At 69.0% G+C, this 56474-nt stretch carries 53 protein-coding genes, 2 tRNA genes, 1 other RNA gene and 1 pseudogene (1 of these 57 running past the window's edge); 33 read left to right on the plus strand and 24 right to left on the minus strand.

The window, feature by feature from the left end:
* Positions 1–41: 41 nt before the first annotated feature.
* The 4 genes from PKD89_RS03860 to PKD89_RS03875 are packed head-to-tail and all read right to left on the minus strand — an operon-like array spanning position 42 to position 2573.
* Positions 42–374: a hypothetical protein gene (locus PKD89_RS03860; RefSeq protein WP_289011562.1), complete on the minus strand. Its 333-nt coding sequence runs from the start codon at positions 372–374 to the stop codon at positions 42–44.
* Positions 375–393: 19 nt separating this feature from the next.
* On the minus strand, positions 394–1356 hold the full coding sequence (gene ypfJ, locus PKD89_RS03865) for a KPN_02809 family neutral zinc metallopeptidase (RefSeq protein ID WP_287392676.1): 963 nt from the start codon (positions 1354–1356) through the stop codon (positions 394–396).
* Between the two features lie 22 nt (positions 1357–1378).
* Positions 1379–2143 (minus strand): ribonuclease HII, encoded by a 765-nt coding sequence (locus PKD89_RS03870; protein WP_287374298.1) that lies wholly within the window; start codon positions 2141–2143, stop codon positions 1379–1381.
* On the minus strand, positions 2136–2573 hold the full coding sequence (locus tag PKD89_RS03875) for an RpiB/LacA/LacB family sugar-phosphate isomerase (protein ID WP_289011561.1): 438 nt from the start codon (positions 2571–2573) through the stop codon (positions 2136–2138). The genes PKD89_RS03870 and PKD89_RS03875 overlap by 8 nt, the downstream gene beginning before the upstream one ends.
* A gap of 105 nt (positions 2574–2678) precedes the next feature.
* Here PKD89_RS03875 and PKD89_RS03880 point away from each other — a divergent pair, with 105 nt between their 5' ends.
* Complete coding sequence (locus PKD89_RS03880) at positions 2679–3317, plus strand: tetratricopeptide repeat protein (protein WP_289011560.1); 639 nt, start codon at positions 2679–2681, stop codon at positions 3315–3317.
* 85 nt (positions 3318–3402) lie between these two features.
* Here PKD89_RS03880 and PKD89_RS03885 read toward each other — a convergent pair whose 3' ends face one another.
* Positions 3403–5619, minus strand: coding sequence for a hypothetical protein (locus PKD89_RS03885; protein WP_289011559.1), 2217 nt, complete (start codon positions 5617–5619; stop codon positions 3403–3405).
* Between the two features lie 56 nt (positions 5620–5675).
* Positions 5676–6683, minus strand: a complete 1008-nt coding sequence (locus PKD89_RS03890) for an NAD(P)H-dependent glycerol-3-phosphate dehydrogenase (protein ID WP_287374302.1) — start codon at positions 6681–6683, stop codon at positions 5676–5678.
* A gap of 170 nt (positions 6684–6853) precedes the next feature.
* Here PKD89_RS03890 and cofC point away from each other — a divergent pair, with 170 nt between their 5' ends.
* Together cofC and PKD89_RS03900 are read left to right on the plus strand one after the other, a co-directional pair.
* Positions 6854–7558 (plus strand): 2-phospho-L-lactate guanylyltransferase, encoded by a 705-nt coding sequence (gene cofC, locus PKD89_RS03895; protein ID WP_287374303.1) that lies wholly within the window; start codon positions 6854–6856, stop codon positions 7556–7558.
* A 128-nt stretch (positions 7559–7686) separates the two neighbouring features.
* The gene (locus PKD89_RS03900) at positions 7687–8400 is read left to right on the plus strand and encodes a PIG-L deacetylase family protein (protein WP_289011623.1); all 714 of its coding nucleotides are present in this window, start codon (positions 7687–7689) and stop codon (positions 8398–8400) included.
* A 19-nt stretch (positions 8401–8419) separates the two neighbouring features.
* Here the strand turns inward: PKD89_RS03900 and PKD89_RS03905 are convergent, their stop codons facing one another.
* Together PKD89_RS03905 and PKD89_RS03910 are read right to left on the minus strand one after the other, a co-directional pair.
* Positions 8420–9271 (minus strand): hypothetical protein, encoded by an 852-nt coding sequence (locus PKD89_RS03905; protein ID WP_289011558.1) that lies wholly within the window; start codon positions 9269–9271, stop codon positions 8420–8422.
* Between the two features lie 11 nt (positions 9272–9282).
* A complete protein-coding gene (locus PKD89_RS03910; RefSeq protein ID WP_425591227.1) occupies positions 9283–9816 on the minus strand; it encodes an HIT family protein in 534 nt (177 codons plus the stop codon).
* Positions 9817–9894: 78 nt separating this feature from the next.
* Here PKD89_RS03910 and PKD89_RS03915 point away from each other — a divergent pair, with 78 nt between their 5' ends.
* The 11 genes from PKD89_RS03915 to PKD89_RS03965 all read left to right on the plus strand — a co-directional run bounded on the left by PKD89_RS03915 (position 9895) and on the right by PKD89_RS03965 (position 21817).
* The gene (locus PKD89_RS03915) at positions 9895–10830 is read left to right on the plus strand and encodes a hypothetical protein (RefSeq protein WP_289011556.1); all 936 of its coding nucleotides are present in this window, start codon (positions 9895–9897) and stop codon (positions 10828–10830) included.
* Between the two features lie 55 nt (positions 10831–10885).
* The gene (locus PKD89_RS03920) at positions 10886–11536 is read left to right on the plus strand and encodes a nitroreductase family protein (protein ID WP_289011555.1); all 651 of its coding nucleotides are present in this window, start codon (positions 10886–10888) and stop codon (positions 11534–11536) included.
* Between the two features lie 31 nt (positions 11537–11567).
* Entirely contained in the window at positions 11568–12974 is a 1407-nt protein-coding gene (gene gltX / locus PKD89_RS03925) for a glutamate--tRNA ligase (protein ID WP_289011554.1), read from the plus strand.
* A gap of 6 nt (positions 12975–12980) precedes the next feature.
* Entirely contained in the window at positions 12981–13580 is a 600-nt protein-coding gene (locus PKD89_RS03930) for a YdcF family protein (protein WP_287374310.1), read from the plus strand.
* A gap of 71 nt (positions 13581–13651) precedes the next feature.
* Positions 13652–13723 (plus strand) — tRNA-Gln (locus PKD89_RS03935).
* A 109-nt stretch (positions 13724–13832) separates the two neighbouring features.
* Positions 13833–13908 (plus strand) — tRNA-Glu (locus tag PKD89_RS03940).
* 180 nt (positions 13909–14088) lie between these two features.
* A complete protein-coding gene (locus PKD89_RS03945; protein WP_289011553.1) occupies positions 14089–16485 on the plus strand; it encodes a glycoside hydrolase family 65 protein in 2397 nt (798 codons plus the stop codon).
* Between the two features lie 155 nt (positions 16486–16640).
* Positions 16641–18923 (plus strand): lysylphosphatidylglycerol synthase transmembrane domain-containing protein, encoded by a 2283-nt coding sequence (locus tag PKD89_RS03950; RefSeq protein ID WP_289011552.1) that lies wholly within the window; start codon positions 16641–16643, stop codon positions 18921–18923.
* Positions 18924–19023: 100 nt separating this feature from the next.
* Complete coding sequence (locus PKD89_RS03955; protein WP_289011551.1) at positions 19024–20271, plus strand: chloride channel protein; 1248 nt, start codon at positions 19024–19026, stop codon at positions 20269–20271.
* Complete coding sequence (locus PKD89_RS03960) at positions 20268–20675, plus strand: MarR family winged helix-turn-helix transcriptional regulator (protein ID WP_287374314.1); 408 nt, start codon at positions 20268–20270, stop codon at positions 20673–20675. Before PKD89_RS03955 ends, PKD89_RS03960 begins: the two co-directional genes overlap by 4 nt.
* A gap of 140 nt (positions 20676–20815) precedes the next feature.
* Positions 20816–21817 (plus strand): L,D-transpeptidase, encoded by a 1002-nt coding sequence (locus PKD89_RS03965; RefSeq protein ID WP_289011550.1) that lies wholly within the window; start codon positions 20816–20818, stop codon positions 21815–21817.
* A 42-nt stretch (positions 21818–21859) separates the two neighbouring features.
* Here the strand turns inward: PKD89_RS03965 and PKD89_RS03970 are convergent, their stop codons facing one another.
* The 4 genes from PKD89_RS03970 to PKD89_RS03985 form a co-directional block, all read right to left on the minus strand.
* Positions 21860–22399: a hypothetical protein gene (locus PKD89_RS03970; RefSeq protein WP_289011549.1), complete on the minus strand. Its 540-nt coding sequence runs from the start codon at positions 22397–22399 to the stop codon at positions 21860–21862.
* A gap of 12 nt (positions 22400–22411) precedes the next feature.
* On the minus strand, positions 22412–24076 hold the full coding sequence (cimA, locus tag PKD89_RS03975; protein WP_289011547.1) for a citramalate synthase: 1665 nt from the start codon (positions 24074–24076) through the stop codon (positions 22412–22414).
* Positions 24073–24987, minus strand: a complete 915-nt coding sequence (locus tag PKD89_RS03980) for a branched-chain amino acid transaminase (protein WP_289011546.1) — start codon at positions 24985–24987, stop codon at positions 24073–24075. The genes cimA and PKD89_RS03980 overlap by 4 nt, the downstream gene beginning before the upstream one ends.
* Positions 24988–25098: 111 nt before the next feature.
* Positions 25099–26184, minus strand: a complete 1086-nt coding sequence (locus tag PKD89_RS03985) for a 3-isopropylmalate dehydrogenase (protein ID WP_289011545.1) — start codon at positions 26182–26184, stop codon at positions 25099–25101.
* A 248-nt stretch (positions 26185–26432) separates the two neighbouring features.
* Here PKD89_RS03985 and PKD89_RS03990 point away from each other — a divergent pair, with 248 nt between their 5' ends.
* Entirely contained in the window at positions 26433–26906 is a 474-nt protein-coding gene (locus PKD89_RS03990; RefSeq protein ID WP_287374319.1) for a transcription elongation factor GreA, read from the plus strand.
* Positions 26907–26984: 78 nt separating this feature from the next.
* A complete protein-coding gene (gene mscL, locus PKD89_RS03995; RefSeq protein WP_289011544.1) occupies positions 26985–27362 on the plus strand; it encodes a large conductance mechanosensitive channel protein MscL in 378 nt (125 codons plus the stop codon).
* Between the two features lie 116 nt (positions 27363–27478).
* On the opposite strand, the gene PKD89_RS04000 is transcribed toward mscL, so the two are convergent.
* Complete coding sequence (locus PKD89_RS04000; protein ID WP_289011543.1) at positions 27479–29083, minus strand: Ppx/GppA phosphatase family protein; 1605 nt, start codon at positions 29081–29083, stop codon at positions 27479–27481.
* Between the two features lie 92 nt (positions 29084–29175).
* On the opposite strand from PKD89_RS04000, the gene rsgA reads away from it, so the two are divergent.
* Both rsgA and PKD89_RS04010 read left to right on the plus strand, forming a co-directional pair.
* On the plus strand, positions 29176–30219 hold the full coding sequence (rsgA, locus tag PKD89_RS04005; protein ID WP_289011542.1) for a ribosome small subunit-dependent GTPase A: 1044 nt from the start codon (positions 29176–29178) through the stop codon (positions 30217–30219).
* Positions 30220–30411: 192 nt separating this feature from the next.
* The gene (locus PKD89_RS04010; protein ID WP_289011541.1) at positions 30412–31323 is read left to right on the plus strand and encodes a 1,4-dihydroxy-2-naphthoyl-CoA synthase; all 912 of its coding nucleotides are present in this window, start codon (positions 30412–30414) and stop codon (positions 31321–31323) included.
* A gap of 1 nt (position 31324) precedes the next feature.
* Here the strand turns inward: PKD89_RS04010 and PKD89_RS04015 are convergent, their stop codons facing one another.
* Together PKD89_RS04015 and PKD89_RS04020 are read right to left on the minus strand one after the other, a co-directional pair.
* Positions 31325–32788, minus strand: coding sequence for a gamma-glutamyltransferase (locus tag PKD89_RS04015; protein ID WP_289011540.1), 1464 nt, complete (start codon positions 32786–32788; stop codon positions 31325–31327).
* On the minus strand, positions 32781–33515 hold the full coding sequence (locus PKD89_RS04020) for an IclR family transcriptional regulator (RefSeq protein WP_289011539.1): 735 nt from the start codon (positions 33513–33515) through the stop codon (positions 32781–32783). Before PKD89_RS04020 ends, PKD89_RS04015 begins: the two co-directional genes overlap by 8 nt.
* 167 nt (positions 33516–33682) lie before the next feature.
* On the opposite strand from PKD89_RS04020, the gene leuC reads away from it, so the two are divergent.
* The 3 genes from leuC (at position 33683) to PKD89_RS04035 (ending at position 36757) form a co-directional block, all read left to right on the plus strand.
* On the plus strand, positions 33683–35104 hold the full coding sequence (gene leuC, locus PKD89_RS04025) for a 3-isopropylmalate dehydratase large subunit (protein ID WP_289011538.1): 1422 nt from the start codon (positions 33683–33685) through the stop codon (positions 35102–35104).
* A 165-nt stretch (positions 35105–35269) separates the two neighbouring features.
* Positions 35270–35872 carry a 3-isopropylmalate dehydratase small subunit gene (gene leuD / locus PKD89_RS04030; protein WP_289011537.1) on the plus strand — a complete coding sequence of 201 codons (603 nt, stop codon included), beginning with the start codon at positions 35270–35272 and terminating at the stop codon, positions 35870–35872.
* Positions 35873–35911: 39 nt separating this feature from the next.
* Positions 35912–36757 carry a Bax inhibitor-1/YccA family protein gene (locus PKD89_RS04035; RefSeq protein ID WP_289011536.1) on the plus strand — a complete coding sequence of 282 codons (846 nt, stop codon included), beginning with the start codon at positions 35912–35914 and terminating at the stop codon, positions 36755–36757.
* Positions 36758–36845: 88 nt separating this feature from the next.
* Here PKD89_RS04035 and PKD89_RS04040 read toward each other — a convergent pair whose 3' ends face one another.
* Positions 36846–37772 (minus strand): type IV toxin-antitoxin system AbiEi family antitoxin domain-containing protein, encoded by a 927-nt coding sequence (locus PKD89_RS04040; protein WP_289011535.1) that lies wholly within the window; start codon positions 37770–37772, stop codon positions 36846–36848.
* 208 nt (positions 37773–37980) lie between these two features.
* The gene (serA, locus tag PKD89_RS04045) at positions 37981–39543 is read right to left on the minus strand and encodes a phosphoglycerate dehydrogenase (protein ID WP_289011534.1); all 1563 of its coding nucleotides are present in this window, start codon (positions 39541–39543) and stop codon (positions 37981–37983) included.
* 137 nt (positions 39544–39680) lie between these two features.
* Here serA and PKD89_RS04050 point away from each other — a divergent pair, with 137 nt between their 5' ends.
* The 3 genes from PKD89_RS04050 to PKD89_RS04060 are packed head-to-tail and all read left to right on the plus strand — an operon-like array spanning position 39681 to position 43130.
* Entirely contained in the window at positions 39681–41159 is a 1479-nt protein-coding gene (locus PKD89_RS04050) for an SDR family oxidoreductase (protein ID WP_289011533.1), read from the plus strand.
* 55 nt (positions 41160–41214) lie between these two features.
* Positions 41215–42255: an ATP-binding cassette domain-containing protein gene (locus PKD89_RS04055; RefSeq protein WP_287392749.1), complete on the plus strand. Its 1041-nt coding sequence runs from the start codon at positions 41215–41217 to the stop codon at positions 42253–42255.
* Positions 42252–43130 (plus strand): ABC transporter permease, encoded by an 879-nt coding sequence (locus tag PKD89_RS04060; RefSeq protein WP_289011532.1) that lies wholly within the window; start codon positions 42252–42254, stop codon positions 43128–43130. The genes PKD89_RS04055 and PKD89_RS04060 overlap by 4 nt, the downstream gene beginning before the upstream one ends.
* Before the next feature lie 98 nt (positions 43131–43228).
* Here PKD89_RS04060 and PKD89_RS04065 read toward each other — a convergent pair whose 3' ends face one another.
* Entirely contained in the window at positions 43229–44008 is a 780-nt protein-coding gene (locus PKD89_RS04065; protein WP_287392754.1) for an SDR family NAD(P)-dependent oxidoreductase, read from the minus strand.
* A 302-nt stretch (positions 44009–44310) separates the two neighbouring features.
* Here PKD89_RS04065 and PKD89_RS04070 point away from each other — a divergent pair, with 302 nt between their 5' ends.
* Complete coding sequence (locus tag PKD89_RS04070; RefSeq protein ID WP_289012218.1) at positions 44311–45207, plus strand: EamA family transporter; 897 nt, start codon at positions 44311–44313, stop codon at positions 45205–45207.
* Between the two features lie 51 nt (positions 45208–45258).
* Positions 45259–45402, plus strand: a pseudogene (locus PKD89_RS19785) (LuxR C-terminal-related transcriptional regulator); the annotation flags it as partial.
* 68 nt (positions 45403–45470) lie between these two features.
* Here the strand turns inward: PKD89_RS19785 and galE are convergent.
* Positions 45471–46529 (minus strand): UDP-glucose 4-epimerase GalE, encoded by a 1059-nt coding sequence (gene galE, locus PKD89_RS04075; RefSeq protein WP_289012219.1) that lies wholly within the window; start codon positions 46527–46529, stop codon positions 45471–45473.
* A gap of 10 nt (positions 46530–46539) precedes the next feature.
* Entirely contained in the window at positions 46540–47208 is a 669-nt protein-coding gene (locus PKD89_RS04080) for an HAD family phosphatase (RefSeq protein ID WP_287374337.1), read from the minus strand.
* Between the two features lie 53 nt (positions 47209–47261).
* On the opposite strand from PKD89_RS04080, the gene PKD89_RS04085 reads away from it, so the two are divergent.
* The 3 genes from PKD89_RS04085 (at position 47262) to PKD89_RS04095 (ending at position 50081) form a co-directional block, all read left to right on the plus strand.
* Positions 47262–48977, plus strand: coding sequence for an acyl-CoA mutase large subunit family protein (locus PKD89_RS04085; RefSeq protein WP_287392763.1), 1716 nt, complete (start codon positions 47262–47264; stop codon positions 48975–48977).
* Entirely contained in the window at positions 48974–49420 is a 447-nt protein-coding gene (locus tag PKD89_RS04090) for a cobalamin B12-binding domain-containing protein (RefSeq protein WP_287374339.1), read from the plus strand. The genes PKD89_RS04085 and PKD89_RS04090 overlap by 4 nt, the downstream gene beginning before the upstream one ends.
* 208 nt (positions 49421–49628) lie before the next feature.
* Entirely contained in the window at positions 49629–50081 is a 453-nt protein-coding gene (locus PKD89_RS04095; RefSeq protein ID WP_287392766.1) for a CAP domain-containing protein, read from the plus strand.
* 28 nt (positions 50082–50109) lie between these two features.
* Here the strand turns inward: PKD89_RS04095 and trhA are convergent, their stop codons facing one another.
* The 4 genes from trhA to PKD89_RS04115 form a co-directional block, all read right to left on the minus strand.
* Positions 50110–50823 (minus strand): PAQR family membrane homeostasis protein TrhA, encoded by a 714-nt coding sequence (gene trhA, locus PKD89_RS04100; protein ID WP_289012221.1) that lies wholly within the window; start codon positions 50821–50823, stop codon positions 50110–50112.
* Positions 50824–50918: 95 nt separating this feature from the next.
* The gene (locus PKD89_RS04105) at positions 50919–51899 is read right to left on the minus strand and encodes a pirin family protein (RefSeq protein WP_289012222.1); all 981 of its coding nucleotides are present in this window, start codon (positions 51897–51899) and stop codon (positions 50919–50921) included.
* A 98-nt stretch (positions 51900–51997) separates the two neighbouring features.
* Positions 51998–52945, minus strand: coding sequence for a cysteine synthase family protein (locus PKD89_RS04110; RefSeq protein WP_287374343.1), 948 nt, complete (start codon positions 52943–52945; stop codon positions 51998–52000).
* A 134-nt stretch (positions 52946–53079) separates the two neighbouring features.
* Positions 53080–53508, minus strand: coding sequence for a M67 family metallopeptidase (locus PKD89_RS04115; protein WP_289012223.1), 429 nt, complete (start codon positions 53506–53508; stop codon positions 53080–53082).
* Positions 53509–53546: 38 nt separating this feature from the next.
* Here PKD89_RS04115 and smpB point away from each other — a divergent pair, with 38 nt between their 5' ends.
* The 4 genes from smpB to PKD89_RS04135 all read left to right on the plus strand — a co-directional run.
* Entirely contained in the window at positions 53547–54023 is a 477-nt protein-coding gene (gene smpB / locus PKD89_RS04120) for an SsrA-binding protein SmpB (protein WP_289012224.1), read from the plus strand.
* Positions 54020–54826, plus strand: coding sequence for a hypothetical protein (locus PKD89_RS04125; protein ID WP_289012225.1), 807 nt, complete (start codon positions 54020–54022; stop codon positions 54824–54826). The genes smpB and PKD89_RS04125 overlap by 4 nt, the downstream gene beginning before the upstream one ends.
* An 83-nt stretch (positions 54827–54909) precedes the next feature.
* Positions 54910–55293, plus strand: a transfer-messenger RNA (tmRNA) gene (ssrA, locus tag PKD89_RS04130).
* A 53-nt stretch (positions 55294–55346) separates the two neighbouring features.
* A protein-coding gene (locus tag PKD89_RS04135) for a phytanoyl-CoA dioxygenase family protein (protein ID WP_289012226.1) crosses the window boundary here: on the plus strand, positions 55347–56474 show its 5' portion. 93 nt of this gene lie beyond the right edge of the window; only the first 1128 of its 1221 coding nucleotides appear in the window; its start codon is at positions 55347–55349; the stop codon falls past the right edge of the window.

Genomic DNA, 56474 nt, shown 5'->3' on the forward strand with positions numbered 1-56474 from the left:
TCGGCGGCCACTCGGCACGCAAACGCAGAGTTCGAACGGCGTTAACCGACGGGTTCTTCGACCTCGATGCTCGGCAGAGGGACGCCCGGACGATAGAAGGTGTACAGCTCCTCCATGATCGCCTTGGCGACGTCCGCGTCCGTTCCAAAGGCCATCTCGACGGTGACCATGCCCCCGAGGATGTGGATCGACTCGAGGCCGCGCACCTGCTCAAAGAGCCGTCGGGCGAGGAGGTCGGGCGGCCGATGGCCGGAGATCGGCGAGTCGGGAAGGTACACCTCGTGACCGGTACCCGTCAGCGTGCGGTTGAGCTCGTAACGAACCACACCCGGGCGACTGGAATTCTTCTGCGTAACGACGACCGGCTGACCCATGGACCGAGATCGTACCGGCTCAGGGGCGTTCCACCCCAAAGGTGTCGCAGCGCTCGGCCGCCCCGCTGTCGAAGCCCACCCGGAACCACCTCACCCGTTGCTCGGAGCTGCCGTGGTTCCAGGACTCCGGGTCGATGCGACCGGTCGCCTGCTCCTGGATGCGATCGTCGCCCACGGCCGCCGCCGCGCCGAGGCCCTCCTCGATGTCGCCGGGTTCCAGCCCGCGCTCCGAGGAGTCGTCTTGGTAGACGTTGCGGGCCCACACACCGGCCAGGCAATCCGCCTGGAGTTCCAACCGGATCGAGAGGGCGTTGGCCTCGTCGGGGTGCTTCCGGCTGAGCCGCTGCACTTCGTCGGAGGTACCGACGAGGTTCTGAACGTGATGACCAACCTCATGGGCGACCACGTAGGCCTGAGCAAAATCACCCGGGGCACCGAAACGGCTGGACAGCTCGTCGAAGAAGGTCTCGTCGATGTACACCTCGGAGTCCGCCGGGCAATAGAACGGACCCATCGCTGAGGACGCCCGGCCGCAACCGCTGTCGACCGAACCCCGAAACAGGTTGAGCTTGGCGTCCTCGTAGTTTCGACCGCCGTCGGCAAACTGCTTCGTCCACGTGCGCTGCACGTCGTTGAACACCCACACCACGAAACGTCCGGCCTCATCGGTCGGCGGGACATCGTCAACCCGTCCACCCTGCCCGGATGCCTGCGGCACCGAACCCGGAAGGTCCAAACCGTCGACATTGAAGGGCAGCCCCTCCCCGCCCCCTCCCAGCCGGGGCAGCACGAACACCACCGCCAAGGCAATCACCAGGCCGAGGATGCCGCCGCCCTTGCCGATGGGCAGGCCACCCGACCCGCCGCGGCCGCCGCCACCACCGGGGAACGGAAACCGCAGGCCGCCACCCGAGCGGGGGCCATCGGCCCGCCGATCGTCGACGTTGGTCATGTCCGGCGAGGCCTCTTCGTCCCACTTCACGCCGTCACGCTACCGGGCCTCGTCACCCGAACAGGGAGAGCTGCGGGTCGGGACGCACGTAGCGCTGACCAGGCCACGGTAGATCGTCGCAGAACGACCAGCTGCGCCGGTGGATCGCAGTCGGGCCGTAGCCGAGCAGGGCAAGTTGGTGACGTGGGCACGGGTAGCCCTTGTTGTATTCAAAGTCGTAGCCGGGGTGATCGGCGGCCGCTGCCCGCATCATCCGGTCCCGGCTGACCTTGGCCAGGATCGAGGCGGTGGCGATCGACCGGCAGCGGGCGTCGCCCTTGACGAGCATCGTCGTGTTCTCGTGTCCGACGAAGTCCCACTTGCCGTCGAGCAGCACGGCATCGACCGGGAGGTTCAGCGCGTCGAGCGCCCGACGTGCGGCCAACCGCTGGGCGGCGGACATACCCAGCTCGTCACACTCTCCCGGCCAGGCGTGGCCGACCGCCCAACCCGCACACCGCTCGGCCACCCGGTCGAAGAGTTCCTCGCGACGTGCCTCGCTGAGCATCTTGGAGTCACGCACGCCGTTGACCCGCCGATCGGTGGCCAACACCGCCACCCCGACGGTGAGCGGGCCCGCCCACGAGCCCCTGCCCACCTCGTCGATACCGACGACGCATTCGGCGCCCTCATCCCACCAGCGACGCTCGAACTCCAGGCTGGGCGCCCGCTTGGTGCTGACCGCCCGCTTGCCCGACCGGCGCGAGCCTGCCGACGCCGAGCGGGACGCCTTGGCAACCGCACCGGACCCGCCCGTCGGGCCCGGGCCCTCAGGCATCGCCATCGCCCGTTGTGCGCGCCGGCTCAACGGCGGCAATCCTGGCCACCTCATCGGCATCGGGCTCGCCGGCCAGAAACGCGGCAATGATCTCCTTGGCCACGTCCTCGGTGGTCAGCCGCTGCGACAGGGCGAGCACGTTGGCGTCGTTCCAGCGGCGAGCGCCGGTCGCCGTCGCCGCATCGACGCACAGCGCAGCCCGCGCGCCGGCCACCTTGTTGGCGGCGATCGACACCCCGGTGCCGGTGTAACACCACACGATGCCCGCCTCGCACTCGCCGTCGACCACCGCCTGGGCCACACCGGCGCCCACGGAGGGCCACGGTCGATCGATCATGTTGATGACCACCTCGTGCCCCTGGCCGCCGATCCACTCGGCGATCCGCTCGGTGACGAGGGTCGACTCGTCTGCCCCATAAGCGATGCGCATGTCCGTACGGTACCCGCCGCCGGCCTCGCCCCTCAGGCTCCGAACGCACGTCAACGGCCGACCTGTCTCCTTCGTGGCGGTGGCGCATCCGCCTAGCCTGAGGGGGTGATCGACGACACCGCCGGATCGGCGGCCGAACAGCTCAGCGCCCTGCGGGCGCTGGTGGCCGATGGACGAGGCGAGTTGGCGGTGATCCGGCTGCGTCGGCTGCTCCAGGGCGAACCGCGCTCGATCGAGGCCCAGGCACTGCTGGCGTCCACGCTCCTCAGCCTCCATCAGCCCGAGGAGGCGTTGCGCTCCGCCGATGCGGTTGTGGCGGCGGAGCCGAACAACCCGGAGGGCCACCACCTGCGAGCCCGGGTGCTGTTGCAACTCGGGCAGGCCTCACCGGCCCTGGCCGCCTCGGAAGCCGCCGTCGACCGCGAACCGCTGGTGCCCGCCTACCACAAGGCGTTGGTGCGCGCAGCCCTGCGCTGCGGCGACCTCGATGCGGCCCAATCGAGTTCGGCCGCCCTCGGCCGCCTGGCCCCCGAGGAGCCCGAGGGGCGCCTGGGTGAGGCCGAGGTAGCGCGCCGCCGGGGCCATCTGAAGCGGGCCGACGCCCTCATCGGCCACCTGGAGGTCTCCCATCCCGACCACTCGGGGGTTCGTCGACTTCGCCGGGCGATCGATGAAGCCAAGGCGGCGGCACCGCAGCGCCGGGGCTTCTTCGCCCGGCTAGCCGACCGCTTTCGCCGCCGCTAAGCGCCTCGAACTCTGACCGGCGCAGCGAGGCGCGGCCCGGGCGGCGCGGTACCCCCGACTCCTGCCAGCGGAACGGCGCCGCGACTCAGGCGCCGTCGGAGCGGCGCCGCGTGGGGATGCCGACGTTCATCGTCACCCCGCCGCCAGCCCGGCCATCACCGGTCTGAGGTTCACCAGCTGAAGCGCCGCGGTCGTCGGTCGACGAACCAGCCTCCTGCGGGGTGCCCGTCCCCGAGGTCTCCGCGGCGGCCTCGGCTGCCTGGGCGGCCTCGGCCCTGGCGGTGAGGAACTCGGCGGCTCCCGGGGGCATCGCCAGAAGGGCCTCGCCGTCCAGATCCTCGGCCGCAAACGCCGGGTCGAGCGCCGGTGCGCTCAGCCGGCGGCCCTCGGAGCGCTTCGATGCCCCTCGACCTGCGTCGGGCCTCAGCTCCCAGATCAGCGCCGGGCGTGCCCCGTGCCAGCGCAGGGCGCACGAGGCCGAGCCGCCGAGCACCGCCATCGCGCTGAACTGAGCGGGCTTGCCCCACCACTCGGGCGGGAACGCCGGAAACACGACCAAGCCATCCGCCTGGATCGGCGCCGACAGCTCGAAGGTGGCCGCCAGCAGGTGTGCCATCGTGGCCACCGATGCTCCGTCCTCGCCCACGCCCAGCGGACGGATGGGGTGCACTGCGTCGGGCCAACACTCCAGACGGTTCAGCAGCGAGGCCACCGCAGCGACGGTCACCGCCCCGGCGGGGTCACCGCAAGCGATATCGGCTCGTGCCGCGGCCAGGGTGGCCGGCAGATCGAGATCGGCGCCCGGGGTTCGACGTACCCAGCGCACCTCGGTCGTCAGCCCGGACTGCAGCTCCTGATCCCCCGGGTCGGATACCCCGTCCACGGTCGCCCCGTCGTCGGCGCGCGCTGCCCCGACGGACGACCGTTCGGGGTCCACAGCCTCGGCGATCACAGGTGCCACAGGCTCCGTCTTTGCCCCCTCCACCAACAGCTCGGCCACCGCCCGGGCATTGTCCGCCACCCCGTCCTGGTCCCAGCCGTCGGCGAGCACGGTGGCGACGGCGACCAGACGCCGCAGCTCGTCGCGACCGGCGGCCGGCCACCACCCGACGCCGTAGCGGCGCAGCCGTCGCCGACATACGTGCAGCGCCCGCGCCAGGTGCACGAGCAGGTCTTCGGGCGCATCGGCGACCTCGTCGGCCGACATGGTGATGCCGAGGCCAACACACGCCTCCAACACCGCTGTCAAGCCAGCCGGATCGTCGTCGGTCAGGCGGGCCACCTCGCCGACCACGCCCCGGGCCAACGTGCCGTGCCCGGCCCTGGCCACCGCCCCGGCGGCGATCGCCGCCGAGTGGGCGTCCGCCCCGGTGAACCAAGCGCCGTCGGACGCCGCCAACAGCTGGGCCAACGCAGCCCGCGCCACGGCGGTCAGCGTCGCGTCGGGCAACTCGATCGTCGGTTCGGCGGCCAGGTGCAGCGCCCATCCCTTGGCAACGGCATCAACGTCGCCCAGGCCGGTCAGCTCGTCGGGATCCAGCTCGACGCCAGGCTCCGAGGGCCCGATCGGCACACCGAGGCGAAGCGTGCTGCGATGCGCCATCGGCCAGATGAGCGCTGCGCCGGCCACACCGTCGGGCGACTGGGCCACCAACGTGCTGGCCGCCACCTCCCGGGCCGAACCCTCGCCCGCCGAGGCGGGTTGGTCGATCACGGCGAGCTCATCGACCAGCTCATCGGCCACCTCGACGACGTGCACGGCACGAGGAAGTCGCTCGGCGACCAACGCCGGCCGACCATCGACCGTCAGGAGGCCGTTCTCCACCTGCACGTGGTCGATCCGGCCCTGATCCCTCAGCGTCCAGGGTGTTGCGACGATCGCCAGACCAATCGGGTCCGGACCATCGACCTCGATCTCGATCGTCACCCAGGCAGCCCCCGGCGGGCCCGTCCTGGGGGCAGCTCCGTGACGCACGATCAGCTCGTTGGGCCCCACACGGACCCGTGTGTCAGCCACCGGTAGACCATCGGTGCGCCGCTGGCGGACACCACCGACGCTCGACGCCCGCTCCCAGGTGCCGTCGTGGTTGAACCACCAGTCGAGCACCCAGGACGCGTCCGGTAGCTGGAGCACGCCGCGCCGGTCCAGCGCCGCGGCGCCGGCCCCGTCGAGCGTGGACACCAACGACCAACCGACCTCGAGGCGGTTTCGGGCCGTCAGGGGTGTCGGCAGGTACAACGACGACTCGGGGTCGTGTTGGCGGACCCACCAACCGGGGGCCACCCGGGTCTGGGGCGACACCGATCGAGCGGACCGTCCGACGGTGCGGAGGCGGCCCGTCACTCCCTTGGGAGTGCTCACTCGTAGCCCAGGTGCTCAACGCCAGTCCGGCCGCCCAGCAGGCCGCTGTAGGCGTCGGCTGCGGAGCGCCCCTCGTGGCATACCGCCTGCACCTGAGCGGTGATCGGCACATCCACCTCGTACTCGCGAGCCAACTCCATCACGACGTTGGAGGTCTTGACCCCCTCGGCCACCATGTTCATCTCGTCGACGATCTCCTCGATACTGCGGCCCTTACCCAGTTGCTCGCCGACGTGTCGGTTGCGGCTCTGGGGCGAGATGCAGGTGGCGATCAGGTCGCCCATGCCGGCCAGGCCGGCAAAGGTCACCTGCTGGCCACCCATCGCCACCCCCAAAGCGGTCAACTCGGCCAGGCCCCGGGTGATCACTGCCGCACGCGTATTGTCGCCCGTGCCAAGCCCGTCCGCCATGCCCGAGGCGATGGCGATCACGTTCTTGAGCGCGCCACCCAGTTCGCAGCCGATCACGTCCGGGTTGGCATAGACGCGAAAACGTTCGGTGGCGAACACCGCCTGCAGCGTCTCGGCAACCACCGGGTCCGGCGTGGCGATCACGGTGGCGGCCGCATCACCCACCAGGATCTCCTTGGCCAGGTTGGGCCCGGTCAACACGGCGGCCGGGTGACCGGGCAACACCTCGTGGATCACCTGGCTCATGCGCTTGCGGGTGCTCAGCTCGAGGCCCTTGGTCAGCGACACGACCGGCACCCATGGGCGCAGGAACTGCCCCACCTGCCCCAACGTCTCGCGAAACGCCTGGCTCGGAACGCCCATCACCAATACGTCGGCGCAGCGCACCGCCTCCTCCAGGTCCGAAGTGGCTCGCAGGCCCGGATGGAGGTTGTAGCCCTCGAGATACCGGAGGTTGGCGTTGTAGTCGTTGATGTCGGACACCGTCGCTTCCGAGCGCGCCCACAACAGGGTCTGGGCGTTGTGCGCCGCCAAGTGGCCCACCGTGGTGCCCCACGATCCGCCCCCGATGACCGATACCGAAACTGGTTTCATGTCTGGACCCCTCTACGTCGTGACCACGTTGACCGACGACAGCTCACCACCTGCGGCGACGTGGCCGAGCCGAGGTTGGCCGAGGGTACCTCAGCCAACGATCCGACCTCCGCCCAAACGTCGGTACCTTCGCCGCTACGATCGAGGTGGATGGCGAGCGAGCGAGCGAGATGACGAGCCCGCACGTGCGCACCGACGAGACCCTCGTCAACCTCCACGCTCAGGATCGGGTGTCGAGCGACATGGTCGTTCTGATCCCGGTGAAGTCGTTCGCCACCGCCAAGGCTCGCCTCGGGCCGGTGCTCGGCCCCGACGAACGTGCCGCCTTGGCCCGGGGCATGGCCGCCCGTGTGATCGAGGCTGCCGCACCCGCTGCGGTCTGGGTGGTCTGCGACGACGAGGAGGTGGCCGGCTTCGCCCGCCTCCACAGGGCCGACGTGTGTTGGACCCCGGGGCTCGGCCTCAACGGCGCCCTCGCCGAGGCGCTCTCCCGAGCCGAGCGTGCCGGGGCGTCCCAAGCGGTGATCGCGCACGCCGACCTGCCCTTCGCAGCCGACCTTCCGTCGTTGGTGCGCCCCGGCCGAGCTGTGCTGGTGCCCGACCGGCACCGGGACGGCACCAACGTGATGTGCCTGCCCACCTCGGTTGGGTTCCGGCCCGCCTACGGCCCCCGTTCCTATGCACGGCACCGAGCGGAGGCAAGGCGGCTCGGTCTGGGCGTCGACTCGATCGACGTCCCGACCCTGGCCTGGGACGTCGACCGCTCCGACGACCTGTGGCCGCCCCAGGAACTCGGGGCCTGGCCGCCCGAGCTGCCACGCCCCACGGCCACACCCACACCCACACCCACACCCACACCAGAGGTTCGCCCGTGACCCCACCAGAGGTTCCCCCGGCAGCGTCTCCGCCGCCGACGTCTCACCAAGTCACATCTGCCCCACCGGGGCAGTCCCCAGCGGCCCGGCCAGCCTCGGCTCTCGGGCTGCCCCGGCCCGACGTGGCGATGGCGATCGGCGCCCACCCCGACGACGTCGAGTTCGGCTGCGGAGCGACCCTGGCCCGCTGGGCCGCCGCCGGCACCCGCATCCATCACCTGATTTGCACCGACGGCTCGAAGGGCACGTGGGACCCGTCCGCCAACCTTCCCGAGCTGGTGCGCCGACGTCAGGAGGAGCAGCGAGCGGCCTCACGCTGTCTCGGCGGGACCGGCGAGGTGACGTTCCTCGGGCGCATCGACGGCGAGCTCGCCAACGATGCCGGTGCCCGGTCGGAGGTGGTCGCGGCGATCAGGACCGTCCGGCCCGACGTCATCTTGGGACACGACCCGTGGAAGCGTTACCGGCTCCACCCCGATCACCGGGCCGCTGGTTGGCTGACGATCGACGGAATCGTCGCCGCTCGGGACCCCCACTTCCTGCCCGAGCTCGGCCTGGAGCGCCACCGCCCGAGCGCGCTGCTGCTCTTCGAGGCCGACGAGGTCGATCACGTGGAACCGGCCGAGCCCCAACACCTCCGGGCGCGGATCGCTGCGCTGGAGGCACATCGCTCCCAGTTCGAAACCACCCACTACCACCGGGTGGGGGGCGCCGGGTCCGGACTGGACCCGGCGGAACTGCACGCCGAATTCGTCGACCGGGAACGCCGCCTGCTCGCCGAGGCCGGCCATCCGTTCGGGGTGGCGCTCGGCGAGGTCTTCAAGCTGATGGATGACCTGTGACGCACCGAGCGTCGGCGCTCTAGCCCACGGTGGTCGGTGGAGGGATGCCGTCGTCGGTCTCGTTGGCCGGGGCCTTTTCCAGCTTGCCGTCGTCGAGCTTGTTGGTCGATTGCGGCGGAAGCGGCGTCACCCCGGCGACCGTTGTCGACGTGTCGCCGAAGTCGTCGGGGCTGACCCGGGTGAGGATGGTCTCCTCGACGTCGGACATCAGGTTGCGACTGGGTCGCTCCGACCCGGCATAGTGCAGCGCGACGACCGATGAACCCACTTGGAACACGGTTCTGATGTCGTAGTTGCCGCCGCCCTCCACCTGAAACACCCGGCTGACATAGTCGGTGATCGGCTGCTTGGTACCCAGATCGGTCACTTCGACCTTGACCTTCGACTTTCCGTCGAAGCCAGGCTCGAAGTAGCTCGGGCAGTCCAGCATCACCTCGGTGACGTCACTCACGTAGTTCGCGGCGAACTGGGGACGATCAAAGCTGGCGACCTCGGAGACCAACACGCTGTTGTTCTCGGGAAACAGAAAGGTGGCCGTATCGACCGGGGAGGACCGCATGCCGGTCGTCTCCACCTCTTCACCGCACCAGGTTCCGCCGACCAGGCCGGGGAATGAAGGTGCGACCTTCCAGTCGGCGGGCAGGTCGCCTTCTTCCAACAGCAGCGTCGTCGGATCGATGCCGCCCAGGCTGAGCTGATCGAGCACGACGGCACCCTCGGTGGGGTCGGGCAGCTTGGAGATCGCCTGCCCCATCGCCTGGCCGATACCCAGGCCGACCGCGCCAACGATGACGGCCACCATCACCAACCGAACGGCCGAGCCGCTCAGTCGTTGCAAGATTGGGTGTTTGGGGGCTGAAGCGTCCGCCACGGGCGGAGATGCTACTCGCCTGAGGGGTTGAGCCCGGGCAGGCCGTCACGCTGGCCACTCGCCGCCCATGCGGCAGCCAGCCGCTGCGCCACCCCGGCGGCCTGCTCGTCGGTGTCATAGCGGGTTCTCGGCCAAAAGAACCCGCGCAGTCCGTCCTTGGGTCGACGGGGCACCACGTGGGTGTGGAGGTGGGGCACCGACTGGCTGACACGGTTGTTCATCGCCACGAACGTGCCTTTGGCGTCCAAGGCCTCTTCGACCACGTCGGCCAGGCGCTGCACGCGTAGAAAGAACGGGCCCACCAACGACGCTGGCAGGTCGGACAGCGTGTCGACGTGCGCCCGGGGGACGATCAGGGTGTGCCCATGGAACAGCGGAACCCGGTCGAGAAAGGCGACGGCCACGTCATCGGAGAACACGACGTGGGCAGGGTCGGCGCCTGAAACGACACGACAGAAGACGCACGCCGCAACTGCGCTCTCGTCGTCGCGGTGATCATCGGCACGGTTGGCGTCGGTCTGGCTGTCACTTGCCATGGCGATCATGGTGCCACGGGTCGGACTCGCCCACTCCCGGGTCTCGAAAACAGGTGGCGTTCGTCGCCCCCCCATTCGGGAGTTCGCATGTCTTCAAACGATCAGACCCCAAACAATCAGTTCCCAGCGGTTCCGCCTCCCACCAAACCTGCACCGGCCGGCCGCCGGGTACTCCCGTTGTCCCCCGGTCGACAGGCGGCTTTGCCCCTGTCCAGCCGCTCCCCCGCCGCCTGGGCCGCAGCGCTGGTCGACCTGGGTGATCCCCGGCACGCACTGGTCGAAATCACCGCCTCCGGGCTGCTTCGCTGGTGGTCGCCCCAACCGGGCCGTCGCACCGCTGACGGCCAGGCCGGCTCGCCCGACCCCCTCCAGTTGGTGTGGTGCCGCCGAGCAGCTCCCGACGTCGAGCTCGTCGCCCTTGCCGTTGATGCGCTGGTCGCTCCCGGCCCCGACTCTGCGGGCACCGGCGGCGAGCCGGGTGCGCCGATGTGCGTGGCGGTCGCCGCCACGCGATGCGGCGAGTATGCGGTCACCGTCGGCAACTGGCGTGAGGGCACGACGACGGTCGCCGGACGGGGCGCTGCCGTCGATGCCGTGTTGTTGTACCTGGGGCTGTCGACAGCGCCTGAAGCCCGCACCCCCGCCGACCTCGTTTGCTCGATGTGGGTGGACCGGTTGCTGGCCGCCGGTGCACTCCACCCGGGACGGGTCAGAACCTGGGCCGACGCGGTCCGCCATCACCCGCTGGGCGCGTCCGCCCCGACGTCGATGCAGCTCAGCGCCGCCTCCAGGGACCTGGGCCGATTCGGATGGGACCGGATACGTCTCGCCGTGGGTGCGGGGCGGGCCGAGTGGTCCGAGCTCAGCCCCTCCGCCGCCCGCTGGATGGACCGAGGTGCCTTCGCCCGCTGGCTGCTCGACCGCTACCCCGACCTGGACGACCAGCGTCTCGCCCTCCGGGCGGTGCTGCCGGCCAGGCTGGCCACCACCGTAGGCCGGACGATCGAGGCCTCTCTCGGCTAGCGCCGTCGCCCTGATTTCGCCGGCACTGCGCCTTGACAGCGGCTACACAGGAGACATGCGACTCAACCTGACCAGCGACGAGCTTCTCGCCACCACGCGCGCCGTGCGCAAGCGCTTGGACTTCGAACGGGAGGTCGAGCCCGAGGTGATCGACGAGTGTCTCGATGCGGCGCTTCAGGCCCCGACGGGATCTAATGCCCAGGGGTGGCACTTTCTCGTCGTTCGGGATCCGAAGCTGCGTCTCGGTCTGGCCGAGCTGTACCGGGAGGCGTTCTCCGGGTACATCGCCATGCAAAAAGAGGCGGCGGCCAAAGCGGGTGACACCGATGACGGCTCGGTACAGAATCGCGTCCGTTCGTCGGCCGAGTACCTGGCGGAACACCTGCACGAGGTACCGGTGCACCTCATCCCGTGCATCTACGGCCGACCGGAGGGATTGGACCAGTCGATGATGGCCGGGCTGTACGGGTCGATCCTGCCGGCGACCTGGAGCTACATGCTGGCGGCTCGCGAGCGAGGCCTGGGCACGGTCTGGACCACGTTACACCTGCCCTTCGAGAAGCAGGCCGCCGAGCTGTTGGGCATCCCCTATGACCGGGTGACCCAGGTGGCCCTCATTCCGACCGCCTACACCCTGGGCACCGACTTCAAGCCCGGGCCGCGTCGCGACAAGTCCAAGGTGATCCACCACGACCGTTGGTCGTGAACCGGAGCGACGCGGCGCTACCCTCGGCCAGGTGACCACCCGCGTTCGCTTTGCCCCGTCCCCCACCGGCTCGCTGCACCTCGGCTCGGCCAGGACCGCTCTGTTCAACTGGCTGTTCGCCCGAGCGGTCGGCGGCGAGTTTCTGGTCCGCATCGAGGACACCGACGCCGAGCGGTCGCGACCCGAGCTGGTGACGATGGTGTTCGACACGTTGGAATGGCTGGGCCTCGACTGGGACAACCGAGGCGAGGAGCTGCGCCAGTCCGAGCGCGCCGACATCTATCGCCAGGCGGTCGGCCGGCTGCTCGAGGAGAACAAGGCCTACGCCTGCGATTGCCTGCGCAGCGACGTCGATGCCCGCAACGCCGAGGCCAACCGACCGCCGGGCTACGACGGGTTCTGCCGTGAGCGCGACCTGCCGGTCGGCGAGGACACCGTGGTGCGCTTTGCCACCCCCGATACCGGCACGGTCGCCTTCGACGACGTGATCCGCGGCACCGTCAGCTTCGAATGCTCCAACCTGGAGGACTTCGTCATCGCTCGCAGCGACGGGTCGGTGACCTTCCTCATCGCCAACGCCATCGACGACGCCGCCATGGGGATCACCCACGTCGTTCGCGGCGAAGACCTGCTCAACACCACCCCCAAGGCGGTGCTGTTGCGCCGGGCGATGGGCATCGAGGACCAGCCGGTCTTCGCCCACCTGCCGCTGATCGTCGGCGAGGGACGTAAGAAGCTGTCGAAGCGTCGCGACGACGTGGCGGTGGAGAACTACCGGCAGGCCGGGTACCTCCCGGAGGCGATGGTCAACTACCTGGCCCTGCTCGGCTGGGGGCCCAACGACGGCATCGAGGTCCGTCCGGTCGGCGAGATCATCGAGCAGTTCACGCTGGAGGGCATCAACCCCGCACCGGCCGCCTTCGACCCCAAAAAGCTGGCCCACGTCAACGCCGAGAAGGTACGCGCCTTGAGCCCGGAGGAGTTTCTCGACGCGGCGGAGCCCTACCTGGCCCAGGGGCCGTGGAACGCAGACGACTTCGACCGAGACGTGTTTCTGGCGCTGGCCGGCGAAGTGCAGAGCCGGGTGAAGACCTTGGCCGAGGTTCCGTCGATGGTCGACTTCCTCTTTCTCGATCAGCCCGAGATGGACGAGGCATCGGTCGCCAAGGCCCTCACCGGCAACGAGGCGGCACCTGCATTGCTCGACGGTGCCATCGCGGCCTTCGCCGACATCGAGTGGACCGCCGAAGCGCTCCACGCTGCGACGCTGGCCCTCGGCGAGGCCAACGGGCTCAAGCTCGGCAAGGCCCAGGCGCCCATCCGCGTGGCGGTCACCGGCCGTACCGTCGGACCACCGCTGTTCGAGGCGCTCGCCCTTCTCGGACGCAGCGCCACGATCGACCGGTTGCAGCGCGCCCGTGCGCTCACCGGCGGCTAGCGGGTCGTGCCCCGCCCTCGCCGTGCTCGCTGGTGGGTCCTCCTCGCCATCCCGGTGTTGGTCGTCGGGTACCTGGGCATCACGTTCGTTCAGGTTCGCAGCGCTGCGGGACGCGACGATCGCACGCCGGTCGATGCCATCGTCGTGCTGGGCGCGGCGCAATACGACGGCCGGCCGAGCCCCGTGCTGAAGCGACGCCTCGACCATGCCCTGGAGCTCTACCGAGCGGATGTGGCCCCCGAGATCGTGCTGACCGGCGGAAAGCGGGACGGCGACCGGTTCACCGAGGCGTTCACCGGGTTCAAGTACCTGCGACAAGCGGGCGTGCCCGACGACGCATTGGTGATCATCTCCGACGGCGCCAACACCTGGGAGTCCCTGGCTGCCGCCGCCCGTCAGCTGAAAGCGCAAGGCGACAACCGGATCGTGTTGGTGTCGGACCCCTACCACAACGAACGGCTGCTCGGCACCGCTGAGGAACTCGGCCTCTCCGCCGGCGTGTCCTCGACCGGTGCCCAGGCCAGCCTGCGCCAGCTCGCCGGGGAGACTGCCGCAGTCGCACTCGGTCGCCTGATCGGGTATCGCAGGTTGCTCCGCCTCGGTTGAGGCGCCGTCCAACCGGGACGGTGACCCGAGTGTGCGGCCGCGCGGGGTTGCCGCTAAGCTCATCGAGCCCTTCGGGGGTGGTGTAATCGGCAACACAGGTGGTTCTGGTCCATCTATTGGGGGTTCGAGTCCTCCCCCCCGAGCTCAACAACTACATACGGGCCACGCCCGCCAGAGCGACCGACCACAATGGTCGGCCGGGATGCGATTTTTAGCTCTCCCGGTGGCGTCGCTAGCGTGACCTGCCGTCCTGCCCCCATCGTCTAGCGGCCTAGGACACCACCCTCTCAAGGTGGCGGCACGGGTTCGAATCCCGTTGGGGGTGCCAGTACCGAACACCTGGGTCTGGGCCGCTCTCGGCTCCAGACCAAGGGTTTCATCGTTTCCCGGGACGACCAACCGGGCCGCCCCTTCGATCATGGCGGGGTCTGTGGCCTCGGCTCACGTACCACGACCCACGCCTATTCCGTTAGGGTCCGCGCATGCGCCTCGAGCCGGCTGGCTACCTGTGACTCGGATCCTCTCCTACGACGCCTGGGTTCCAGCGGAGGAGGGCCTGCGAGAAGCGCTGTGCGCGCTCGGCAACGGTGTGTTCGTCACCCGCGGGGCGGCCGCATGGGCGCAGGCCGATGAGGTGCACTACCCCGGAACGTACCTGGCCGGCGGGTACAGCCGTGCCACCAGCGCCGTCGACGGTCGCGAGGTCGAGAACGAGGACCTGGTCAACCAGGCGAACTGGCTCCCCATCACCTTCCGAATCGATGGATCGGAGTGGTTTGGCCTGCGAGACGTGGAAATTCTCGAGTACCGCCAAGAGCTGCACCTGAGACGCGGGGTGCTGGAACGACACGTTGAGATCATCGATCGGGCCGGACACCGGATTCGGGTCACCGAGACCCGGTTCGTCGACATGGCCAACGCCCACCTGGCAGCCCAGCGCATGGTCATCGAAGTACATGACCCATCGACGATCGAATCGTTGGAGGTTCGTGCGGGCATCGACGGCGAGATCGACAACCATGGGGTCGAGCGCTACGAGAAGCTGAACCACCACCACAACGAGGTCCTCGAAACCGGCGGTCACGAGAACCGGGTGTGGCTGCGGACCAGCACGTTGTCGAGTGGGCTGGAGGTGGCTCTGGGTGCCACGGTCCGCATCGACGGTCTCGACGACGTCGACACCCGCGCCCTGACCGAGGAGAAACGGGTCGACGTGGTGGCGATCGGCGCTCCCTCCGCACGCGTCCAGATCGACAAGGTCGTGACGCTGCACACCTCGCTCGATCCAGCGGGTTATCAGCCGTTGGTCGACGTGCACCGCAGCCTTGACCTCGCCGGGGATTTCGATGACCTCCTGTTGGGTCACGAGCGAGCGTGGGACGCGTTGTGGACGCGCAGCGACATCCAGTTCCACGCCGGCGACCACTGGGCCGATACCGTGCTCGCTCTTCACATTTTCCAGATGCACCAAAGCTTCACGGCGCACAGCACCGATCGTGATGTCGGGGTCCCCGCCAGGGGTTGGCACGGCGAGGCCTACCGCGGCCACATCTTCTGGGACGAGCTGTTCGTGTTACCGCTGTTCGACTACCAGTTCCCCGATCGAGCGCGTGCCGCGATCAGGTACCGGCACCGGCGTCTCCCCGAAGCGCGCCGAGCAGCAGCTGAGGAGGGCCGACGGGGCGCAATGTTCCCTTGGCAGAGCGGCAGCACCGGGCGCGAGGAGAACCAGCAGTGGCACCTCAACCCGCGATCCGGACGCTGGTTGGCCGATGTGACGCACCTCCAACGCCACATCGGCCTGGCCATAGCCTTCAACGTCTGGCACCACTGGAAGGTGACCGCGGACGACGAGTTCCTCCACGACGTCGGGGCCGAGCTGCTGTTGTCGATCGCCGACTTCTTCGCCGACCTCGCCCGCTGGGACCCCGACCGCGAGCGCTACGTCATCGAAGGTGTGCTCGGGCCCGACGAATACCACACCGGCTACCCCGACGCCGGTGAGCCCGGACTCGACAACAACTCGTACACCAACGTGATGACGGCATGGCTGCTGAGCCGCGCACTTTGGATGCTTGACCAACTCCCGCCGCTGCGACGCCGCGAGCTGACCGAGAAACTCGGCATCAACGACGAGCACCTGGCTCGCTGGAACGCTGTGAGCACGACCCTGTTCGTGCCCTTCAACCCCGACGGGATCATCGAGCAGTTCGAGGGATACGGCGCGCTCGAGGAGTTCGACTGGCAGGGCTATCGAGACCGCTTGGGCGACATCTCACGCCTCGACCGCATCCTCGAGGCCGAGAACGACACCGTCAATCGCTACAAGGCCTCCAAGCAACCCGATGTGGTCATGCTGTTCTACCTGCTCACGGCCGACGAGCTGGTGGGGGTATTCACCCAACTGGGATACGCCTTCGAACCCGACGACATCCCCCGCAACGTCGAGTACTACGTCGCTCGCACCTCTCACGGTTCCACGCTGTCGCGGGTGGTGCACTCGTGGGTACAGGCGCGCACCGACCGCGCAGAATCCTGGGATGCCTACCAGGAGGCGCTCGCCAGCGACGTCTCCGACATTCAGGGCGGTACGACCGCTGAAGGCATCCACCTGGGCGCCATGGCCGGTACCGTGGACATGGTTCAGCGAGGCTACAGCGGCCTGGCCATCGACGGGCACATCGTCAGGTTCAACCCACGACTCCCCGAGGAGGTCCCATCGCTTCGCTTCTCCATCCGATTCCGGACCCACTGGATCCTGTGGGTGCACATCGACGATCGGACGCTCACGGTGCGCTGCGAGGCGTCGGTGTCTGATCCCGTGCACGTGGCCGTCAAGGACGAAACAGTCGAGCTCAGCGCGGGTCAACAACACCGCTTTGACCTCACGGAGCTGAAGGGCTGAGGCCCAGCCCTCTAGCCACCTCCGCAGCGTCCATCTCGTAGTTTGTGACGATGGTGACGGCTCCACGACCCGGGCGTTCAATCCGGCTGTTCTCTATTGGTTCGTCGGGGACCCGGGAACGCTCGGCCTCGGATCTGGCCCTGGCAATATTCACGTTGGTTCCCACTCTCCTGCTGTCGCGCATCGCGGTACCCGAATCCGGTTTCGAGCGATCGGTCGCTGCACTCTTCGACGCGATACCCGGCGCCCTGGATGTGCTGTGGCGCCTCAGCCTCGTCGGGCTGGGTCTTTGGTGTCTCGTCGTGGTCCTCGGAGCGATGCTTCAGCGACGATGGGGCGTCGTGGCCGAGATCGGGCTGAGCGCGGTCCTGGCCCTCGGCCTGGGGCTGCTGATGTGGCAGCGGGTCAACGGCGGATGGCCCAGCATCGATCAGGTGGTCACCGGCGGCCGAGGTGGGGCCGTTCCGTTAATGCTCCTGGCTGCGGCCACGTCGCTGGCGTCCGCCTCCTCCCCCCACCTCACCAAGCCCGTGCGCGCCTCCGGCCGGTCGAGCGTCGCCATCGGCGTCACGTCGGCCCTGATCCTGGGGGCCACCACCCCCGTTGGGGCGACCCTCAGCGTTCTCCTGGGCGTGGCAGCTGCCGCACTGGTGCACCTGGGCCTCGGAACCTCCGCCGGCCGGCCGACCGTCGAGCAGACCGAGACCGCACTGCGTGCCTTGAATCTGGTGGTCACGGGACTCGCCACCTCGCCCCGCCAGTCCTCGGGGGTGGTGGCCATGAACGGTGTCGACGCAGCCGGCGATCAGGTTCGCGTCAAGGTCTATGGGCGCGACGCCCGCGATGCTCAGCTGCTCAACGCCATCTGGCGGCGAATGTGGTACAGCAACGACTCATCGTTCTCGGGGAGCCGGGAACGACAGGTCGAACATGAGGCCTTCATCACCCTGCTCGCCGCCACCTCCGGCGTGACGGTTCCCAGCGTGGCGGTGGCCGGGATGACCGCCGAGGGCGACGCCGTGATCGCCGTCCGGGACGCGGGCCGACCGCTCAGCGCCGTCGAGGAGTTCAGCCGCGTCGACGCCGTGCCACAACTCTGGCGGCTGGTGCGCCGCCTTCACGGCGCCCGCATCGTCCACGGTGAGCTGAGCCTCGACGCGTTCGGCATCGTCGACGGAGCGGCGGTGTTGCGCGAGTTGGCCCCGGCCACCATGTCGATCAGCGATGAGGCGCGCACGACCGACTGGGCGCAGCTGACCTGCATCACCGCAACGCTGCTCGGGATCGACGCTGCGGTCGCTCTGGCGGCCAAGGAACTGGGATCGGCCGGCGTCGAAACGATGCTGGCGTACCTGCAACTCCCTGCGCTCGGCCGCGACCTTCGACGAGCCGTGAAGGCCTCCGACGTCAACCTGGGCGACCTTCGCGCCGCCTTGGCCGCGGAGGTCTCGGTCGAGCCACCCGATACCGCCAGACTGCGACGGGTTTCGCCCCAGTCACTCGCCACGGTCGGCCTGGTCGCCTTGGTCGCCTTTGCGCTCTTCAGCGCCTTTGGCAACCTCGACCTGGAGGAGCTCGCCGACCTGATCGCCGGCATGTCACCGGGGTGGGCGATCGCAGCCCTGAGCGTGGCCCAGATCGTGTTCGTGTTCAGGGCGTTCTCGGTCAAAGGGGCCTCACCCAAGGACCTTCCACTCGGCCCGCTGACCATCTTGCAGACCGCGGTTGCGTTCATCGCATTGGCGGTCCCCTCGACCGCCGGGCGGCTGGCCATGAACATCCGGTTCTTTCAGCGCCAGGGCATGACCGCCCCGACAGCGATGTCCGTGGCGGCGATCGACAGCTTCAGCGGGTTTCTCATCCAGATCTCGCTGTTGTTCCTGACGCTCGTCGTCGGGATCGGGCAAGTGGACCTCCACCTGGACCTGACGTCGACGAGTTCCAAACTGGAGTGGATCCCCACCGCGCTCGGGGTGTTTGCGGCGCTCGTGGCAGTGGGTGCCGTCGTCGCCGTTGCGGTGCCCCGACTTCGCACCCGCATCGGCGATCGCGTCGGGCCGATCGTCGCCGACGCCAGGTCGACCTTGGCCTCGCTGCGCACGCCGACCAAGCTGGCGCAGCTGTTCGGAGGGAACTTCGTGACCGAGCTGGTGCTCGCCGCCACACTCGGGTTGTCGCTTCAGGCCTTCGGCGCGTCGGCGAACCTGGCCACGCTGCTGGTCATCTCGGTGGGGGCCGCGCTCTTCGGCGGTCTCATGCCCGTGCCCGGCGGCATCGGCGTGATGGAGGCGGCCCTGGCGACCGGCCTGGTCGCCGCCGGAATCGAGGCGCCGACCGCAACGGCGACGGCGCTGCTGTTCCGGGCGACGACCTACTACCTCCCGCCGCTGTGGGGCTGGATCGCCATGAGGTGGCTTCAGCGCAACAGCTACCTGTAGGCGGTTACAACGCACCGCCACGATGTGACACCTCTCGCCGCCTGGCGACTTGGGGAGGCATATCGCATTACGATATTTTAAGGGAGTGCGACTCCCGGTCATGCTCGACGAAGCCTCCATCCGTGTCCGACAGGGGATCGGACTCGCCATCGTCGGCGTAGGGATCGCCGGCGGTGCGATCGGGGCCGCCTACGTGGGGGCGCTGCACGTTCTCGGCCGGGTGATCGGGCCGGAGCACCACGCCGCCGGAATCCAACTCTTGATTTTCATCGCCGTGGGCGGGCTGGTCGCGCTGATCACCCGGCTGTGGGGAGAGACCGGCAACGTCGAGTTGCTCGTCGACAACATCCATGTGATGGGCGGTGCCGATGATGTCCGCTCGCTTCGACCGTTGATCCCCACCTCGTTACTGTGCGTCGCCTCGGGGGCCGGCATGGGCCCGGAGGCGCCGCTGGTCCAGACGACCGGCGCGTTCGGCACATTGTTGGGCTCGCGCAGGGGGCACTCGACGACCGACGTCCGGGTGTTGACGATCACCGGCATGGCCGCCGGGTTCACCGTTCTGTTCGGCGCACCGCTGGGATCGGCGCTCTTCGCCCTGGAAATCCTCCACCGCCGGGGACTGCAGTACTACGAGGCCCTCCTGCCGGCGGTCGTCGGCTCCCTGTGCGGCTATGGCGTCTACCTGGGGCTCAGCGGCCTGGGCGTCAGCTCGATCTGGAACTTCCCTCCCGTCGGCGACCTTGCCGTCCACGATCTGGCGCTTGCCGCCGGCATCGGCCTCATCGGCGCGGCGGGCGCCGCCATCTTCACCGGTGCTACCCACCTCGGCAGAAAGGCATTCGGCATGGTGCCGGTCTCGGCCCGCTACATCCTCGGTGGTCTGGCCCTCGGGCTGCTCGGGTGGTGGTCGCCCTACGCGCTCACCTTCGGCGAGGTGCAGCTCTCCGAACTCCTCGACGTCCGCATCGGCGTTGGGGCGCTGGCGGTCGCCATGGCGGCCAAGCTCCTCGGTACCACCGTGACGCTGGCGGCGGGCTGGAAGGGCGGCTTCATCATCCCGCTCTTCTTCATCGGCGCCGTGTTCGGCCAGCTGGCCCATCACGTGTTGAGCGGAACCAACGTCTCGGTGCTCATGGCATGTTCGATGGTGGCGCTGTGCGTCGGGGTGACCAAGACGCCGTTGGGCACCACCCTCGTCGTGACCGAGATGGCCGGCCTTCCGCTGCTGCCGGTTCTGCTGATCGCAGCGGTGACCTCCATACTGGTCACCAATCGAGTCACGCTGATCGAGACCCAGCGCGAACGCAGCGCCGAAGTTCGAGTTTCGTCGCCGGGAGGCCCATGAACGACCGTCCGCTCTCCAACGCCGACTATCAAGTGCTGGCAAGCTTTCGCCATGCGTTGCGGGTGTTCGCCCGATTCTCCGAGAACGCCGCCCGGTCGGCCGGCGTCACGCCCGCCCAGCACCAGCTGATGCTGGCGATCAAGGGCTGGCCCGAGGGCTCGCCGACGATCGCAGCGCTCGCCGATCGCCTCCAGCTGAAACACAACTCCACGGTCGAGTTGATCCAGCGTGCGGCTGCGGCGGGGTTGGTTGAGGGCGAGACCAACGCCGAGGATCGGCGCGAGCACCTCACCAAGCTCACCGAACGAGGTGATGGGATCCTGGCGTCGCTCTCTCTGGAGCATCGCGACGAGCTCCGACGCTTTCGGGCCGAGATGAACGACGTCCTCTTGGAGCTAGACTGACGAGCGCTGTTTGGCGGGTGAACGCACCGGGCCGACCCCCGGTGCAAGACTGACCCCTCCAGATGACGGCGCTGACGTAGGCGAGGACCGATGGCCAGTTTCCCTCCACTCCGACCGATGACGCCGCAGCGAGTTCGCCGATGAGCGCGATCCGCCGCAAGCAGGCGATCGCAGCTGCGATCGCCGTGACCGTTGCCGGCTTGGCCCTGGTGCTCGCCGCCCGGGGCGGCGCCTCCGATCGGGCTTCGGCGCCGCTGATCGCCCCCTCAAGCACCGGAACGCCACAGTCGTCGTCGACCACCAAGGCGACCACCTCAACCGCCAAGCCAGCCCCCAGCGCCAAGCCCGTCGCCGCCAAGGCAACCACGAGCTCAAAGCCGGCGGATGCTCCCGCGCCGACCGCCCCGGCCGGTCCCGCGCCGCGCAGCGGCGCAGGCCCTTACCAGGTGGCCACCGCCAAGGGTCCGGCGGTGGCCGTGCAGCTCGCCGCCCCGGCCGGGGTGGACGACGGCCCGCCCACGCTGGACGCTCGCCCCGCATTCTCACGCGTTCAACAGGCCACGTCGCCGCTGCCGCGTATGGAACAACCGGTGCAGGGGCGCTTCGCCACCGACACCGGCTACCGCTTCGACAACCCCCAGCCCTTCGGCGACGCGATGACCTTCCTCGTCGTGCGTCGGTCGGGCGACTGGCTGCAGGTGCAACTACCCGTCCGGCCCAACGGCACGATGGGATGGGTGAAGCGGTCCGACGTCAAAGAGTCCGAAGTGAGCTCCCACGTGGAGGTCAACGTGGCCGATCGGACGCTGCGGATCTTTGAGGGCGCGACGATGGTCGCCGAATCCCCGGTGGCGGTGGGCACCGACGCCACCCGCACCCCGACCGGCCGCCACTTCCTGACCGACAAGCTCAGCGAACCCAGCGGCGCCAAGCGCCATCCGTGGAGCCTCGGCATCAGCGCCTACTCCGAGCAGCTCGACACCTTCGACGGCGGCGCCCCACAGATCGCCCTGCACGGCTGGAGCGACCCGTCGGTGTTCGGCCAGGCCAGATCCAACGGCTGCATCCGCGTGCCCAGCGCTACGGTCGAGCAACTGGCGGCGTTGCCCCTGGGCACCCCGATCGACGTCTACGCCAGCTAAGGCCTCCGCCGGTGCCGGCGCATCGCTGGAAACAGGTGAGGGTCAGGCCTGGCCAAGGTCGAAGAGCGAGCGCCAGTCGGCCGCGTGGGCCTCGGCGATTGCTTCGCGGGTCTGGCGCAGCGAGCCCTCCGGCACCATGTCGACCATGGTGCGGCGGGCATCGTAGTGGTGGGGATCGGCGATGCCCTCGAAGGCCCGCCGGCGCAGCTCGGCCAGCTCGGGGTCGACCGACGAGGAGTCGAAGGCCCAGATCATGGCCGCAGCGTCGAGATCGTGGCGGACCGGCGCCCGACCGTAGGACGCAGCCCTCTTGGCGGCCACCGCAGCCAGACCGGAGGCAACGTCGTCCCGCTGCTCGCCGGGTGCCAGCGTCAGGTCGTCGATGCATCGCTCGACCAGCTTGAGGACGTAGCCGGTATCGGGGCCCGGCGTGCCCAGGCGGTCGCCCCAGGGCTGGGGGCCGTCGAGCTCGGCCGACCGAGCCGGATGGCCCGGCTCCCAGATGGGCGGTACCCGCGGCGCCGAGACGTAGCTACGGGCGGGCTGGACCTGGTTTTCGACGATGTACGGAGGAGCTGACATGACCCGCTGAGCCTACCCCTCAAAGCGTTTCAGGCCGAACACCAGCGAGTCGACCAGCGCCATCCACGACGCTTCGATGACGTTGGGCGACACCCCGATCGTCGTCCAGGTCTCGTCGCCGTCGGTCGAGTCGATCAACACCCGCGTGACCGCGCCGGTGGCCGCTCCACCGTCGAGCACCCGCACTTTGAAGTCGGTGAGATGAATCCGCTCGAGGTGGGGATAGTGGCGCCCCAGGGCGGTGCGCAGGGCGGCATCGAGGGCGTTGACCGGGCCGTTGCCCTCCCCCACTGCAGCGATCCGCTCGTCGCCGACCCACACCTTCACCGTCGCTTCGGTCGACAGGTGGGCGCCTTGCCCGGGTTGGTTCGGGTCGGCCCGGTGATAGCCCGACACCCGGTAGGCCTCGGTGCGGAAATACGGCTGCTCCCATCCGGCCGCGCTGGCCATCAGCAGCTCGAGCGACGCATCGGCGGCCTCAAACACCCAACCGTCGGCCTCCAGGCCCTTCAGAGTGTCGTTGAGGGTGGCGGCCTCGCCCGCATCGAGGTCGACACCGAGCTCCTCGGCCTTCATCGACATGCCGGTCCGACCGCCCAGGTCGGAGACCAACACCCGGCTGTGGTTGCCGACCAAGGCCGGGTCGACATGCTCGTACGCGGCCGTGCCCGCCCGGCGCAGCGCCGAGGTGTGGAGCCCGCCCTTGTGGGCAAACGCCGACGTGCCCACGTAGGGCGCCGCCGGGTCGAGCGGCAGGTTGACCAGCTCGGCGACGTGCCGGCTGACCGGGCCCAACCGCTCCAGCCGCCCCTCGGGCAGCGTTCCCACCCCCAGCTTCAGGGTCAGGTTGGGGATCACGGTGATCAGATCGGCGTTGCCGGTGCGCTCGCCGTATCCGTTGATCGTGCCCTGCACCTGGGTAGCGCCGCTCAGAACGGCGGCGACCGCGTTGGCCACGGCGCAACCGGTGTCGTCCTGGGTGTGGATTCCCAGCTGCAGCCCATCGAAGCGATGGGCGATCTCGGCGGTGATCGCCTGCACCTCGTGTGGAAGCGACCCGCCCTTGGTGTCGCACAGCACGACGCAGTCGGCACCGGCGAGCGCCGCCGCTTCGATCACCGACAGGGTGAAGTCCGGGTCCTCCTTGTAGCCGTCGAAGCAGTGCTCGACGTCGAAGAACACCCGGCGGCCGGCCGCCTTGAGGTATCGGACCGAGTCCGACGTCATCGCCCGGCCCTCGTCCAGGGTCGTGTTCAGCGTCTTGCGCACCTGCCAGGCCGATCCCTTGCCGACGATGCACAGCGTCTCGGTACCCGCGTCGAGGAGGGTGGTCAGGGTGGCGTCGCTGTCGGTGACACCCCCAGGCTTGCGGGTAGAACCGAAGGCGACCAGCCGAGACGTATCGAGCTTCAGCTCACCGGCGGCCGCCCGACGAAAGAACTCGGCGTCCTTGGGATTGGCCTGCGGAAAGCCGCCCTCGATCCAGGCGACGCCCAGGTAATCGAGCTGCTCGGCGATGCGCAGCTTGTCGTCGACCGACAGCGAGATGCCCTCGAACTGCGAGCCGTCCCGCAGCGTGGTGTCGAACACGTCGACCCGTTCGGGCAGGGCGATCTCGGGGGCTGCGCCGGGTGGCGCCGCAGCGCCGGACGGAGCGGTGTCACGCTCCTCGCTCATGGCAGCTCCACCCAGGACCGGTACTTGTCGTCACCGCCGCGGACGACGTTGGCGTAGCGCTTGGCCAGCTCGGTGGTGATCGCTCCCGGACAGGCAATTGGACGGTCGTCGACCGAGTTCACCGCCGACACCTCGGCAGCGGTTCCGACAAGAAACGCCTCGTCGGCGGTGTAGAGATCCGAGCGCACCAGGTTGTTCTCCACCACCTCATGACCCATATCGGCGAGCAGCTGGGTGACCGTGTGCTGGGTGATGCCCTCGAGCGCCCCGGCATGCAGCGGCGGGGTGGTGATCTTTCCGTTGGTGATGACGAAGAGGTTTTCACCCGAGCACTCGGCGATGCAGCCGGCCCGGTTCAGCAGCACAGCCTCGTCGTAGCCGGCGTTGAGCGCCTCCACCTTGGCCAGCGAGGAGTTGACGTAGTTACCGGTGGTCTTGGCCGCCGGCGGCATGGTGTTGTGGTCGTGGCGTTGCCACGAGCTGATCTTCAGCTTCACGCCCTTGGTTACCGCGTCGTCGCCCAGGTAGGCGCCCCACGGCCAGCAGGCGATGGCGACGTCGACCTTCAGCGCGATCGTCGACAGCCCCATCTCGCCGTATCCGTAGTAGGCGATCGGGCGCACGTAGCAGCCGTCGAGCCCGGTGGAGGCCACGGTCTCCTTGGTGGCGGCCACCAGCTCATCCACGCTGTAGGGCAGCGGCATCGCCAGGATGTCGGCCGAACGCTTGAGACGGGCGATGTGATCGGTCAGCCGGAAGATGCCGGGCCCGTCAGGCGTCGGGTAGGCACGGATGCCCTCGAACACGCCGGTGCCGTAGTGCAGCGTGTGGGTGAGCACGTGGATCTGCGCCTCGTCCCAGGGCACCAAGGAACCGTTCATCCAGATGAAGGGCGTGGGGGTCAATGGCATGGCGCAACTCCTTGGCGGTGACCGGAGCCGGGATAGGTGGCCGGCGGCCGGTCGATGTGGTGGACGGCCGTCGGCGAGCGATCGGCGGTGTACTCGGGTGAGAACGGAGGGTCAGGCGGACACGGCGGCGACGAGGGCGTCGCCGATGTCGGAGGTGGAACCGCTGTAGCGCTGCGGGTCCGAGGTGGCGCCGGCGATTGCGTCGGCCACGGCATCGTCGCCGAGGAACCGGGCCATCAGACCGGCGGAGATCACCGCAGCGATCGGGTTGGCCTGGTTGGTGCCGGCGATGTCGGGTGCGGTGCCATGCACCGGTTCGAACATCGACGGGCCGGTGCGATCCGGGTTGAGGTTGGCCGAGGCCGCATAGGCGACCCCGCCGGCCACCGCCCCACCCAGATCGGTGAGGATGTCGCCAAACAGGTTGTCGGTGACGATGACGTCGTAGCTCTCGGGCCGCTCGACGAAGTGGATACAGGCGGCGTCGACGTGCTGGTAGGCGGTGTCGACCTGGGGATAGTCCACGGCCACCTCGTCGAAGGTGCGCTGCCAGAGGTCGCCGGCAAAGGTCAACACGTTCTTCTTGTGGACCAGCGTGAGGTGGTGGCGTTCGCTCGCCACCGCCTGGTCGAAGGCGTAGCGAATGCAGCGCTCGACGCCGTGGCGGGTGTTGACCGAACCCTGGGTGGCCACCTCGTACGGGGTGCCCCGGCGCAGAAAGCCGCCTTCCCCGGCATAGGCGCCTTCGGTGTTCTCGCGGATCACCTCAAAGTTCACCGCCGGCGGCAGGCGGAACGGCCGGTAGTTGATGTACATGTCGAGCTCGAAGCGCATGCGCAGCAGGATCCCCCGCTCGACCAGGCCGGCCGGTGCTGCCTGCCCCGGCGCCGGGTCGCCGACCGCGCCGAGCAGCAGCGCGTCGAGCCGTCGCCACTCTTCCATCACCGGGTCGGGCAGCACGGTGCCGTCGCGCAGGTAGCGGGCGGCGCCCAGGTCGTAGTGGGTCAGCTCCATCTCCAGGCCGGCCGCCTCGAGCACCCGCAGCGCTTGGGCGGTCACCTCGGGGCCGATGCCATCGCCGCCGATCACACCAATGCGGTGCGGTCGGCGGGCGGACTCCTGCTCGTCGGGTGTCTGCGCGTCGGGTGCTTGTTCGTCGGGTGCGCCGGTTGGCGTGACCTGGCTGGTGTTCATCATCAACTCATGTTCCGGCTAGTGGGGGGATGGGCGGCTGCTCGTACTGGCCGGCCTGGTGTTCGGGCGGACAGCATCGGCTTTGGGACAAGAAAAAACCGCCCACGAAGTGGACGGCTGGACGCACGCATCGGAAACCGATGCGTGCTAACGAATGATCGCTACGGCGGTGCGGAAGGCGGTCCGGTTCATCACGAGCGATGCTACCAGCGCGCCACCGGGCGGGCACGACCCGGTATCGTGGTCGGGCTATGGCCAACACCCACGAGCTGTCACAGGCTGCCTACGACCGACTGAGCGCCGAGCTGAACACCCTGACGTCCAGTGGACGCCTGGAGATCGCCGAAAAGATCGAGGCCGCCCGCGAGCTGGGCGACCTCAAGGAGAACGGCGACTACCACGCGGCCAAGGACGAACAGGGCAAGATGGAGGCCAGGATCGGCCAGATCGCCGGGCTCCTCGAGGACGCTGTGGTCGTCGGCGACGACGGCCCGATCGACGCGGTGCGAACCGGCGTGACGGTTTCACTGCGCTACGAGGGTGACGACGAGATCGACCGCTACCTGTACGGGTCGATCGAGGAACAGTCGGGCGACATCGACGTCGTCTCCCCCACCTCACCGCTCGGTGTGCAGCTTGGAGGCAAAAAGGTGGGCGACACCGTCTCGTTCACCGCGCCCAACGGCAACGTGTTGAACGTGGAGATCGTGGCGATCGACCTCTGAGCCTGCATGGGCGAGTACCGTGCAAAGCAATGTGAGACCTCACATCGTTTTCCCGTGAAAGCGCTCAGGAGTACAACCATGATCGAAGACTTCAAGAAGTTCATCAACCAGGGCAGCGTGTTGGACCTGGCAGTCGGCCTGGTGATCGGCGCCGCTTTTGCGGTGGTGATCAACTCCTTCGTCGAGGGCCTGCTCAGCCCACTGATCGGGCTCATCCTGCCCAATACCGACAGCCTCGCCACGGCCAGCTTCACGATCAGCGGAGCAGAGTTCATGTGGGGCTCGGTGATCATCGCTGTCATCAACTTCCTCGCCATCGCCGCCGCGGTGTTCTTCGTGGTCGTGCGCCCCTACAACCACTGGAAGGAACGGTCGGCCACCGACGCCGACGTCGAGCCGACCAACGAGGAAAAGATGGTGGCGCTGCTCGAAGAGATCGCCCGCCAGCCTCGCTAGCGGACTGAGGCTCGTCGGCGCTGCGCTTCTCGACGCACCCAAGTCCGAGGCGCTCCAAACCTCCGTCGCTCCGGTCCGGTTCCGTCAGTTCGCTGACGGTACCGGGCCGGTGACGTTCACGCCGCGCCGGAGACGCTGACGCTCCGGCCGAGCACCTCGGCCAGCAGGTTGGTATTGGCCGCACCGGCGTAGAGCTCCAGGTCGATATCGCCGCCCGCTTCAGTGGGGCTTGCCACCACCGACACCTCGTCGGCCGAGACCAGCACCTCGACGTCGCCCACCTTGTTGGCGTGCGAGCGGTCGAGGCCCACAGCCACCCGCAGGATGCCGGCCAGGGTGCGCACGACCGCCCGGTCGACCAGCGACAGGGCGCCAAACTCGGGGTGGCGCTGCTCGTCGGGGCGGGCCTTGCGGTGGAAGCGGGCCAGTTGGGCGACCATCTCGATCTCGCGGTCGTTAAACCCGGACAAACGGTCGGTGTTGCGGACGATGTAGTAGCTGTGCTTGTGGTGGGCGCTGTGGCTGATCATCAGCCCCACGTTGGCCAGCAGCGCACCGGCCTCAAGCAGCTCGCGGTGTTCGGCGCCCAGGCCGTGCACCCGCTCCAAGCCATCGAAGATCGCCAGGCTCAGGCGAGCGATGCAGCGGGCATGGTCGGGGTCCTCGTCGGTGGCGATCAGCAGGTGCTCCACCGAATGGCGACGAAGGTCGGCCAGGTGCGCTGTGTCGCCGCCGGTCAGCCGTGCCTGGGCCTCCTCCAGCACCCCCTCGCGCAGGGAGCCCTCCGAAATGGTCAGGCGCTCCCACCCGAAGGCGTCCATCGCGCCCTGAACGATCAGGGCCCCTCCAACGATGATGTCGGCCCGGCTTGGCTCCATCCCGGGCAGGGCCTTGAGGTCGTCGAGCGACGTCGCCTCCAGGATGGCGTCGACCACGGCGTCGAGCTCGCGACGGGTCATCGTCGACCCGTTGGCCGACCGCCCGTTCTCCCCCGCCTTGGCCCGCGCCATGGCCGCCAGCGTCTCGATCGTCCCCGAGCACCCGGCCACCACCTCGGCCGGCAGGTCCGCCACAGCAGTGGCGAACGGTGCCAGCGCTGATGCCACGTGAGCCTGGGCTGCCCTCATCTGCCTGCTGCGGGCCTTCTCGGGCCCCGCGCCGAACAATCCGTCAGGGAAGAACCGACGGGTGGTCCGAATGGCGCCCAGCTTGAAGCTGCGCGACGCGGTCACCTCGTCGCCGGTGCCGTAGAGCACCTCGGTGCTTCCACCCCCGATATCGATCAGCGCATGGGGCCGATCGAATACCGGGAGCGCACCGAGAACGCCCAGGTGGATCAACCGAGCCTCCTCGACCCCTGAGATCACCTCGACGCTCACGCCGGCCTCGTCGCGCGCCCGGCGGATGAACGCCTTGGAGTTGGAGGCCTCGCGCACGGCGCTGGTCGCCACGGCGACGACGAGAGCGTTGCGCTCGACAGCCAGCTGCGCCGCCCTGGTCAGGGCAGCGATGCCCCGGTCGATCGCATCAGCGTCCAGGGTGTCCATGTCGCCGCCGCCCGACCCGAGCCGAACGGTGGCCTTCTCGCGGGTCAACACCTCGTAGCGTCCCCGGTCGAGCACTCGCGCCAACACGGTGTGGATCGAGTTGGTGCCGATGTCGATCGCAGCGATGGCGCCGAGATCCTGCCCGGAGGTTTCGGTGGGTTCGTCGACGCTCACCAACCCAAGGTACCCGTGCTCGTCCCGGTGTCGGCACGGGGCGACGGACGCCAACGACGCACGACACAGTGCCGTCCGGCCAGACTGGAGGGGTGCAGCAACGCGAGCTCGGCTGGGATGACGCTTGGGAATCGACCTGGGCGGCGGCGGCAACCGACCACCTGATACCCGCCCGCATCACCCGCATCGACAAGGGCGGGCTCAGCGTCGACGGTGCTGGGGTGTCCTTCGGACGGCAGCTGATCGTCGCCAACAAGGAGGCCCGGGACGCGGTGGTCGGCGACTGGTGCGGCCTCAACCCCGACGCCGCCCGCATCGAGGTGCGCCTGCCGCGTCGCAGCGTGCTCGAGCGTCGGTCGCCCGGGGCAGATCGCGACGATCTCGCTTTGAGCGCCAAGGCGGTGGCCGCCAACCTCGACCACCTGCTGGTGTTGCAACCCCTCGACACCGGGGTCAACCCCGCCCGGCTGGTGCGCGAGCTGGTGATCGCCTGGGAGAGCGGAGCCCGGCCGGCGGTGGTGCTGACCAAGTCCGACCAGGTCGACGCCACCCAGCTGGCCGCCGCCCGGTCGGCGGCAGCGGAGGCCGCGCCCGGGGTCGACGTCGTCGCTGTGTCCAACCTCACCGGCAGCGGCCTCGACGAGCTGCGGCCGCTGTTGGCGCCGGGGGTCACCGTTGCGCTGCTGGGTGCGTCGGGGGCGGGCAAGTCCAGCCTGGTCAACGCGCTGGCCGGGCGGCGGGTGGCGCTCACCGGCAACGTCCGCGAAAGCGACCTGCGGGGGCGCCATACCACGGTCACCGGGCAGCTGTTGGCGCTGAGCGGGGGCGGGCTGCTGATCGACACCCCCGGCATCCGCGGTGTTGGGCTGTGGCAGGCCTGGGACGGCCTGGCGCTCGCCTTTCCCGAGGTGACTTCGGCAGCGCGCTCATGTCGCTTCGAGGACTGCGCCCACCAGGGTGAGGACGGCTGTGCCGCCGAGACGGCCGTATCGACCGAGCGCCTGGAGCAGTACCGCTCGCTCGCCGACGAGCTCACCCGGCTGGACGAACAGCTCGAGGTGCGCTCCCGCGACCGGCAGCGGGAGACCAACCAGCGAGCCCGTCGCAAGGCCCAACGGCGCCGACCTCGCGGGTAGTTCCTCCGCCGATTCCCGAACTACCGGCAACTCGGGAGCCCAAACGACCGCCAGACCGCGCTCCCCACTCCCCAGTTGCGCGCCATCCCGCAACTCGGGAGCCCAAACGACCGCCAGACCGCGTTCTGGGCTCCCCGCTTCGGGGCACGACCGGGTTGGTCCGAGCGTCTCGTTCGCTAGGGTCCCGTGCCTATGGCACCGCCTGTTTCGGACCTGTTCGACCCGCAGCGCTGGGAGGACGTTCCCGGCTTCGATGACCTCAACGACATCACCTACCACCGGGCCGTCGATCAGGGCACGGTGCGGGTGGCCTTCGATCGGCCCGAGATCCGCAACGCGTTCCGGCCCGACACCGTCGACGAGCTCTACCGGGTGCTCGAACACGCTCGGACCACCTCCGACGTCGGCTGCGTGCTGCTGACCGGCAACGGCCCGTCCCCCAAGGACGGCGGATGGGCGTTCTGTTCGGGTGGCGACCAGCGCATCCGGGGGAAGGATGGCTACCGCTACGCCGAGGGCGACACCGCCGAGAGCATCGACCCGGCCCGCTCCGGCCGGCTGCACATCCTGGAGGTGCAACGCCTCATCCGCTTCATGCCCAAGGTGGTGATCTGCGTCGTGCCCGGCTGGGCCGCAGGCGGCGGGCACAGCCTGCACGTCGTCTCCGACCTGACGCTGGCCAGCCGGGAGCACGCCCGTTTCAAGCAGACCGACGCCGATGTGGCCAGCTTCGACGGCGGCTACGGGTCGGCCTACCTGGCCCGCCAAGTGGGCCAGAAGTTCGCCCGGGAGATCTTCTTCCTCGGCGACGAGTATTCGGCCGACGATGCCCACCGCATGGGCATGGTCAACGCCGTGGTCGACCACGAGCGGCTCGAGGATGTGGCGCTGGAGTGGGGGGCCAAGATCAATGGCAAAAGCCCGATGGGCCAACGCATGCTGAAGTACTCCTTCAACCTGATCGACGACGGCCTGGTCGGCCAGCAGCTGTTCGCCGGGGAGGCCACCCGCCTGGGCTACATGACCGACGAGGCAGCCGAAGGCCGGGACTCGTTCCTCGAGAAGCGTGACCCGGACTGGTCCCCCTACCCCTGGTACTACTAGATCATTCCGGCCTGACCACTCGGACTGCGCCGCCGCGGCGTGGGTCGCCGACGGCGACGTCCGGCGTGGCCACCAGGTGAAGCCCACCGAAGTACAGGTCCCGGTGGCCCCATTCGACCACCGGGTATCGGGCGGCGAGCGCCTCGAGCACCGCCGCCGGGAGGCCCGGCTCGGCCTGGAGCGACGAGCCGTCCCAGTGCAGACGGGGGGCGGCCACCGCCTGGTCGGCCGGTAAGGCCTCGCTGACCAGGTCGGCGGTCACCTGGGTGATCGTCGAGCGGATGCGCTCCGATCCGCCGCTGCCGAGCGCCACGGATCGACCCCTACGGTCGAGGCGCAGGGCGGTCGGCGCCATCATCGACGGGATCCGCGTGCCCGGCACCGCTGCGTCGAACCCGGCGGGGTGCAGGTCCTCCTCCCCCATCATGTTGTTCAGCTGAACGCCCGAGCCGGGTGCGAACTCTCCGGAGCCCGAGCCATTGGAGGCGGTCATCGACGCCAGGTTGCCCCAGCGGTCGATCACCGACAGGTGCGTGGTGCCCTGCACGGCGCCGACGAGACGCCGGCGGGCGTCTCCCTGGGCGACCAGCACGTCGGCAATGGCCAATGCGCCGTCGGGCGTGCGCCTGTCCGATCCCCTCGGGTCACCGGCCAAACGCTCCAGCCCGAGGGCCACCAGGCGGCCACCGAATGCAGGGGCCGGGTTGGTCCAGCCCGCGACACCGTCGAGGTCGAGCGTCAAGGGCCGTCGCTCCTCCACCCGGTACTCGTCCAGATCGGCGGCGGTGACCGCTCCCCCCAACTCGTCGGGGGCAAAGCCGTCCCGGCCACCCGCGCCCACCTCGCTAAGTACCGCCGCGAGCTGCGGGTTGTGGAAATGATCGTCCTCGGCGAGGGGACGGCCGTCGCGCAGGTACAGCTCGGCACCGGTGGGCGTCCGTCCCATCACGGGGGCCAGCAGACCGGCCACCCGCACCATCGCGCCCACCCGCTGGCCGATGGCGGCCGCCTCGATCGCCGGTGCCACCACCTGGGCAAGGGGCAACGTGCCCAGACGCCGGTGCACGGCCAGCAGACCGGCGAGCAGCCCGGGGACCGCCACCGACCCCGGCCCGACGTGAAAGGTCTGGGTGGCGGCACCGAAACGGATCGGCACCGGAACGGGCGCCTCGACCGGGCGGGTGCGACCCAAGCCCGGCACCGATACGAAAAAGTCGAACAGGATCGACCCCAAACCTGGCCCCGTCGCCAGCAGAAAGCCGCCGCCCGCCAGGCTGGTGTACAGGGGTTCGGCGGCGGTGGCAGCGAACCCGGCGGCGACCGCTGCGTCCCAGGCGTTGCCTCCGACGGCGAGCATCAGCGCGGCGGCATCCGCGGTCACTTCGTGACCGGCCGCCACCAACCCGACACCGTTCGCCGTCGCGTCCGGTGAGCCGGCAGCGGACGCCCACCCCGGTTCAGCCATGGCGGGGCGGCACCCCGAGCGCCTCGGACAGCTCGTTGGCCGCAGCGACTACGTCGCCCCCGAAACGGGCGCCGGGATCGTCGCCGAGGCGGTCGATCGGGCCGGAGATCCCGACCGCAGCGACCACGCTGCCGGACGGCCCGAGCACCCCGGCGGACACCGATCCCACCCCGTCGGCCCGCTCACCGACGGTGGCCACCCATCCGGCCGTGCCGGCCTCGCCCTGAAGGGCCCGCCCGCCCGAACCGACGTCGATCGCCACACGGGACCCTTCGTCGACGATCGTGCGCAGCTCGTGAGTGGCTTCGACCGACAGCAAACACACGCGCCACTCCCCGTCGGGCAGCCACAACTGGGCGCTCTCGCCGGTGACGTCGCGCAACGCTGTCACCGTCGGGCGCGCCGTCTCGGCCAGCGCCGACCCGCCGAGCGCTCGGGCAGCCAGCCCCACCAGCCGGTAGCCCAGCGCGAAGCTGCCGTCGGTCGTGCGCCGCACCAGGCCATGCTCGTCGAGCGAGCTGGCCAGGCGGTGAACGGTGGCCCGGCTCATGCCGGTGCGGTCGGTCAGCTCGCTCAGCCGTGCGGGACCGTCCTCGAGTGCGGTGACGATCGTCATCGACTTGTCGAGTACGCCGACGCCGGTGGCGAGCGCCGGCGCTAGCGCCCCGTCAAGTGGCTCGCCCCCACTCGTCTTCGCTCGAGGCCGGTTGCCTCCGGTGTTGGGCATGGGTACCATCGTACCACGGAGCAAGACTCGCGTCTCACTATGTGAGACACGAGTGCCCCGACGCCCTCCACATGCCGAGGACGGACTCCCGCAGCCGATCGCTTCGTGCAACTGCTGCCATCCGCTCGGCAACCGTCCCTTCCCGCCCAGCATCCAGAGGAGCCGAAGTGTCCCCCACCACCAACCCCGCAGGCCCACGCACGATCAGCCAAAAGGTGTGGGACAACCACGTCGTCCACTCGGCCCCCGGCGAGCCCGACGTGTTGTACATCGACCTGCACCTGGTCCACGAGGTGACCTCTCCCCAGGCGTTCGAGGGCCTGCGCATGGCCGGCCGCACAATGCGCCGCCCCGAACTCACACTGGCCACCGAGGACCACAACGTGCCCACCGCCGACATCGGCGCCCCGATCGTCGATCCGGTGTCGCGCAAGCAGATCGACACGCTGCGCAGCAACGCCAAGGATTACGGCGTGACCGCGTACCCGATGGGCAACAAGCTTCAGGGGATCGTGCACATCATCGGCCCCGAACAGGGCCTCACTTTGCCCGGGATGACGATCGTGTGCGGCGACTCCCACACCGCTACCCACGGCGCCTTCGGTTCGTTGGCCTTCGGCATCGGCACCTCCGAGGTGGAGCACGTCATGGCCACCCAGTGCCTCAGCCAGGTGCGTCCAAAGACCCTGGGGATCAACGTCGACGGCGAGCTGCCGGCCGGTTCGACCGCCAAGGACATCATCCTGGCCATCCTCGGTCGGCTCGGCACCGGCGGCGGCATCGGCTACATCGCCGAGTACCGCGGCTCTGCCATCCGGGCGCTGTCGATGGAGGGGCGCATGACCGTCTGCAACATGTCGATCGAGGCCGGCGCCAAAGCGGGGCTGATCGCCCCGGATCAGACCACCTACGACTACGTCGAGGGCCGCCCCCACGCGCCGACCGGCGAGGCCTGGGAGCAGGCGCTGGCCGACTGGGCGCAGCTGGTAACCGACGACGACGCCGTGTTCGACAAGGAGATCTTCCTCGCCGCAGCCGAGATCCGCCCCCACATCTCCTGGGGCACCAACCCGGGCCAGGTCGTGCCCCTCGATGGCGCCGTGCCCGACCCGACCTCCTTCGACGACCCGACCGAGGCGGCGGCCGCCGCGCGGGCGCTCGAGTACATGGACCTGTCCGCCGGCCAGCCGATGAAGGAGGTGGGCGTCGACGTGATCTTCATCGGATCGTGCACCAACGCCCGCATCGAGGACCTGCGCGCCGCCGCGGCCGTTGTGCGGGGGCGAACGATCGCCTCCAACCTGCGCACTTACGTCGTCCCTGGCTCCCACGCGGTCAAGGCTCAGGCCGAGGCCGAGGGGCTCGACGCCGTGTTCAGCGACGCCGGGTTCGACTGGCGCGAGCCCGGCTGCTCGATGTGTCTGGGCATGAACCCGGACACCCTCGCCCCCGGCGAGCGATCGGCGTCCACGTCGAACCGCAACTTCGAGGGCCGCCAGGGCCGCGGCGGACGCACCCACCTGGTGTCGCCCGAGGTGGCCGCCGCCACCGCCATCGCCGGGCACTTCGCCGAGCCCGCCGACCTGTAGGCCGCCTCCTCGCTCCCAGGCCACGCCTTCCCACCGCTTGGATCACACCTACCCGCCGCCCAAATTCCGCTCACCTATCGGCCCGGTCCGGTCAGCCACAGCGCCGACCAGCGCCCTCACCTCCCGCCCGAATCAGTTCTCCGTTTCCCCGAAAGGACCACCACCATGGAACCCGTCCGCATCATCACCGGCCGCGCCGTGCCCCTCGACCGCTCCGACGTCGACACCGACCAGATCATCCCCTCCGACTGGCTCAAGCGGGTCGAGCGCACCGGCTTTGACCGGGGCCTGTTCTCCGAATGGCGCGACGACCGCAACTTCGTGCTCAACGACGAGCGCTACCAGGGGGCCAACATCCTCGTCGCCGGGCCCAACTTCGGCACCGGATCGTCGCGGGAGCACGCGGTGTGGGCGCTGCAGCAGTACGGCTTCGACGCGGTGATCTCACCCCGGTTCGGGCCGATCTTCGTCAACAACGCCACCAAGGTCGGTTTGGTGCCGGTCACGGTCAGTTTCGAGCTGGGCGAGCGCCTGCTGCGGGCGCTCGAGGACGACCCGTCCCTGATGTTGGAGATCGACGTCGAAACCGCCACCGTCGAGGTGCAGTCGCTCGGTGTCGAGGAGCGCTTCGAGCTGGAGCCGTCGGCCCAGCACCGCCTGGTCAACGGCCTGGACGACATCGCCCTCACCCTGTCCCACGCCGACGCCATCAGTGCCTTCGAGGCCCGGCGACCAGCATGGATGCCCAGCCTGGCGACCGCCGGGTGATGCCGCCAGGTTGGCCCGATTTCTCAGTAGGCTGAGCCGATGGCCAACCCAATGCTCAACGACAAATCGCTGGAAAAGGCGACGACCTGGGGCCCCGGGTCGGCGGCCTCGGGCGACACGATGACCCAATGGCCGCCCCCCGGCATGGAGCGTCCCGTCGGTCTCGACGACGACGGCCTTGGCATGACGATGCGGGGCACCGCCTGGGCCACCTCGGTGCTAATGGCGCTGCTGTTGCTCAGCGCAGCGTTCGGCTGGGTGCAGACCGCCTCACCCACGACGGGCTTCAATGCCGCAGGCCAGCAGGTGACCAACTTCACGATCCCGATGCTGGCCTGGGTCGGCGTCGGCGTCGGGTTCGTCTGCCTGATCGGCCTGTGGTTCAGGCCTCGGATGGCCAAGTTCATCGCCCCCGTCTACGCGCTGGCCCAAGGCTTCTTCGTCGGCGCCATCTCCAAGATGTACGAGTCGTTCCAGGGCGGCATCGTCGTGCAGGCGATCGGGGCCACGCTCGCCGTGTTCCTGGTCATGTTGTTCCTGTACGGCTTCCGCATCATCAAGGTGACCGACAAGTTCCGTCGCACGGTCATCTTCGCCACCCTCGGAATCATGGTGTTCTACGGCATCAGCTTCCTGATCAGCCTGTTCGCCGGAGCCCAAGCGGTGAGCTTCCTCTCCAGCTCGACCCCACTCAGCATCGGCTTCAGCGTCATCGTCGCCGGCATCGCCGCCATGAACCTGGCGCTCGACTTCGACTTCATCGAGCGGGGCGAGAAGATGGGCCTCGACCGCGACTTCGAGTGGTACGGCGCCTTCGGGCTGCTGGTCACCATCATCTGGCTGTACCTGGAGCTGCTGCGGCTGCTCTCCAAGCTCCGCAACTGAGGCGGCCCGCATCCCTCAGCGTGACGCGCCGCCGACCCGACGAGCGGGCCCGGGCTGGGTTCGGGGCGCCCCCGGTCGGCCGCCAGGCCTAGGTTGAGGTGTGGCTGGCCATTCCAGCCCTGACCCGCAGGATTTTGGCCAGACGCACGAGCGTTGCCTCAAGGTCGTACTTCACCTGCCCCCAGGTGATGCGCACGGTCAGGTATCCGAACGAGGCCGCCTCGGCGTCGCGTTGGCGATCCGAGTCGAAATCACGCTCCCTGGTGTGCCAGCTGCGGGAGTCGTTCTCGCCGATCACCATCTCGTCGTCCCACAGGTGGTCGACCCGGGCGTGCCATGGCATCTGCACCTGTTGACGACCCGGCACGCCCCCGGCCGCGGTCCAGCCCTCCAGGAACAGCCGTTCCAGCTCGCTCTCCGAGCCGCCCTCGCTGCGTCGCGATGCCAGCAGATGACGCAGCGCCGGCGTACCGCGCACGCCACGACCCGACAGCTCCTCCACGGAGAGCTCCAGCACCGACAACGGAAGTCGGCGCTGGGCAAGGCTCAGGTCGACGACCCGGTCCAGCTCTTCGACGGGCAGCACCGCCGCCAGATCGAACAGGGTCTGTGGCACCGTGGTGATGGCCATTCCGCCGAGATGCTGGAAGCGGGGACGATGGGTGCGGCGAAAGAGGCGCACGTCCGCAGGGCCGACGGCGCTGAGCACGGTCGTCGACAGGTCGATGGGCGCCCGGGTCGCCGGGCTCAGACCCGGGAGACCATGGAGAGCGCCTGCGGTTCGATGGCTGACCGTGGCGCTGGGCACCGCCAGCACGCCGGCCTGAGCGCGACCCCAGATGTCGGTGGGCACCGGCCCGAGCGCGACCACGTTCCGACCGATGGACACCCACCGTCCCGTTGCGATCCGGTGCCGAATTGCCCGAGGGGTGAGCCCGGCCTGTTGCAGCTGCACGCGTGACGCAACCCCGTGTTGGGTGGCCGCCAGCTCCCTCAGGGCCGCTTCGTCCAGCATGAGCGGATCTTCGGTCAGGGTTGGCTGGCCGTCACTGGGTGGAGATCCCCGGGGCCGGTGACCCGCTCGCCCCGGCGGCGGGCCGGCTGGGCTCAACTGTGTCCAGCAGCCGTCACAGCGGCTCCAAGGCACATTTGAGCATTGGCCACCGACGGACCGTTGGGGCTGAAGACGTCGGCCCCGGCGGTTGTCCGGGACCGACCCCCGCTCAGCCGACCGAGCGGACCGACTCGATCCCCTCGCCCTTGCGCAGCGCCTCGACGACGACGGGTGGTGTGGACTGCGTGGTGGTCACCACCATGAGCGAGCCTTCGCCCGAGGGGTTCTTGCCCACGTTCATGTCCTCGATGTTCACCGCGGCCTCGCCGAGCACACCCCCGACGAACCCGATGCGGCCCGGGACGTCTCGGTTGTGGATCACCAGCATGTGCGAGGCGACGGTGATATCGACGGTGTGATCGTCCATACCCACCACCTTGGGCACGTGCTGAAGACCGACCAACGCGCCCGAGACGGAGTGACCACCGCCGGACAGCGTGATGCGGCTGAGGTAGTCGACCGGGTCGGTGCAGGTGACCGTCCGCAGCTCGATTCCCTGCTGCTCGGCGATCTGTGGGGCGTTGACGTAGCTGACCGGCTGGCCGGTCACCGCCCCGAAGAACCCCTTTTGCGCCGACAGGGCCAGCAGGCGGGTGTCGTGCTCGGCGATCTGGCCGCACATCTCGATCTCCAGGGCCGGCGTGTTGTCGCCGACCAGGCCGGCGAAGATCCGCCCGAGGTCGTCGGCAAGGCCCAGGTAGGGCCGAACGGTCTCGGGCACCTCGGCCGCTTCGACGTTGACGGCGAACGGCACGAAGTCGCCGGCCAACGCCAGCAGCACCATGTCGGCGATGACGTCGCCCGCCTTGTCCTGGGCCTCGGTGGTCGACGCCCCGAGGTGCGGGGTGACGATGACGTTGTCCAGGTCGAACAGTGGCGACTCGGTCGTTGGCTCGGAGGCGAACACGTCGAGTGCAGCTCCTGCGACGTGGCCGGAACGAACCGCGTCGGCCAGGTCGTCTTCGACGATGATGCCGCCCCGTGCAACGTTGACAATCCGCAGTCCGGGCCTGGCGGCCGCCAGGCGCTTGGCGTCGAGCATGCCGATCGTTTCGGGGGTCTTGGCAAGGTGCAGGGTGACAAAGTCGGCCTGCTGGAGCAGCTCGTCCAAGTCGAGCAGCTCGACGTTGAGCTGCCGGGCCCGCTCGACGGAGAGGAAGGGGTCGTAGGCGACCAGCCGCATGCCGAAGGCCATCGCCCGTTGGGCCACCAAGGTGCCGATACGGCCCAGACCGATGACGCCCAAGGTCTTGTCGGCTAGCTCGACGCCGTTCCATTGGCTGCGCTCCCAGCGGCCCTGGCGCAACGCTGCGCATGCCTGGGGGATGTTGCGTGCCAGCGCCAGCAGCATCGCCATCGTGTGCTCGGCTGCGGACAGCGTGTTGGACTGCGGCGCGTTGACCACCATGACGCCGCGCCGGGTGGCCGCCTCCAGGTCGACGTTGTCGAGGCCGATGCCCGCCCGGCCCACCATGACCAGGTCGGTGCCCGCCGCCAACACCTCGTCGGTCACCTGGGTCGACGAGCGGATGATCAGCGCCGCAGCGCCTGGGATGGTTGCGATCAGCTCCTCGGGGGACAGCCCCACCTGGATGTCCACGGTATGACCGGCCTCCCGGAGGCGGTCGAGGCCTGGATCGGCGATCTTCTCGGTAACCAAAATTCGAGCCATAGGCCTTCATCGTGACCGCGCCCCGGCCCCGGCGACAACGTGACGGGCGCTGCAGTGCGATCGGGCACACCCGCCGGGCGGGCGCTCGGGCGTGGACCGGCGGGGCATGGGGGCGGTGGACGCAGCAGTCTGGGCGGATGAAGATCCTGCTCACCGGAGCGACCGGCTACATCGGCGGACGGCTTGCGCCGCGCCTCATCGAGGATGGGCACGGCGTGCGCTGTCTGGTGCGAACCCCGTCGAAGCTGCGCGACGTGCCCTGGAGGGACTCGATCGAGGTGGCCGAGGGCGACGTCACCGAGCCCGAGACGCTCGAGGCCGCGATGGAGGGCATCGACGTCGTCTACTACCTGGTGCACTCGCTGGGGGGCGCCGACTTTGTCGAGGTCGATCGCCGGGCGGCCACCAACGTGGCCAAGGCAGCCGAGCACGCCGGGGTGAAGCGCATCATCTATCTCGGTGGCCTGCACCCCGAGGGTGAATTGTCCGATCACCTGGCCTCCCGCCTGGAGGTTGGGCAGGTGTTTCTCGACGGCCAGGTGCCCGCTGCGGTTCTTCAGGCGGCGATCATTCTGGGTTCGGGGTCGGCGTCGTTCGAGATGATGCGCTACCTCACCGAGCGCCTGCCGGCGATGATCACGCCCCGGTGGGTACACAACCGCATCCAGCCGATCGCTGTGCGCGACGTCATCTGGTACCTGGCCCAGGCGGTCCACCTCGACGACGACGCCAACCGCACCTTCGACATCGGCGGGCCCGAGGTGTTCACCTACGTCGAGATGATGCAGCGTTACGCCAAGGTGGCCGGGCTGCGCCGCCGCATCATCATCCCGGTGCCGGTGCTGACGCCCAAGTCGTCGGCCCACTGGGTCAACGTGGTCACGCCGGTGCCCAGGTCGATCGCTGCGCCGCTGATCGAGTCGGTGATCCACGAAGTGGTCACCGAGGAGCACGACCTGGCCGATCAGGTCGGCGAGCCCCCGTGGGGCCCCACCGGGTACGAGGAGGCGGTGTCGCTGGCTCTCGAACGCATCAAGCGGGGGGAGGTCACCACCCGATGGTCGGGCGCTTCGACCGCCGGCGCACCGTCCGACCCGCTACCCAGCGACCCGGACTGGACCGGCGGCAGCATCTACCACGATGAGCGGCAGCTCGACTGTGACGCCGGATCGGACGTGTTGTGGGAGGTGGTCGAGGGCATCGGCGGCGACCGGGGCTGGTACTCGTTCCCCCTCGCCTGGTCGGTGCGAGGCTGGATGGACCGGCTGGTCGGCGGCGTCGGTCTGCGGCGCGGCCGCCGCAACCCCAATCGACTCTTCGTCGGCGAGGCGCTGGACTTCTGGCGCGTCGAGGAACTCGATCGCGGCCATCTGCTTCGGCTGCGGGCCGAGATGAAGGTGCCCGGTCGGGCCTGGCTCGAGTTCCGGGTCGAGCCGGGGGCCGACGACGCGACGGGTTCGACACTGCATCAGCTGGCCACCTTCGTGCCGACCGGCTTGGCCGGTCACGTCTACTGGTGGGCGGTGTGGCCGTTCCATGGCATCGTCTTTGGCGGCATGTTGAGGAACATCGCCAAGAGCGCCGAGCGTCATCGGGCGTCCATGAAAGCCGCCTGAGACGATCTCAGCCGTGGGTCGACGCAGCGGCCGTTCATGCGAAAAGCTTCCTGAAATGTTCGATGACGCCCGCTCCTCAAGCACCCCCGCAGGCGGCCCACGCACGCCCAGCCCGTCGAAGCCGGCACCCGCCATCGAGGCACACGGCATCACCAAGCGTTACGGCGATGTCACCGCCCTCGGCGGAGTGGACCTGTCGATCCCCACCGGCACGGTGCTGGGCCTGCTCGGCCCAAACGGCGCCGGCAAGACCACGATGGTGCGGGCGCTCACCACCACATTGATCCCCGATGAGGGGCGGGCCACGGTGCTCGGCCACGACGTCGTGACCGAGGCGGACGCCGTGCGCAAGGTGATCGGGCTGGCGGGCCAGTACGCCGCGGTGGACGAACTGCTCACCGGCCAGGAGAACCTGGAGATGATCGGACGGCTGGCCCACCTGTCCCGCAAGGTGGTCGCCCGGCGCGCCACCGAACTGCTCGACCAGTTCGACCTGGCCGACGCCGGCGGCCGCCCGGCGAAGACGTACTCGGGCGGCATGCGACGCCGGCTCGACCTGGCGGCCGCCCTCGTCCACAAGCCGCCGGTGCTGTTCCTCGACGAACCGACCACCGGGCTGGACCCCAAATCGCGCAGCGACCTGTGGGAGGTCATCCGCCAGCTGGTGGCCGACGGCACCACCCTGTTGCTCACCACCCAGTACCTGGAGGAGGCCGACCTGCTCGCCGACGAGATCGTGGTGATCGATCACGGCCTGGCCATCGCTCGCGGTACGGCAGCGGAGCTCAAGCGCCAGCTGGGCGCCACCGTGCTCGAGGTGAACCTCGTCGACTCCAGGGCGGCGACCGCTGCCCTGGCGGAGTTACAGGAGGTGCCCGGCGCCGAGGGCAGCCCGGAGCAGGACGGCACCATGGTGCGCCTGGCCACCGCCGACGGCCCGGCGACCGCCATGGCGGTGCTGCGCTCGCTCGACGCCGCAAAGATCGGCGTCGCCGGTCTGGCATTGCGGGAGCCGAGCCTCGACGACGTCTTCCTGTCCCTTACCGGTCACGCCGCCGAGGAGACCGCCGACACCCCCCAGGAGGCAACCTCATGACCAACACGACGGTTACCACGTCCACAGCCAACCTTGGGGGAAGCGAAGCGCTGCAGACCGAGGAACGCTCGGCGCTGGCCTGGGCGATCAGCGACACGCTGGTCCTCACCCGTCGCAACCTGCTTCACCTGGTCCGCCAACCCCAGCTGCTGGTGTTCACCTTCATCCAGCCGGTCATGTTCACCCTCCTGTTTCGCTACGTCTTCGGCGGGGCCATCCAGACGGGCAGCGTCGCCTACGTCAACTTCCTGATGCCCGGCATCTTCGTGCAGACCGTCGTCTTCGGTTCGACGGCCACCGGTATCGGCCTGGCCGAGGACCTGGCCACCGGGGTGGTCGACCGCTTTCGGTCGCTGCCGATGTCGCGCCTGGCCGTCCTGGCGGGTCGTACGCTGGCCGACCTGACCCGCAACACCTTCGTCGTGGCCCTGATGACCGTCATCGGGCTGCTGGTCGGGTTTCGCCCATCGGGTGGGATCACCGGCTTTGCCCTGGGTTCGATCATGATCCTGCTGGCTGCGTTCTCGCTCAGCTGGGTGTTCGCCCTCGTCGGGCTCAAAGCGGCCAACGCCGAGGCGGCCCAGGCGGTGGCGTTTCCGCTGATCTTCCCGCTCACCTTCGCGTCCTCGGCCTTCGTGCCGGTGCAGACGATGCCGGGCTGGCTTCAGGCCTTCGCCAAGCATCAGCCGATCACGGTGATCATCGACTCGGTGCGGGGTCTGATGGCCGGTCCCGTCGAGGCTGCGGCGCTTCGCAAGCAGGGTCTGCTCAACGCGTCGACCGGCACCTCGACGGTGCTGGCACTGCTGTGGATCGCAGCGATCCTGGCGACCGCCGCGCCGACGGCGGTCCGCTGGTACCGCCAAGCCACCTGAGCCGCGTGACCCCACGGTGGCAGCTACCTGAAACGCGGAGCCACCGACAACGACTCGACGGTTCCCGACCCGACCGGGGCCAGGCCACCTGAGCCGGGTTACCCCACGGTGGCCAGGCCACCGTCCACGGGAATGATTGCGCCGGTGACGTAGGCGCCGGCCCGGGAGGCCAGAAAACGGGCGACCCCCGCCATGTCGTCGGGACGGCCGATCCGCTTCATCGGGGCCTGATCGGCGATCGCGTCGCCGAAGCTCTCCAGGGTCGCCGCCATCATCTTGGACTCGAAAGGTCCGGGTGCCACGGCGTTGACGGTGATGTCGGGGGCCAGTTGCTTGGCGAGGTGGCGCGTCAGCTGGTGCACCGCCGCCTTGGACGCCGAGTACGAGTAGGTCTCCATGATCGGCACGTGGATGCCGTCGATCGAGCCGATGTTGATCACCCGGGCGGGCTCGTCGGCAGTGCCCGCCGCACGCAGCAGCGGTAGGCAGAACTTGGTCACGTGGAACACGCCGGCCACGTTGAGGTTGAGCACCCGGTCCCATGACGCCTGGTCGTGCTCCTCCAGCGGGACGCCCCAGGTGGCGCCGGCGTTGTTGACGAGCACGTCGAGGTGGTCGGTCTGCTCGGCGACCGCGGCGGCCAGCGCACGGGCACCCTCCTCCGAGCCGAGATCGGCGACGATCGCTGTGGCGCTGCCCTCGCCGGGCAGCGCGTTCAGGTCCGCTGCGGTCGCTTCCAACTCGGCCGCCTTCCGAGCTGCGATGATCACTCGGGCCCCGTCGGCGACGAAACCCCGGGCGATCATGGCGCCGATGCCCCGCGACCCACCGGTGATCAACGCCGTCTTACCGCTGACCGAAAAGAGCTCGTCGCTCATCTGTCTCCCCCATCGTCGTGGTAGCGGGCGAGTGTATCGAGACCATACCCAGGCCCAGTTGGGTAGCCGACGCCCCGACCGGGCCGAGACACGCGCATCCTCCTGCTGAATCGCCGTAGCGCGCCCCGGACCTTGCCTGGTTGTGGAGGTGTGCCGGGGTGTGGAGGTGTGCCGGTGAATTTCACCGGCACACCTCCACACCTTCGCTCCACACCTCCGCTCCGCACCTCGCCTCTGTTCCACACCCCGCTCGGCGGTCTCGCGAGAGGAGGCCAGGCGGGCGCGGCTGGCAGGATGATGCGGTGTCCCAGCGCCGCTCCGCCGCCAACGTGCTCGGCGACGCCCCGGTGGCTGCGTTCATCCTCGGTGGGATCTCGCTCTATGTCGGCGCCTCTCTGGCGGTCGGCATGTTCGACGAGGTCGGCGCCGGCAGCACCGCCTGGCTTCGGCTCGCCGGTGCCAGCGCTGCCCTGTTGGTGCTCACCCGGCCATGGCGGCGCTCGGTACGTTCCCGGGTGACCTCCCGGGCGGTGCTGGGCGCCGCCCTCGCCTTCGGGGTCACCTCGGCGGTCATGAACACGTCGTTCTACCTGGCCATCGATCACCTGCCGCTGGGGACGGCGGTGGCGCTGGAGTTCACCGGCCCGATCGGTGTTGCCCTGTGGGCCGCCCGCACCCGCCGCAACCTGGCCGCCGTCGCCCTGGCGTCGGCCGGCGTTGTGCTGTTGGCCCGCATCGAGTGGCAGGCCAACGCGGCCGGCCTGGTCTTCGTTGCCATCGCAGCAGCGTGCTGGGCCGGATACGTGGTTCTGGGCAAACGCCTGGCCCACCTTGGGCTGGGCACGACCGGGCTGACGCTGTCGACCGCTCTGGGCACGCTGGTGCTGGCGCCGGTGTTCGCCCCCGGGGCCGCCCGGGCGTTCACCCGCCCGCCGCTGTTGGCGACCGCCCTGGCGGTCGGGGTGTTCGCCAACGTCGTGCCCTACGGCATCGACCAAGTGGTGCTGCCCCGCTTGACCCACGGCCAGTTCGCCCTGTTGTTAGCCGTGCTTCCGGCCACTGCAACCCTGGTGGCGGCGATCACCCTTCGCCAGATTCCGACGCTGACCGAGCTGCTCGGAATCGCTGCGGTGTCGGCGGGGGTCGCCCTACGCGATCCCCCACCGTCCGCGGACCTGCCAAGCGACGTCCCCCTCTGAGAACCGTCAGCGTCGGCTTGAGCGGCGGTCACGCTCGACCGCCTCACCGCTCGCGAGCCGGACGTGCTCCACTCGATCGCCCGGGGAGGCTCGAACGCCGAGATTGCGGCCGAGCTCTACGTCAGCCACGCCACCGGCACGACCCCCATCAGTCCTCGGCTGACGAAACTCGACGCGGTGGACCTCGCCCAGCTGGTGATGATCGCCTACGAGACCGGCGTCGCCGTTACCGGCGACGCGGATCGGCGAACGGGCGGGACGACCTACTCCGCCAGGGACGCGGCCTCGGGGTGCAGGGCCAGCCAGCCCTCCCAGGCCGAACTCACCATGTCGTCCAGGTTGCGGCTGGTCGACCAACCGAGCACGTCGGTGATCCTGTCCACCGACGCCACCAGGGCCGCCGGGTCGCCGGGGCGGCGCTCGACGACCTCGACGTCGACCGGGTGGCCCAGCACCCGTCCGACGGCGTCGATCACCTCCTGCACCGACGAACCCTGGCCCGTCCCCACGTTGAGAACCAGGCCATCGACGGTCTCCGCTGCATCGGCCTCCGGTGTCACCTCGCCCCCAGTCGCCTGGAGGGCGTCCAGTGCCCGAATGTGAGCGTCGGCCAGGTCGGCGACGTGCACGTAGTCGCGGACGCACGTTCCGTCCGGCGTGGGCCAGTCGGCGCCAAAGATCCGGGGTCGTTCGCCACGGGTGAGGGCGTCAAACACCATCGGGACCAGGTTGAACACGCCGGGGTCACCCAGCTCGGGCGACACTGCGCCGGCCACGTTGAAATACCTCAGGGCGGCGTAGCGCAGGCCGGTGGCCCGGGCGACGTCGGCCAGCAGCCACTCCCCGATCAGCTTTGATTCCCCGTACGGGTTGATCGGTCGGGGCGGGTCGTCCTCCTCGATCACTCCTCCGCTGCCCATGCCGTAGGTGGCGGCCGAGGAGGAGAACAGGAACCGGCCGACGCCTGCGTCGACGCACCCTTCGAGCAGGGTGGCCATGGCGGTGACGTTCTGGCGGTAGTACCACAGCGGGCGGGCCACCGATTCGCCCACCTGCTTCTTGGCGGCGATGTGGATCACCGCCGTCACGCCGTGGTCGTGGAGCGCCGCCCCCACCACAGCGGCGTCGCCGACATCGCCCTCGATCAACGTCACGCCGTCGGGCACCCGGTCGGCCGTCCCGGTCGACAGGTCGTCGAGCACGACGACGCTGCGACCGGAGGCGGCGAGGGCGGCGGTGACGTGGGCCCCGATGTACCCGGCCCCTCCGGTCACCAGGATCGTCTCGGGTGAAGGGTCGCTCTGCGCGCCGGAGGAAGCCATGGCGCTTAGGTTAGGAGACGGCGCGGAGGGGCAACCCGAGCGCCCGCAGTTGGGCTCGCAGCCGCTGCGGATCGGTGAAGAGGATCGCCGGCAACCCGAAATGTTGCGCCGCCGCGACATTGTCGGCCCGGTCGTCGATGAACACCGCCTCCGATGGGTCGACATCGAAGCGCTCACAGGCGATGGCGTAGATCTCCGGATCCGGTTTGATCACGCCAACCTCACCGGACAACAACCAACCGTCGAGCCGGTGAAGCACTTCGAAGCGGGGGTCGTCCACGATGCGCTCGAAGGTGGTTGTGGCAAAGTTCGACAGCGCATAGCGGGGCACCCCGGCGGCGCCCAGCTCGTCGATGATCGCCACCGTTCCGGCAATCGGGTCGGCCAGCGTTTCGGGCCACCGGTCCCAGAAGGTCCAGATCAGCTCGGCGTGGTCGGGATGGGCCAGGGCGACCTCGCCCAACACCTCGGTGTGCGGGCGCCCACGGTCCATCTCCTCGTTGACCGCCACCGTGATCACCTCGGAGGTGAACCAGTCGAGCATGGCCACGTCGGGCATCAGCTCGGCGTACAACCGACGCGGCGACCACGGCATCACCACGTTGCCCAGGTCGAAGAACACCACCCGCGGGGTGCTCGACGCACCGTCGGCGTTGCCGGATCGTCGGTCAAGGAGCATGACCGGGTTCTAGCCCAGGCCCGTCGCCGTCGTCACAGCGGTACGATGATCCAATGGCATCGGGCCCGACCAACCCCACTTCCGGCAACGACCACCCCGCCTCCGATGGCGGCACCAGCACCGCGCCAGGCGGGCAGGCCCCAGCGGCGGGCTCTCGGGCCGCCTGGGAGGCCGCCTTCGCCGCCAGCCCCGGCGCCGACGCCCCGCACACGACCATGTCGGGCGTGCCGGTCGAGGGGGTGTACGGCGACGGCCCCTACCCGGGCGAGTTCCCCTACACCCGCGGCATCCATGCGTCGATGTACCGCAGCCGCAGCTGGACGATGCGCCTCTTCGCCGGTTTCGGCACGGCCGCCGACACCAACGCACGCTTCCACGAGCTGCTCGCTGCGGGCAGCACGGGCCTGTCGACCGCCTTCGACATGCCCACCCTGCTCGGCCGGGACTCCGACCACGAGTGGGCGATCGGCGAGGTGGGGCGCGCCGGAGTTGCCGTCGACAGCCTCTCCGACATGACCGAGCTGTTCGCGGGCGTCGATTTGGGCCAGGTGACCACCTCGATGACGATCAACGGGCCGGCCGCCCCGATCATGGCCGCCTACATCGCCGTCGCCGAGGCCAACGGCACGCCGCGGGCCCAGCTGGGCGGCACGATCCAGAACGACATCCTCAAGGAGTACCACGCACAGAAGGAGTACCTCTTTCCGCCTCGGCCCTCGATGCGGTTGGTCACCGACGTCATCTCCTTCTGCGCCGCCGAGATGCCGCGCTGGAATCCGGTGTCGGTGTCCGGCTACCACATCCGCGAGGCGGGCTCGACCGCTGCCCAGGAGCTGGCCTTCACCCTGGCGGACGGCTTCGCCTACGTCGAAGCGGCCCTTGCAGCCGGTTTGGCGGTCGACGACTTTGCCCCTCGCCTGTCGTTCTTCTTCAACTCCCACTCGGACTTCTTCGAGGAGATCGGCAAGTTCCGCGCCGCCCGCCGGATCTGGGCCCGCTGGCTTCGGGACCGCTATGGCGCCCGCGATGAACGATCGATGAAGCTGCGGTTTCACACCCAAACCGCCGGGGTGTCCCTGACCGCCCAACAGCCCAAGATCAATATCGCCCGGGTGGCCACCCAGGCGCTGGCCGCAGTGCTCGGCGGCACGCAGAGCCTCCACACCGACAGCTACGACGAGGCGCTGGCCCTGCCCACCGAGGAGGCGGCACGCATCGCGCTACGCACCCAGCAGATCATTGCCGAGGAAACCGGCGTTGCCTCGGTCGCCGATCCCCTCGGCGGATCCGCCTATGTCGAGTGGATGACCGACGAGATGGAGCGGCAGGCCGAGGAGATCTTCGCCGACCTCGATCGGCTCGGCTCGGGCTCGATGCTGGAGGGGGTCTACGAGGGCATCGATCGCGGCTACTTCGTCGGCGAGATCGCCGAGGCGGCCTACACCTTCGAGCGGGCGGTCAATGCCGGCGAGCGCATCACGGTCGGGGTCAACGCCTATACCGACGGCGACGACCGCGCCCCTCGCCTTTTGTCGATCGACCCCGAGGTCGAGGCGCTGCAGTTGAAGCGTCTCGAGGGGGTGCGCCACAGTCGGCATGACGACCGGGTACGAACGTCCCTCGACGGCCTGGCCGCCCAGGCCGCCGACCCGTCGATCAACCTGATGCCCGCCTTGATCGACGCGATGTCCGCTCACGTCACGCTGGGCGAGATCACCACGTGCCTCGAGGGCGTGTTCGGGACCTACCGAGAGCCGGAGGTGCTGTGAGCGAACCAACGACCACGACGAGCAAGGCCCTACGCCCGGATGGCCAGCCGATCCGGGTGGTGCTGGCCAAGATGGGCCTCGACGGTCACGACCGCGGGCTCAAGGTGGTGGCCCGTACCCTGCGCGACGCCGGCTGCGAAGTGATCTATCTCGGGCTTCGTCAGAGCGCCGCCACGATCGTGGCCGCCGCCATCGACGAGGACGCCGATGCCATCGGCATCTCGATGCACAACGGCGGTCACCTCACGCTGGCACCCCGGATGGTGGACGCGGTCGTCGAGGCGGAACTCGACACACCGGTCATCGTCGGCGGCATCATTCCCGATGTCGATCGCCCCACGTTGACCGATGCGGGTGTGGCCGCCATCCTCAGCCCCGGCAGCTCGGACACCGACGTCATCGTTGCGGTCACCGAGGCGGTGAGGGCGGCCGGGTCGACCTAGACCTCAGAACCGGCGGGGTCCGGTCGCCCGGGCGACGAAGGCCGAACGGATCTCACGGCAGCCCTGCCGGTTGGCGGAAGCTCATCACCCTCCGTGACCTTGGACACCAACGCTCGACCTCGTAACCTGATCGACACGTTGTCATCACTTCGACATGTTGACCAGGGCTTGCTACGCGAGCCTCAACCAAGAGACCGAGGAGCCCCCCGTGAAGATCCGCCCCCGCCAGTTCGCGCTCGCAGCCGTCGTGGCGCTGCTCGCGATCATTGTCGCCTCCTGCGACGAGACCACCAACTCCCAGCGATCCCAGGTGATCTCCCTGATCAACAAGGAACGCTCCAGCCGCAAACTGCCGAGGCTGGTCCAGGCCGGCGACCTGAACTCCAAGGCCGGCGGTTGGGCGGCAAAGATGCGCAACGAATGTCGGCTGAGCCACTCCAAGCTCAGCGACGGGGTCACCCTAAGCTGGCGGGCGCTCGGCGAGAACGTCGCCTATGCGTCGTCGATCCCCAAGACCCACACCAGCCTGATGAACTCGTCGCGACACCGGGCGAACATCCTCAAGTCGAACTACAACCGGGTGGGGGTTGGGGTCGCAACCGGTAAGTGCGGCGGTTACAACGTCGTCTACGTCGCCCAGGTGTTCGCTGACGCCCGTTAGCGAGAGCCGGCGCGCCCGTCGAGCGCTTCTATCCCGCCTGCACCAGCGGCAGGATGGCAACGAAGAAGATGGCGCCCGCCGCCACACCGAGCGTGTGCCACACCTCGTGATAGCCGTACCAGCGCGGAAGCGGGTTGGGGCGGCCGAGCGCGAACAGCACCGCTCCTACCGTGTAGGTCACGCCGGCCGCCACGACGAGGGCCAACAAGCGAGGCTGGGCCCAGAAGTAGGGCAGGAGGGCCAGGCCCGTCCAGCCGAGCCCGATGTAGAGCACCCACCCCATCGTTCGGAATCGTTCCATCGAGAGCACCTTGAGCACGATGCCGAGGGCTGCCCCGGCCCACATCAGGCTGAACATCAGCCAGCGCCACATTCCGGAGGCGGCCAGCAGGTACATCGGCGTGGCCGTGCCAGCGATCAGCACGTAGATCATGGCGTGATCGGCCTGGCGCCAACGGCGGCGCGCCCCGGGGGTGCGGGCATAGACGTGATAGGTGGCGCTGGTGGCGTAACAGGCGATCGCCGACAGCCCGTAGATCCAGGCGGCAACCTCGGCGCGCGGCGTGGTGGCGACCATCACCAGCCAGACGAGCGCAGCGACCGACACGACGGCGGCCGCCAAGTGGATGCGACCCCGCAGCCGTGGACGGGCATCGAGCTCCTGATAGTGGCGCACAGTTGTGAGCTCGGGCCCCGTCTCGGCCAGGTGTTCACCTGCGATCAGCTGGTCAGGTGCGATCACGACTGACGACGCTACACCCAGAAGTTTGCGTGTGTCGGCGGTAGCTGAGCGTTCTGAGCAGAGCAGCCATCGCCCGCCCTGACGCCGCACCTGGCTCACCCTCGGAAGGGTTGCAGCGCTCCGGGCGGGACCGTTCCTAAACGCCCGGCCTCGTAGTCGGCAAAGGCGGTGGCCAGTTCGTCGCGGGTGTTCATCACGAACGGGCCGACGTGGGCCACCGGTTCCCCAATCGGTGCCCCGCCCAGGATGACGACCTCAACTGCCGGGTGGCGCGACTCCTGAACCGGGTCGGCGCGCAACCGCATTCGGTCCCCGTCGCCGAAAAGGGCAAGTTGTCCGGTGGCGATCGGCGCCGCTTCGACGCCCGCACGCCCCGACCCGGCCAGCACGTAGGCCAGGGCATTGTGGGTGGGGTTCCACGGCAGGACCAACTGCGCGCCGGGCTGAAGCGTGGCGTGAAGCATCGTGATCGGGCTGCGGGTCGACCCCGGCCCCGACACCGCCCGATCGCCGAGCGACACCTCACCGGCGATCACCCGCACCAGCGCGCCGCCGTCGGCCGAGGACAGCAGGGTCAGCTCGTCGCCCTCGATCGCCTGGTAGGCGGGCGGGGTCATCTTGTCCTTGGCAGGCAGGTTGACCCACAGCTGCACGCCGTGAAAGAGGCCGCCGGCACGGACCAACGCCTCAGGCGGGGTTTCGATGTGGAGGATCCCCGACCCGGCGGTCATCCACTGCGTTGCGCTGTCGGCGATCAGCCCACCGCCCCCATGGCTGTCCTGGTGAACCATCTCTCCGTCGATCATGTAGGTGACGGTCTCGAATCCGCGGTGCGGGTGCCACGGGGTGCCCTTGGGCTCCATCGGCGCATACTCGACCTCGCCCATCTGGTCGAAGTGTACGAACGGGTCCAGATCGGCCAGCGACACGCCGGCGAACCCCCGGCGCACCGGAAAGCCCTCCCCCTCGAAGCCGGATGGGGCGGTGGTGATCGTTCGCACCGGGCGGTCCCGCTGGTCGTGTCGCTCGGGCGGCAGCTGCGCCAACGAGGCGGTTTCGGCGGTGATGGCGGGCATGGCGTCGCTCCTCGGTCTCGTCCAACCTGTTCCAGGTAGAACAACTTGCCGAGGCAGGGCCCTATTCCTTCGGCCGACACCCCACCGGTCAGCAACGCTCAGAAGTAGATGATCTCCTCGGCTTTGACAGCTGCAGCGTCGAGGTCGCCGCTGTAGGCGCCCGTCGACAGGTACTTCCACCCGCCATCACAGATCACGAAGACGATCGTGCCCGCCTCGATGCGCTTGGCCACCTTGATCGCTCCGGCCAGCGCTGCGCCGGATGAGATCCCGGCAAACACTCCCACATCGCCGAGGCGACGGGTCCAGATCAGCGACTCCCTCGGGCGAACGATCGACTTGCCGTCGAGCAGGTCGACGCCTCCCCACTTATCGAATACCGGCGGGATGTAGCCATCGTCGAGGCTCCGCAGGCCCTCGACCTGCTCGCCACTCGGCGGCTCGACGGCCAGCACTTTGACGTCCGGGTTGAGCTCCTTCAGGTACGTGCCGACCCCCAGCAGGGTGCCCGACGTGCCCAGGCCGGCGACGAAGTGGGTGATCTCGGGACAATCGGTTGCGATCTCCGGACCGGTGGTCTCGTAGTGGGCACGGGGGTTTGCCTCGTTGGCGTACTGGTACAAGAACACCCACTCCGGATGCTGGTCGGACAGCTCCAAGGCACGCCGTACCGCCCCGTTGGAACCTTCCGCCCCCGGCGAGTCGATCACCTCGGCGCCAAAGGCCAGCAACGCCGCCCGACGCTCCTCGGTCACGTTCTCGGGCAGCACCACCTTGAGGTGATAGCCCCGAACCCGGCAGATCATCGCCAGGGCGATGCCGGTGTTGCCAGAGGACGGTTCGATGATCACCGAACCCGGACGCAGCGTGCCGTCCTCCTCCGCCTCGAGGATCATCTGGCGAGCGATGCGGTCTTTAACCGACCCGGCGGGGTTGAGAAACTCGGCCTTACCCAGGATGCGCACGTTGGGGTTGGGACTCAGCTCGGAGACATCGATCAGCGGTGTCGAGCCGATCAGATCCAACACGCTGGCGACGACTGCCATGGGGAGACCTCACTGGATGGGAGCGGTGGCCGGGCCAATCCCGACTAATCCGACCACTTCGGTAGGGATTGTACCCCTGCCAACGCGTTCCAACCCAACGATGTCGCGCGTCGCCAATCTGCAGTGCCGCCAGCTCAGGCTGAATCGACGACGGTGACAGGCTCCTCGACCACCTGCCCATCGACGATGCCAAAGCTGCGCATCACCGGCTGGGGGCCGCGCAGCGACACGATCGGGTAGTGCCACTGGGGATCCGGCGCAGCGGCGATGTCGGTCGGTGAGGGGTAGGCGTCGGTGTGGGTATGGGTGTGCACCACCCCGATGATCGCCAGCCCGTCGTCGTCGGCGACCCGCTCGACGCGCAGGAAGTCCCGCCCGTCCACCTCGTAGATCCGGCTCGACCGGGCTGCGTTGGGGGTCGGCTCGAAGCGGATCACCCGGTCGCCCTGCCACTCGCCGATCAGCAGCCCGCACGCCTCGAGCGGGTAGGCCCGCAGGCCATGTGCGCAGATCGCGTCCCAATGTTCGTCCCTCAGCTCCAGCACCGGGCCAATCTGCCACACCGGCCGAGGCTCGACCCAGCGGCGGGTAGCCTGCGGTGATGGGTGACGAGGAGAAGCTGATCGCCACCAACCGCCAGGCCTCTCGCCGCTACGAGCTGCGCGACACCTACGAGGCGGGCTTGGTGCTGGTCGGGTCCGAGGTGAAGTCGTTACGCGAGGCCAAGGGCGTGCAGCTCACCGAGTCCTACGCCGACGTGTCCCAAAGCGGGGAGATGTGGCTCCGCAGCCTGCACATCGCCGCCTACACCCATGCCCAGGACAACTCGGGCCACGAGCCCACCCGCCCCAGGAAAATGCTGTTGCACCGCCTCGAGCTGGACCGGATCGCCGCCAAGGTCGCCCAGGAGCGCTTGTCGATCGTACCGCTCCGGCTGTACTTCAAGGGCAGCCGGGTGAAGGTGGAGTTTGCGCTCGGCAAGCCCAAGAAGACGGTCGACCGGCGGCGCGACATCGCTGAGCGGGACGTCAAACGGGAAACCGAACGGGAGCTGGCCCGCTCGGCCAAGCAGCGGTGAGCGGTGCCCGACCTCGCCACAGGTCGGCCGAACGGGCGCGACGGTCGACGGCCACGCCGAGGGCCCGCCTCCTCGCCGTTCTCGCCGCACTGTTGCTGATCGCCACCCCCGCCTGCGCCGAGGAGATGGCGACGAACCCGCTCGACGAGCTGCTCATCGCCATCGATGCCACCCGCGCCGTCCCTACCGGCCGCTACTCGACCACGTCACCTCGGCAATCCGCCTTGGGCGAGTACGACGCCGACGGGGTCCGCCTGATGGCGGCGGCGTGCCCGGACATCCAACCGCCCTGCCCGGAGATCCGGTTGATCGGTCGGCTGGCCTACGTCAGGTCGTCGTCGCTTCCCGCCATCGGGGCCTCGACCGACTGGTTGACGGTTCCGCTCGACGAGCTGGGGCCATTGGAGAACCGCTCGCCGGGGCTTGCCGACGAGGTCGCCGCCCTCGGCGGGGCGCCGCCGCCCGGCATCGGGCCGACCCTTGCGGCGCTCCGCACCTCGAGGCGAGCGCCACGGATGGACACCGGGCCGCTGCGGGCCGAACTCGACCTGACCGACCTGGACCGGCTGTCACCGCGCGACCAGGATGCGGTCGTCGCCTGGGCTGCGTTGTGGGCCCGGCGGGGCGGCGAGCGAAACGTCACCGCCGACGTGTCGATCACGTCGGATGGCCATGTCGAGATGGTGGTGTTCGATCCCGACGGCGACACCCCGGCCGGGCCGATGACGGTCGAGCTCTTCGACCTGGGCGCTCCGATCGAGGTGACCACCCCCCCGATCACCGAGTCGACCCCGCTCCGCTGAGGTCAACCGGTCACCTCATCACCCAGCGGCCAGTCCGACACGGCGATTGGGCGGCGGGCGAGTATCTTGGATGGCTGACACCAGGGGCTGATCGGTTTCGACGTTGAGACCAGGAAGTCGCTCGTGCGACCCGAGTTGCTCAGACTCGCTAAACGGGGCAACCAAAAGAACCGGCAAATCCGAGTTCGCTCTCGCAGCCTGATTTAGTTCAGTCTGAAGAGAGTCATAGTGACCGGCAACGGCGCACGGGGCCAGATCCTCACAGCCCGGCAACAGAAGTGGGGATGGACAGCAGGGAAAGACCGCTGACGGTGAGAAAGACCACTGACTCCGAGGAAAGACTCGGCGGTGGTCGAAAGATCAGTTGACCCCCCCGCGGGGCAGCCGCAAGCCACAAGTCGGGAACGGTCGTAGCGCGGTCGATAACCACTTAGCGGACGGGGGTTCGATTCCCCCCAGCTCCACCAAACGAACCGAGCACGGCACAGTTGCAGTTCTCTCTCGATCCCGGAGGTTGAGCGTGATCAGCGATCGTCAACGCTTTCCCCAACAGGGCCTTCGATCGGCCCATAGCGGTCCCTCGCAGGACCACGCACGGCGCGTCCTCGCCGGCCGCGGCACCCGCGGGCTCGGCCCGATCACGATGCGGGTGGGCGACGAGGTCATCACCGTCCTTCCGGCCGACCCCGCCATCCTCGACGACCCCGTGACCATCGTCGATGGGCCAAGCGACGACGCCGAGGTCGTGGTCGAGTTCGCGAGCCCCGAGGCCTTCTCCGACTTCAGCCACGAAATGCGCACCGTCGCCGGGCTGCACGTCACCGGCGCAGTCAGCCACCCGGTCGGTGGATTCGCCGAGTTCGATGACTGGGAGCCGGCCCTTCGGGCGCTGTACCACGGGCGTCCGGTGTACGACCCCGCAGATATCGACCTCGCCGACGCTGAGCGCTCGTTCGACTGGGACGAGGTCGACAACGACCCCGACGTCGCCGACGATCTGGCAGCCTTCCTACGACGCTACGGCTGGGCTCACGTGCGCAACGTGTTCAACGCCGGGGAGATCGCCACGCTCAACGCCGAGGTTGATCGGGTCGAGGCGGCCGCCAGCCCGGACACGCCCGGATCGTGGTGGACCCACGATGGTGACGGCGATGAGCAGCCCTGTCAGCTGCACTACCTCGGCCTCGCCTCGACGGTGATCGGCGCACTCGACCACGATCGTCGCGTCGAACGACTCGTCGGGCTCAGCGGCGACGACCTGGCCAACCACCCGGACCGGGCACTCGGCACGTTTGCCGTGCTCAAACGACCGACCGCCGCGGAGGGGCTGACCAACCTGCCCTGGCATATCGACTGCGGCCTGGGCGGGCACCCCTTGACGTGTCCGGGTCTCCACCTCGCCGTCCAGCTCACCGCGTCCAATCCCGACCTCGGTGCCTTCAAGATCGTCCCGGGGAGCCACGACGCCAGCGTGCGACGCTCCGACGTCGAGGCAGGCCGCTGCCCGGTCGTCACCGCCGACACCCAGACGGGCGACGTGACGCTGCACATGACCCACGCCGTCCACGCCGCCCCGGCGCCGCTCAGCAGTTCGACCGGCCGACGCACCATGTACCTCGGGTTCGGCCCGCAGGACCTGGAGAACGTC

Origin of the sequence: Candidatus Neomicrothrix sp. (genome assembly GCF_035329545.1) — a bacterium.
GTDB lineage: Bacteria > Actinomycetota > Acidimicrobiia > Acidimicrobiales > Microtrichaceae > Microthrix > Microthrix subdominans.

Excerpts from the sequence above, each read along its gene's own strand:
- PKD89_RS03860 (WP_289011562.1), bottom strand. The coding sequence starts at position 374 with ATGGGTCAGCCGGTCGTCGTTACGCAGAAGAATTCCAGTCGCCCGGGT.
- PKD89_RS03870 (WP_287374298.1), bottom strand. The coding sequence starts at position 2,143 with ATGCCTGAGGGCCCGGGCCCGACGGGCGGGTCCGGTGCGGTTGCCAAG.
- PKD89_RS03875 (WP_289011561.1), bottom strand. The coding sequence starts at position 2,573 with ATGCGCATCGCTTATGGGGCAGACGAGTCGACCCTCGTCACCGAGCGG.
- PKD89_RS03890 (WP_287374302.1), bottom strand. The coding sequence starts at position 6,683 with ATGAAACCAGTTTCGGTATCGGTCATCGGGGGCGGATCGTGGGGCACC.
- cofC (WP_287374303.1), top strand. The coding sequence starts at position 6,854 with ATGACGAGCCCGCACGTGCGCACCGACGAGACCCTCGTCAACCTCCAC.
- PKD89_RS03900 (WP_289011623.1), top strand. The coding sequence starts at position 7,687 with ATGGCGATCGGCGCCCACCCCGACGACGTCGAGTTCGGCTGCGGAGCG.
- PKD89_RS03910 (WP_425591227.1), bottom strand. The coding sequence starts at position 9,816 with ATGATCGCCATGGCAAGTGACAGCCAGACCGACGCCAACCGTGCCGAT.
- PKD89_RS03915 (WP_289011556.1), top strand. The coding sequence starts at position 9,895 with ATGTCTTCAAACGATCAGACCCCAAACAATCAGTTCCCAGCGGTTCCG.
- PKD89_RS03920 (WP_289011555.1), top strand. The coding sequence starts at position 10,886 with ATGCGACTCAACCTGACCAGCGACGAGCTTCTCGCCACCACGCGCGCC.
- PKD89_RS03955 (WP_289011551.1), top strand. The coding sequence starts at position 19,024 with ATGCTCGACGAAGCCTCCATCCGTGTCCGACAGGGGATCGGACTCGCC.
- PKD89_RS03960 (WP_287374314.1), top strand. The coding sequence starts at position 20,268 with ATGAACGACCGTCCGCTCTCCAACGCCGACTATCAAGTGCTGGCAAGC.
- PKD89_RS03965 (WP_289011550.1), top strand. The coding sequence starts at position 20,816 with ATGAGCGCGATCCGCCGCAAGCAGGCGATCGCAGCTGCGATCGCCGTG.
- PKD89_RS03970 (WP_289011549.1), bottom strand. The coding sequence starts at position 22,399 with ATGTCAGCTCCTCCGTACATCGTCGAAAACCAGGTCCAGCCCGCCCGT.
- cimA (WP_289011547.1), bottom strand. The coding sequence starts at position 24,076 with ATGAGCGAGGAGCGTGACACCGCTCCGTCCGGCGCTGCGGCGCCACCC.
- PKD89_RS03980 (WP_289011546.1), bottom strand. The coding sequence starts at position 24,987 with ATGCCATTGACCCCCACGCCCTTCATCTGGATGAACGGTTCCTTGGTG.
- PKD89_RS03985 (WP_289011545.1), bottom strand. The coding sequence starts at position 26,184 with ATGATGAACACCAGCCAGGTCACGCCAACCGGCGCACCCGACGAACAA.
- PKD89_RS03990 (WP_287374319.1), top strand. The coding sequence starts at position 26,433 with ATGGCCAACACCCACGAGCTGTCACAGGCTGCCTACGACCGACTGAGC.
- mscL (WP_289011544.1), top strand. The coding sequence starts at position 26,985 with ATGATCGAAGACTTCAAGAAGTTCATCAACCAGGGCAGCGTGTTGGAC.
- PKD89_RS04010 (WP_289011541.1), top strand. The coding sequence starts at position 30,412 with ATGGCACCGCCTGTTTCGGACCTGTTCGACCCGCAGCGCTGGGAGGAC.
- PKD89_RS04015 (WP_289011540.1), bottom strand. The coding sequence starts at position 32,788 with ATGGCTGAACCGGGGTGGGCGTCCGCTGCCGGCTCACCGGACGCGACG.
- PKD89_RS04020 (WP_289011539.1), bottom strand. The coding sequence starts at position 33,515 with ATGCCCAACACCGGAGGCAACCGGCCTCGAGCGAAGACGAGTGGGGGC.
- leuD (WP_289011537.1), top strand. The coding sequence starts at position 35,270 with ATGGAACCCGTCCGCATCATCACCGGCCGCGCCGTGCCCCTCGACCGC.
- PKD89_RS04035 (WP_289011536.1), top strand. The coding sequence starts at position 35,912 with ATGGCCAACCCAATGCTCAACGACAAATCGCTGGAAAAGGCGACGACC.
- PKD89_RS04040 (WP_289011535.1), bottom strand. The coding sequence starts at position 37,772 with ATGCTGGACGAAGCGGCCCTGAGGGAGCTGGCGGCCACCCAACACGGG.
- serA (WP_289011534.1), bottom strand. The coding sequence starts at position 39,543 with ATGGCTCGAATTTTGGTTACCGAGAAGATCGCCGATCCAGGCCTCGAC.
- PKD89_RS04050 (WP_289011533.1), top strand. The coding sequence starts at position 39,681 with ATGAAGATCCTGCTCACCGGAGCGACCGGCTACATCGGCGGACGGCTT.
- PKD89_RS04055 (WP_287392749.1), top strand. The coding sequence starts at position 41,215 with ATGTTCGATGACGCCCGCTCCTCAAGCACCCCCGCAGGCGGCCCACGC.
- PKD89_RS04060 (WP_289011532.1), top strand. The coding sequence starts at position 42,252 with ATGACCAACACGACGGTTACCACGTCCACAGCCAACCTTGGGGGAAGC.
- PKD89_RS04065 (WP_287392754.1), bottom strand. The coding sequence starts at position 44,008 with ATGAGCGACGAGCTCTTTTCGGTCAGCGGTAAGACGGCGTTGATCACC.
- galE (WP_289012219.1), bottom strand. The coding sequence starts at position 46,529 with ATGGCTTCCTCCGGCGCGCAGAGCGACCCTTCACCCGAGACGATCCTG.
- PKD89_RS04080 (WP_287374337.1), bottom strand. The coding sequence starts at position 47,208 with ATGCTCCTTGACCGACGATCCGGCAACGCCGACGGTGCGTCGAGCACC.
- PKD89_RS04085 (WP_287392763.1), top strand. The coding sequence starts at position 47,262 with ATGGCATCGGGCCCGACCAACCCCACTTCCGGCAACGACCACCCCGCC.
- PKD89_RS04105 (WP_289012222.1), bottom strand. The coding sequence starts at position 51,899 with ATGCCCGCCATCACCGCCGAAACCGCCTCGTTGGCGCAGCTGCCGCCC.
- PKD89_RS04110 (WP_287374343.1), bottom strand. The coding sequence starts at position 52,945 with ATGGCAGTCGTCGCCAGCGTGTTGGATCTGATCGGCTCGACACCGCTG.
- smpB (WP_289012224.1), top strand. The coding sequence starts at position 53,547 with ATGGGTGACGAGGAGAAGCTGATCGCCACCAACCGCCAGGCCTCTCGC.